Source organism: Maritalea myrionectae DSM 19524, assembly GCF_000423365.1.
Classification (GTDB): Bacteria; Pseudomonadota; Alphaproteobacteria; order Rhizobiales; family Devosiaceae; genus Maritalea; species Maritalea myrionectae.
Window position 1 is genome coordinate 667,270 of record NZ_AUHV01000002.1, and the last position, 57,671, is coordinate 724,940.

Below are 57,671 nucleotides of genomic sequence, written 5' to 3' on the forward strand. Positions count from 1 at the left end.
AATGGAGCCAAATCAAAATTAGAATTGAATTTCTCAATATAAGCTATTGTTTTATATGCATAATTCAACAGGAATATGGAGCGGGTGAAGGGAATCGAACCCTCGTCGTCAGCTTGGGAAGCTGCTGCTCTACCATTGAGCTACACCCGCGAGAGATAAGCTTCGATATGCCGTGGTTTGGCGATGGCGTCAAGTGAAATTGAAATGGCAAGACGCCAGTTTAAGGCCAGGGCTTGCGCTCGCGGCGTGAAAGGGTAAGTTGGGAAAACTTATTTAATTTGAGAGGCGAATTATGTCTAGATCTGACTCCAAAATCCGTGTTGGCCTGCTGGGCGCCGCCAATATCGCCATAGCCGCGCTGATTGAACCGGCGCGTCGGCGCGATGATGTGGAACTGGTGGCGGTGGCCGCGCGCGATCTTGGGAAAGCGCAGGAATATGCGCGCAAACATGGGTTTGCGGAAGCGATGGAAGGCTATGAGGCGCTGATCAATCGGGATGATATCGACTTGATTTACAATGCGCTGATCCCTTCCCGTCATATGGATTTAAGCTGCAAGGCGCTTGAGGCGGGCAAACATGTGCTGGTGGAAAAGCCATTCGCGCTGAATGTGGCGGAGACCGACAAAATGCTTGAAACCGGCGCGAAGAGCGGCAGATTTCTGATCGAAGCATTTCACGACCATTATCACCCTGTGTTGCAGGAAGTGATGCGACTGGTGCAAGGCGGCAGCGTTGGCACCGTGCGCAGTTTTCGCGCCCAGTTTGATGTGGCCATCCCTTTCGAGGCCAGCCCCTTTCGCCACACCAAAGAAATGGGCGGCGGCGCACTTATGGATTTGGGCTGCTATCCCGTACATTGGGCCACATCATTGTTGCGTGGCACGCCTGAAGTTTTGGAGGCCAGCGCCACACTTACGCCCACCGGTGTGGATGAAAGCCTGAGTGCCAAGGTGCGCTTTGGTGATGTGGTGGCGGAGCTGGGCTGCAATATGGCCGAGGAAGTGGAACAGCGCGCCTTTCTGGACCTGGTGGGTGACAAGGGTCGGATCTATGTCGATAACCCGATCCTGCCGCATAATGGACATTATATCGAAACCGAAATAGATGGGATTTACCGCCGCTACACGATGGGCGCCGGCACCACTTATGACCATCAGCTTGAGGCCGTGTTGAACGCCATTCGCACTGGCACCCCCGCCGCCACCGGCGGCAACGCACCACGGATAATTATGCAGGTGGTGCAGGATATGTATGAAGCCGCGGGGATGGACCGGTCTTTTTAGGACAGGTGCTGATGCCGCTCTGGATTCCGAAGTCAAATGCGCTTTACGCCTTGGACAACAGCGCATACAACAGTGGAGGTGTCTGATTACGCGAGATTTGATATGACCCTGCCCGACATTCTGTTTGAAACCGAACACCTGATCTGTCGCCCGTTTGAAGCGTCGGATTTTGAGGACTTGCTGGCGCTGCAAAGTGACGAGCAGGTTTATCAATATGTGGGCAATGGGCAGCCTTTGTCATCAGACCAGGTCAGGTTGTGGATCGACCGGTCGCGCAAAAACATTGAAATAAATGGATTTGGCACTGGGGCGATTGTCTATAAGGGACAAAACGACCTGATTGGCTGGGCGGGCTATGTGCAGCCGCCGGAACAGGAAACTGAGATTATCTATGGCCTCTCTGAGGCAGAATGGGGCAAAGGGTTGGGCACGGAAATTGTGCAAGGTCTGGTGGAGGCGGCGCGAGGCCGCTATCAGATTTGGCCCCTACATGCGAGTGTGGACCCAGAAAATAGCCGTTCGATCAGCCTATTAAAGAAATTGGGCTTTGAGCTTTTTGCCAAGACCAAGGATGAAGATGGCTTGGACACAGACATCTACCAGCTGAACGCTTAAAAGGCTGCCCCCAACCGATGGTCGGGGGCGCTTTGTTTGATTATGCGACTTTGCGCTGGTGTTCACCTTCGCGCACCTCTTCAATGATTTTGGCCACGAATGCATCCAAATCATTTGGGTTGCGTGAAGTGATGATGCCGTTGGAAATGGCCACTTCCTTATCCACCACATGTGCGCCAGCATTTTTCAAATCGGTGCGGATGGATGGATATGACGTCATTTCACGACCTTCCACGACGCCTGCTTCAATGAGCAGCCATGGCGCATGGCAGATGGCGGCAATGATTTTGTCGTTTTTCACAAACTCGCGGATTTTGCTGACGGCTATTTCATCAACCCGCAACAGGTCGGGGTTGATTTGACCGCCGGGCAGCACCAATGCGATATAATCATCAACATTCACGTCTTCGATCTTCAAATCCGCATTTACAGACTCGCCCCAATCCGCCTGATTCCAGCCTTTGATGGCTTCGCCATCTGGTGTGGCGACATGCACGGTGGCCCCCGCTTCTTTCAATTTTTCAAGCGGCGTGAACAATTCTGATTGCTCAAAGCCATGGGTCGCCATAATTAGAATTTTAGATTCGGTCAGCTTAGGCATCGCAATCTCCTTAAATATTTATGGTGGTCAGATTTGCTGCCGCATCACCGCAAGGGCGGAAAATTTCGCGCGGCTCAGCAATAATTTGTCTTCATGAGAAAAACAGATGAGCGCGATGATCGTTCCATAACGATTTCGATCGGATCACGCATTTCAACGAAAATGGCGGCGCAAAGCGGACAGATAAACTTGAATTAAGTTAAAACAATGTGTTCATGCGCCATATGCATGAACTTATACCTATTTATCGCTTCAATCCTTCAATCTTAAAGCGTTTAATGCCTCAAACTCATAAATATCACCTTGTTAGGTGCAATGGGCCATCGAATGGGATATCGAGGAGGATATCGGCCCCAACAGCGCACTCACATTAGGAGAAGGATAAGCCGATGACTGCAGATCGCCCCAAAATTCGGGATAAAGACCGCCCCAATCTCAGCTCGTTCAAATGGGAAGACCCGTTTTTGCTGGACGACCAGCTGACCGATGAAGAGCGCATGGTGGTGGACACGGCCCGCGCCTTCGCCGACGAGAAGCTGCGCCCGCGTGTGCGCGAAGCCTATAATGAGGAAAAGACCGATCCGAACCTTTTCAAAGAGTTCGGCGAAATGGGGCTTTTGGGCTCAACCATTCCGGAAGAATATGGCGGGGCGGATTTGGGCTATGTGGCCTATGGCCTGATCGCGCGGGAAGTTGAGCGCGTGGACAGCGGCTATCGCTCGATGATGTCTGTGCAAAGCTCCTTGGTGATTTATCCAATCTATGCCTATGGCACCGAAGAGCAGCGGCAGAAATATTTGCCCGGCCTGATTGATGGTAGCTTGATCGGCTGCTTCGGCCTGACCGAGCCGGATGCCGGTTCTGACCCCGGCGCCATGTTGACCCGCGCCAAAAAGACCGAAAATGGCTATGTGCTGAATGGCACAAAGATGTGGATTTCCAACAGCCCGATTGCCGACGTTTTTGTGGTGTGGGCGAAATCAGAAGCCCATGACGGCAAGATCAAAGGCTTTGTGCTGGAAAAAGGCATGAAGGGTTTGAGCGCGCCGAAAGTTGGCGGCAAATTATCTTTGCGCGCCTCGATCACTGGTGAAATTGTGATGGACAATGTGGAAGTGGGCGAAGACGCGCTGCTGCCCCATGTGGAAGGGCTTAAGGGTCCATTTGGCTGCTTGAACCGGGCGCGTTATGGCATCAGCTGGGGCGCGATGGGCGCGGCGGAAGCCTGCTGGCACGCAGCCAACCGCTATGGCCAGGAGCGCAAGCAATTTGGCAAGCCATTGGCACAGATGCAATTGTTCCAAATGAAGCTGGCCAACATGATGACCGACATTACGCTCGGGCTGCAAGGCTCGCTGCGGGTGGGTCGCTTGATGAATGAAGCGAAGGCTGCGCCGGAAATGATCTCGCTGATGAAGCGCAACAATTGCGTGAAAGCGTTGGACATTGCGCGGATGGCCCGCGACATGCATGGCGGGAACGGCATTTCGGATGAATTTGACGTTATCCGCCACATGATCAACCTTGAAACGGTGAACACATATGAGGGCACAGCCGATGTGCACGCTCTGATTTTGGGCCGTGCGCAAACTGGCTTGCAGGCCTTCTTTTAAGCCCGGGCAACAAGGTATTATCAATGCAAGAGCAACCACTTAAAGGTTTAAAAGTGCTTGAATTGGCACGGGTATTGGCCGGCCCCTGGGTTGGCCAAACCCTTGCGGATTTGGGCGCAGACGTGATCAAGGTGGAATCGCCCAATGGCGACGATACCCGCACCTGGGGACCCCCATGGATTGAACGCGGCGATGATAAGAGCGCTGCCTATTTCCATTCTTGTAACCGGGGCAAACGCTCGATCGCGTTGAACTTTAAGGATGCGGATGACCTTGAAACTGTTCGCCAATTGGTCAAGCAGTCAGACGTGTTGGTGGAGAATTTCAAGCTCAACGGATTGCAAAAATATGGACTGGATTATGAAAGCCTGAAGGCGATTAATCCACGCCTGATTTATTGCTCCATCACCGGATTTGGCCAGAATGGGCCTTATGCCCCGCAGCCCGGCTATGATTTTATCGTGCAGGGCATGTCGGGCATGATGTCCATCACCGGCGAGCCGGACGGACAGCCGCAAAAAATCGGCACAGCGCTGGCGGACATCATCACTGGCCTTTATGCCACGATCGGCATTCAAGCGGCCCTATGGCAACGTGAGCGCACGGGGCTGGGTCAGCAGGTGGACATGGCGCTTTTGGACAGCATGGTGGGCGTTTTGGCCAACCAAGCGATGAACTATCTCGCCAGCGGCACGGCCCCCACACGGTTGGGCAATAGCCACCCCAATATCTGCCCCTATCAGGTGCTGCCCGTGAAAGATGGTCACATCATTCTGACGGTGGGTAATGACAGCCAATTCCGCCATTTGGCGCAGCTTTTGGGCATGGAACAGATTGCAGATGACGAGCGTTTCGCCACCAATGGTGCCCGCGTGGCGCATCGACTTGAGCTGACGGCGCTTTTGGAAGCCGAGTTCCAAAAGTGGGAGAAGCTGAAACTGCTGGATGCGCTGCACGCGGCGAATGTGCCGGCCGGACCGATCAACACGATTGATGAAGTGTTTGCCGATCCGCAGGTTTTGGCGCGGAAAATGGCGCTAGATTTTGATGGTGTGCCGGGCGTGCGCACGCCGATCCAATTCTCGGATGCGACGCTAACCTTTGATCGTCCTTCTCCCAAGGTGGGCGAGCACACCCAAGAGATTTTGAACGAGCTTAAAGCTCTCAACGATAATTAAAGAGCACATACAAATGGCAAAAATGACCGGCGGCGAAATTTTGGTGAAATGCCTTGAAGCGCAGGAGGTGGACCGCGTGTTCTGCGTGCCGGGCGAAAGCTATTTGGCGGTGCTTGACGGGCTGCATGACAGCAATATCGACGTGGTGACCTCGCGCCATGAAGGCGGCGCGGCGATTATGGCGGAAGCGGATGGCAAGATGCTGGGCCGCCCCGGCATTTGCATGGTGACCCGCGGACCGGGCGCCACCAACGCCGCTGCGGGCGTGCATATCGCCAAGCAAGACAGCACGCCGATGATTTTATTTGTGGGTCAAATTGGCCGCGCCATGAAAGGCCGCGAGGCGTTTCAGGAAGTGGATTATCGGCAAACCTTTGGCGATTTGGCCAAATGGGTGGAAGAAATCGACGATGCGGCGCGCATTCCCGAAGTGATTGCCCACGCCTATCACATTGCCATGTCTGGTCGCCCTGGTCCCGTGGTTTTGGCACTGCCGGAAGACATGTTGCGGGACGAAGTGGACGTGCCCGTTTGCCCCTACATCGAAGTGGCGGAGCCTGCCCCGAGCCTGAAAGCCGCGGCGCGGTTTGAAGAGCTGCTGCGCACGGCAGAGCGCCCTTTCATCGTGGCCGGTGGCTCGCGGTGGACAGAGCAATCTGTGGCGCAGTTGAAAGCCTTTGCGCATAAGCACGACATTCCGGTGGGTTGTTCATTCCGGCGGCAGCAATTGTTTGACCACACTGACAGCCACTATGCGGGCGATGTGGGCTTGGGGATCAACCCGGCGCTGAAAGAACAGATCGAGCAATCGGATTGCCTGATTTTGCTAGGCGCTCGTTTTTCGGAAAATCCGAGCCAGAACTTTACGCTTTTGGGCATGCCCAATCCGGGCAAAACTTTGATCCATATTCATCCCGGCGCGGAAGAATTGGGGCGGATTTACACGCCAACGCTTTCCATCAACGCCACGCCTGAATGTTTCTTTGACGCGGTGGATCATATTGATGCCCTGCCCGCAGCGGATCGCGGCAAAAAGGCCAATGAGATTTATCGCGCCTGGACGGATGCGATGCCGGAAACGCCCGGCGATGTGCAAATGGGCGGCGTGATGACCTATTTGCGTGAAGCGCTTTCAAACGATGCCATTATGTGCAATGGCGCGGGCAATTATGCGATTTGGCTGCACCGTTTTTGGCGTTTCCAGCGCTATGGCACCCAACTGGCCCCGACCTCCGGGTCGATGGGCTATGGCGTACCTGCCTCCATCGCCGGCAAATTGCGGCACCCGGAGCGGGATGTGATTTGCTTTGCAGGCGATGGCTGTTTCCAAATGACCGGGCAAGAATTTGCCGCCGCCGCTCAGTTTGGCGCCAACATCATTGTGTTGGTGATCGACAATGGCATTTACGGCACCATCCGCATGCACCAGGAAAAACATTATCCAGAGCGCATTTCCGCAACGGATTTGGTGAACCCAGATTTTGCCGCATGGGCTCGCGCTATGGGCGGCCATGGTGAGACGGTTGAGCACACCGACCAGTTCCCACTCGCGTTTGAACGAGCACGGGAAAGCGGCAAGCCAGCGATTATTCATATCAAGACCTCGGCTGAGGCGATTTCACCGACGGCGACGATCTCGCAGTTGCGGGGGAAGTAGTTGGTTCTCGCTCACGGTTGAGCGGCGCTGCGCGCCTAACCTCCGCGAGGGCGAAACCTAAAGGTTTCGGGCTGGGCCGCCCCAGCCCTGTTTAGGTGCCAAAAGTGGAAGGTCGCCCCTTAAGCCCTTCACCCCCATGGGGAGTGGTGCTGATTTGGACTACGCCCGTTGTCCCCGCGCTGCTGCCCGGGCAAACTTGACACCCTCTCCGCGGCATCCCTACACTCGGCCTGAACTCGGCATTCATAAGCTGAATGCTGAACAAAGGGGAAATGGAAGGAGACCAAGCATGCGCATTCTGACACTCGCGGCGATCTTCGCTCTATCGGCGTCTGCAGGCTACGCGCAGGGCGTTTCAGGAGCTGACGAAGTTTATGGCACCGACACAGTGGGAGAAGCCATTTCGTCGGGCTTCATGGGCAACACATCCAATCCAAGCGGCAAAGGCAATGGCGTTTTGCCAAGCCGTTCGCCCGGACCACACACAAATGATGGTGGTTTTGGTAATTTGGGAAAATATGCGTCCGGACAATACCTTACCGGCGGTGGCACGGTTGATAACGAACCAAACCCTGACACCGGCTTACCGGCCGACCAATAGGCGCAACACAACAATCTGATGCCACGGCGCTTGATATTCATGGGCCGTGGTCATTCTGAACAGTTCCAACTGTATGGACATTCAGGATGGAGCTTTTCACGGCTAATGCAGGGCGAGCAATTCTCTATTGGCCCCGCTCCACTTCGCCAGAACACTGGCGCAAGGCGAATGAACTTTGTTCGCATCTATTTAAATCTAATTGAAAACCCGGCGGCCAGCACCTACCTTTAAGCTGTGCGCTGCGCGTGAAGCGCGGTGGCAAAAAAGGAGAGGTTACATGTCCCTCGATAAGATCGCCCTGGCGATTGTGATTGTGGCGGCGGGTATTTATGTCGGCGTGATGGCGTTTGGCATTTTTTCATCGGGTGTGCCGCTTTGGCCGTTCTTTATCTTGCTCGCGATTGCTATCTACATTTTGTCGCGCATCATTTCCGACAAGTTGAACAACAAAGAAGATAAATATTACGAAGATAATATTCAGGAGTAGTGATAAGTGATTGTGACGACAGGACTAACTGTACCCGAAGGCGAGATTAGTGAAACCATCGGCATTGTGCGGGGCAACACCATACGCGCCAAACATATTGGCACTGACATCGTTGCCGCCTTACGCAATTTGGTGGGCGGCGAAGTGGGTGAATATACCAAACTGATGGCCGAGGCCCGCGAGCAAGCTTATGATCGTATGGTCGCTCACGCCGAAAGCCTTGGTGCTGATGCGATTATCGGGGTGAACTTTACCACTTCCATGATTACTGATGGCGCGGCAGAAATCCTCGCTTATGGCACTGGCGTGAAGTTAAAGCGGTAAAAATGCCGAAGATTGAACTGCCGGGTTGGACTGAACATGATGGCCAACCCCATCCACTAACCGGGCAATATGATGGCCCCTATGCCGACAAGGCGCTGAGCAAGGCCATGGGCATGTCCGGGTTGGGCGTGCGCATGGAAAAATTGCCGCCCGGCTCTGCCTCGTCTCATCGACATTGGCATGAAACCGAAGATGAGTTCTTGCTGATACTATCGGGTGAACTGGTGTTGGTTGAGGATGAAGAGACTGTTTTGCGGGCGGGCGACTGCGCGGCGTGGAAGGCGGGTAGCCCGGTTGGACATTGCTTGCACAATCGGTCTGATGCGGACGCCAGCTTTTTGATTGTCAGCGCAAATCGCGAAAAGGATAAGGTGCATTATCCCGATCATGATCTGACCCTACATCGCGAAGGCGGCAAGAGTGACTATACGCGCCTTGACGGCACGCCGATCAAGTAGGCGACCCCAGCAAGAAACCTAGTTCTGCTTAAAGTGTTTGGACAATTTTAGGTGCTGGCCCTGGTAGTTTGAGCCAAGGTCCGCGCCATAAAGATTATCAGGGCGTTCTGCCATGCGCTCATAAACCAGGCGGCCGATGGTTTGGCCGTGTTCCACCAAAAATGGCACTTCGCGTGAACGCACTTCCAGAACGGCACGGCTGCCCGCACCTGCAGCGCCGGCATGGCCGAAGCCGGGATCGAAAAAGCCGGCATAATGCACGCGGAACTCGCCAACAAGCGGGTCGAACGGCACCATCTCGGCGGCATAATCTGGTGGCACATGCACCGCTTCGCGCGACACGAGAATGTAGAACTCGTCCGGGTCGAGGATCAGCTCGCCGGTGCCGCGATCATGCAAGGGTTCCCAAAAATCGAGAATGTCGAGCGCGGCTTTTTTGTCCACATCGACAACGGCAGTGTGGCGCTTTGAACGATAGCCGATCAATCCGCCGCGATCAGTGCCAAGAAGGTCAATTGAAAGGGACACGCCCTGTTCGACAATTGCGTCATCATCAAATACCAGGGTTTCTTTGGCATGCAATTCTTTGTGCTCGGCCACGCTCAAACGGCTATCGCCGGAGCGGAAACGGATTTGGCTGAGGCGTGAGCCTTGGCGCACCAGCGCGGGGAATGTGCGCGGGCTGATTTCGAGATAGAGCTTGCCCTTATAGCCTGTGGGCACTGTGTCGAACGCGCGGCCCTCATCAGTGATGACGCGGGTGAATATGTCCAAGCGGCCGGTGGAGCTTTTAGGGTTGGTGGTGGCGCTGACGCCCTTCGGCAAAGCCAGCTCTTCCATCAGCGGCACGATATAGACGCAGCCGCGTTCCAGCACTGCGCCGTCGCCAAGATTGATCTGATGCAGTTTGAGATCTTCAATCCGCTTCATCACCGAGGTTTTTGGCCCCGGCAAGAAGCTGGCGCGGACGCGATATGCAATTGTGCCCAAGCGCAAATCGAGACTGGCGGGCTGCACCTGATCCGCATCGAAAGGCTGCGCAGAAATAATGGCGCCATCTTGATGCATTTGATTGATCATGCGGGCGGAATAGATACCGGTTGCTGACGTCATTTACTTGACTTACCCATTACATTCTTTTGCAGACCATTTGTTGTTAGCAATGTTAAACATTGACGCCAAGCCACAATTGGCATTAGATCACATAATTCGGTGGTCATTTGGCCGGTCTGCTTGCAGCCACCTTGGGAACTTCCCTAAATCAACTTGCTAAGGCGACCGCGTATGCCGGCCATTTGGGTCGGCTTTTTTGTTTGGAGAATTATAAGATGGCGCAAAGCAAAAACCCTCTGTTGGACCCCAAGAAGCAAAGCCCTGCGACGCGCATGGTGCACGGGGGCACAGATCGGAGCCATCACGGAGAAACCTCAGAGGCGCTATATCTGACCTCTGGCTTTACCTACGACAGTTCTGAAGCCGCACGGCTCCGCTTTAAAGGCGATACGGAAGGCCATATTTATTCGCGGTTCTCCAACCCCACTGTTGAAATGTTTCAAAACCGCATGGCGCTTTTAGAAGGCGGCGACGCGGCACGCGGCACAGCAACCGGCATGGCCGCGGTAACGACGGCATTGATGAGCCTTGTGCAGGCGGGCGACCATGTGGTGGCCTCACGTGCCTTGTTTGGCGGCTGCCGCTATGTGGTGGAAGATTTTTTGCCGCGTTGGGGCGTGAGCTCAACTTTGGTGGACGGACGCGACCCGAAGAACTTTGAAGCGGCGATGCGCGACAACACCAAGGCCATTTTTGTGGAAAGCCCCACCAACCCCACCATAGAGCTGGTGGATTTGGAAGCCGTGGGCAAAATCGCCAAGGCCCATGGCGCAAAATTTGTCGTCGACAATGTGTTTGCCACCCCGATCTATCAAAGCCCGCTAGAGCTGGGCGCTGATCTGGTGGTTTATTCCGCCACAAAGCATATTGATGGCCAAGGCCGTTGCTTGGGCGGCGTCATTGTAGGCGATCAAGAGCTCATCGAAGGTGATGTGCATACCATCATTCGCCAAACCGGGCCGTCCATGAGCCCGTTCAATGCCTGGGTGATGCTCAAAGGTCTGGAAACGCTGGGCTTGCGCGTTGAAAAAATGGCGCAGAATGCAGCAGCGGTTGCGGACATGTTGGCCAACCACCCAAAAGTGGAGCGGGTCTATTATGCCGGGCACCCAAGCCACGCGCAGTATGAATTGGCGCAAAAGCAAATGACAGGCGGTTCCAACATGTTGGCCTTTGATGTCAAAGGCAAACAGGCCGATGCTTATGCGGTGGCGGACCATTTGGCGCTGATCAAAATCTCCAACAATTTGGGCGATGCGAAAAGCATCATCACGCACCCAGCGACCACCACCCACCAACGGTTGGAAGAGGCGGATCGGGCTGAATTGGGGATTTCTGAGAAGTTGCTACGCTTGTCTGTTGGACTTGAAGCAGAGGAAGATTTGCTCAGCGACCTGCAATTTGCACTGGATCAGATTTAGGGCCCCGGCACTATGCCGGGACGGCCAAATCACTCGGTGATCTTATTGCCATATTCCTGGTAGGCCAAAAGCATGCGCGCAATTGCCGTATAAAACACGGCGGCGGCGAAGAGACCTGCCAGCACATTGAAATATTGCGGCCAGATGCAAAGCGCGGCGAAGAAGGCGATTGTTTCCGTGCCCTCGGTGAGGCCAGTGGAAAAATAAAGCGACTTTGCTCCGCGCTTGGTGGTCGTCAATTTGTGCTTTTCGGCCAGGATGGCGTAGCCCAAAAAGGTGCCGCCATTAAAATAGAAGCTGACCAAGAGCACGGCGCCCCAGACCCCATTTTGCGCAGGATCGAAGATGATGAAGGCCAGCGGAAACGCGCCGTAGAACAGAAAATCTGCGGTGATGTCGAAATAGCCGCCGAAATCGGTTTTTTGCGTGGCGCGGGCCACGGCCCCGTCTAAACCGTCCATCACCCGCGACAACAGCATCAAAATCAATCCGGCATAGAAGTATCCCATGGCCACCGTGACGGCTGAAATGAGGCCAATCACAAGGCCCGCAAGGGTGACGCCATTGGCACTTATGCCCGCCCGCGCCAATTGTCGGCCAACAAAATTGAGCGGCGGATCGATCCATTTGCGCATTTGGCCATCAAGCATAAATTGTCCTTCGCCGTCGGTTATTGTGCCTTCAGGTGCCGCTTCCAGCGGTACAAGGCTTCACTTGCAAAGCAAACTAAACTATCACTCAAGGGTTGAGAACATGCTGCACATGTTTGTGAGCAGAATGTTATGATATAGCATCGTGGCAACACGAAAAGAGTCGGCAACCATCCGGGATCTGCACATTTATGGAATTTCGTCCGATTTTGATGATCATTGGTGTGCTGACCGCGATCTTGGGCTGCTCGATGTTTTTGCCTGCCATTGCCGACGCGCTGGTGGGCAATGATGACTGGATCGTTTTTGTCACGTCGGGCCTGATCACCACCCTTTTGGGCGCAGGCACCTGGGCGGCTTCCTTCGGCTATGACCAAAGCCTGAATGCGCGGCAGGCGTTTTTTATGACCGCCATTATCTGGGTGGTGCTGGCCGTTTTTGGCGCCCTGCCCTTTTATTGGGCCGGGATAAATCTCAGCTATACGGACGCATTTTTTGAATCCATGTCGGGCCTGACCACGACAGGTGCAACCGTCATTTCCGGCCTCGACAATCTACCTCCCGGCATTTTGCTTTGGCGCAGCCTGCTGCAATGGTTCGGCGGGTTGGGGATTATCGTGATGGCCGTTGCTGTTTTGCCGATGCTGCAAATCGGGGGCATGCAGATGTTTAAGGCCGAAGCCTTCGACACAGCAGAGAAAATTTTGCCCCGCGCCGCGCAAATCGCGTCCAACATGACAACGATTTATATTGCCCTCACTTTCGTTTGCGCTGTCAGCTATTGGGCGGCAGGCATGTCACTTTTTGATGCCGTTTCCCACTCTATGACCACGGTGGCCACAGGTGGCTTTTCCACCCGCGATGGCTCCATCGATAGTTATGGCTCTGCCATGATCGATTATATCGCGGTGGCCTTTATGATATTGGGGGCGTTGCCGTTTTTGATCTATGTGAAAATGGTACGCGGCAATATTTCCAGCCTTTGGCGCGACAGCCAAGTGCGCGCCTTTTTGCTGGTGTTGGCTGCAGTGACCTTGGTGGCCGTTATCGTCCAGTATGTCGATGAAATTGACCGTGGCGAAGTGGCGTTTCGCCATGCAATCTTCTCGGTCACCTCGGTGATGACCGGCACGGGTTATGCCACCACAGATTATGGTGCGTGGGGCGGCATTTCAGTGACGTTGTTTTTCATCATCACCTTTATTGGCGGTTGTGCGGGGTCCACCTCCTGCGGCATCAAAATCTTCCGGTTTCAGGTGCTGTTCTTGGATTTGAAACAGCATATTCGGCAAATTCTCTATCCGTCTGGCGTGTTCGTGAAGCGCTATAATGGGCAAATCATCTCAGACACGGTTTCCGCCTCTGTGATGAGCTTTATTTTCCTTTATTTCTTCTTTTTCATCATTTTAGCCCTGTTGCTGTCATTGACCGGGTTGGACAGCCTGACGGCCTTTTCCGGCGCGGCCACTGCCATTTCCAATGTGGGGCCGGGCTTGGGCGACATTATCGGACCGTCGGGCAATTTCGGGCCACTTTCAGATGTTTCAAAATGGCTGATTGCCACCGGCATGATTGTCGGTCGCCTCGAGATTTTCACTGTGCTGGTGCTGTTTTTGCCGCGCTTTTGGCGCGGCTAACAGGCGCGCTATTCTGCTGGATCAGTTCGACGCGGCACCGTGTGGTGATGGCCGAGCAGTAGTCCGCGGAAACTCGGGGCGTTTTCGCGCAGGAACAGCCAGCCAAAGAAGGCACCAATATCTGCACCAATGCCGATAAAGGCAGGCACGAGGAACAGCACCAATGCGGTGGCCAAGCCCAACCCAAACACGATGGTGATCGCCATGGGGATGAGGAACTGCGCCTGCAAGCTGGTTTCAAACAGCAGTGGGGTAAGCCCGCCAATGGTGGTGAGCGATGTGAGCAGCACAGCGCGGAGCCTGTCGCGCGAGGCGCCCGTGGCCGCTTCATAAAGGCTGTCGCCTTCCTCCAGACGCTCCTGCAATCGCGACACAAGCACAATCGAGTCATTGACCAAAATGCCGGCCAAGCCCAGCAGGCCCATCACCGAAATGATGGTGAGGGAATAGCCCATGATAAAGTGGCCCCAAATGGCACCGACCACCCCAAACGGGATGATGAGCATCACCGCAAGTGGGGCAAAGTAGGACGCGAAAATCCACGCGATGATCACATACATAATGCCCAGCGCGATCAGACCGCCCAGCCGCAAATCGCCAAAGGCGGCGTTCTGCTCGGCTTGTGTGCCACCAAAGCTGTAATTGACGCCGTGTTCGGCCACAATCGCGCCCATATAATCCTGCTCAAGGCGCGTGATGACTTCGGGCCCCGAAATGATGTTGTTGTCGGTATCGGCAATCACCCGCACGGTGGTTTTGCCTTCTTCGCGCACAATGCGGTTGAAGCCTTGACGTTCGCTCAAATCGACAACTTCAAGCAAGGGGACAAAGTTACCCGCTGGCGACCGCACCCATAGGTTTCTGAGGGCTGAGGTGCCCTCATTTTCGCCATCACGCTCCACGCGGATGGTGATTTCTTCATCCTCTGCCGCAACACGACGGGCGACACGCCCCTCAAAAGCGTCCCGGATTTGGCTGCCTAAGCTATCGATATTGAAGCCCAATGCGCTGCCGCGTGGGGTGAGCTCAAGGACAAGTTCGGGTTTGCCATAATTAAGGGTGTCATTGATGTCTTGCACCCCATCGAAGCCTTCGAGCACAGCGGACAAATCTTCAGCTGCGGCCTTCAAGGTGGCCGTATCTGCGCCGGTAAATTCCACATCGATGGCGCGTCCTGGAGGTCCGCCCCGCGGTTCGCGGACGCCGATACGGTCAACACCCGCGAAGCGCGGCAATTGCTGACGAATGGCGGCGCCGATTTCACGGGTACGCACGGAGCGCTGTTCAGACGGCGTGAGATAGATTTGAATATTGGCGCGGCCATTTTCCACATCAAGTGAGGCGAAACTGGTCACAATGAGGGTTTCTCCCTCTGGCGTCAGTTCCTTTTCGACTTTTTCGACAACCTTGCCCATCTCATCAATCAGGGCATACATATCTTCTTGCGGCACACCAGGTTGGAAATTGGCATTCAGCGACACAGTTTCGCCCTCGACAGAGGGGAAAAACTCAAATCCCAATTTGCCAGCAGGGATCAACGCACCGCCCAAGATCGCCAACGCGATGGCAATGGCGGTGGTGGCATAGCGCCAGCGATAAGACAGGCGCGACACCGCACCAAAAATGCGGTCCTTGAAGAAATCAAACCCACGGTCAAAGTTGCGACGGAACATGCCCGGCGCTTTACGCACTTTGGGCAGAGCATGGGACAAGTGGCCGGGCAACACCAAGAAACATTCGATCAGGGAGGCGATCAGCACCGCGATGACCACCATGGGCAAAGCGGACAGGATTTGCCCCACCACATCGCCTACCAGCAAAATCGGGCCAAAGGCCGCCATGGTCGTCAGGCTGGCGGCAATGACGGGCGCGGCCATGCGCCCTGCCCCGGCAATCGCCGCATCCGCGCGGTCGTCGCCCATGGCATAGCGGGTGGCGGTATGCTCGCCCACCACAATGGCATCATCCACAATGATCCCCAGGGTGAGGAGCAGCGCAAACATGGAAATCATATTGATGGTTTGGCCCGTGAGATACATCACCCCAAGGGTCATCAACAGCGAGATGGGAATGCCCACGGCAACCCAAAATGCAATACGGAAATCCAAAAAGATAAACAGCACAATCAAGACAAGCGCCAGCCCCGTGACACCATTTTTGACCAGCAAGGCCAAGCGATCTTCCACCAACGAGGCGGCCGCGTTGAACACTTCAATTCGCAATGAAGCGGGCAATACTTCGCGGATTTCCTCCAAATAGGTGTTCATGGTTTCAAAGGATTCAACAGTGTCTGCGGTGGCAGAACGCGACACTGACAAGCGGATGGCCTGATCGCCGCCCATAAAGCCGACGCTTTGGTCGCTGTTGAACCCGTCTTCGATTTGCGCCACATCACCCAACAGCAATTTATCGCCTTGGGACGTGGTTTTGAGTTCCAACTTCGCCAGTTCGTTCACACCAATTTCAGCGGCCAACGCTCGGATTTGCGCCTGCAAGTCGCCTTCCACCGAGCCGGAGGGGCGGTCGGCTGTGTTTTGCGAAATAGTTTGCGCAATTTCGGCGGTAGTAAGATCGAGCTGTCGCAGCTTTTGATCATCGACAATGATATTGATCTCGCGGTCGCGATAGCCGGTAAATGTTACACGATCGACGCCGGCATCCAGCAGACCGTCGCGAATTTCGCGGGCATAAAACCGCAAGGTGGCTTCAGGGAATGGTCCCGATATCCCAATATCCGCGATGGGGTCGAAGAATTTTGGGCTGTTCACTTCAGGTGTTTCCGCATCGATGGGCAAATTGGTTACCCCGGCGACTGCCGCCTCGACCTGTGCTTCGGCCTGGCGCATATCGGTGTCGCGCTCAAATTCAAGCGAAATGGTGCCCGAGCCTTCGCGCGCTTGTGACGACATGGACCGCACCCCATCCAAAAAGCGCACTGTCGGCTCAATAGCTTGCAGCATGTTTTTTCGAATGTCGTCGGCACTGGCGCCGGACCAGACCATCGAGACTTGTATTTGCTTCACTTCCAACGAGGGAAAGAATTGGCGATTGAGCTTGGAAACGCCCCATGCGCCAAACAAGATCATCAAGATCATCAGCAAATTGGCGGCGTTGCGGTGGCGCACAAACAGCTCAAGAATTGAGCGGGCGCGGTTTTTGCGGGCGGCACTCATTATTCTTCACCCTCGGTGGCGTTATCGTCCGATCGCGACTGTTGTTCACCTTGTGCAGGGCGTTCTCCGTCGCCACGCCGACCCTCGCCCCGTGCGGGAATGGGTGGTGCCTCGCCTTCAACGGTCACCGCCAAACCATCGCCTGCCTGTGCCAGCCGGGTGGTGATCACCTCGGCGCCATCGTCTATATCAGCACGCACCAGTAATTGTGCGCCATCCCGCGCGACGATTTCGGCATCGTGGGAGACCATGCGTCCCTCTTCAATGGTGTAAATCAAGCGGTTGTCGTAAATCGCGGTTTCCGGCAAGCGGATGACATCTTCATATTCACGGCCGGGCACAAATATTTTGACAAAGGTGCCGGGGCGGAAGGTGGTCGCCTGCGCATTTTCGAGCCGTGCATAGACCTGCACCCCGCCCTTGGCAGCATCAATTTCAGCGCCAGCGCGGGTGATGTGTCCGTTTGCGGTGAGGTTTTCCGGCTCAACTTCCCACACGACTTCAACCGGGCGATCAATCAGCCCGTCAGCAAATATCTGGCCATATTGACGATCAGACATGGTGAACCGCACATCCAACTGGTCTTGGCGGTAAAGGCTGACCAATGCCTCATTGGCGTTGACAATTTTGCCCAACGCGATGGCTTCACTGTTGATTACGGCGTCGAATGGCGCGTAGATTTCGGTGTTTTCAAGATCACGTTCGGCCCGTTCCACTTGCCACTCAAACCGCTCCATGCTGGCCAATTGGCGATCAAGCTGCGCTTGCTGGATGGCAATGTTGGCTTGGCGTTGTTTTAGAGCTTGCTCGCGCTGAGACACAAGCAATTCACGGTCATCAACATTCTTTTGGGTCAACGCGCCTGATTGCAGCAATGTCTGCGCGCGTTCGAGATCTCTTTTGGATAACTCCAACTGCTCACGGGCGAAATCCAAATTGTCTTCTTCCAATTGCAAGCGTTCGCGCGCTTCGGTGGCGCCTAGTTGTGCTTCGGCCAAACTGGTCTTGGCTTCGGTCAGCGCGCCACGGTAAGCAAAATCGTCGATCCGCGCGATCAACTCGCCTTGACTGATGCTGTTGCCTGCGGCCACGTTTGGATGAATGTCCACAATTTCGCCCACCACTTGCGCACGCACATCGAGCGAGCCAGCAGCAACGATTTCGCCAAAATAGGTCAGGTTGGGTTGGGCGGATAGCGCGTTCACTTCAATGGTGCGCACGGTGAAGGTGCGTTCTCGCGCTTGCCGTTCAGGCGGCTCTGGCCGGGAAGAGACCATTTGAAACGCGAAAAAACCAGCGCCGCCTATGATGGCGATGGCCAAGAGGAGCCTGAACAGCAGGCCAAAAAACGACACCCTGCGGCGCTGAGGTGCGGCGGGTTGTGGGTTTTGCGCTACGGGTTCAGAGGCGGTTGGCTGATCCACTTGGCGGTCCATTGTAAAGATCCTGTTTTTATTCAATCTACGCCGCTGGCGCATCTTGAACAAATTAAACTTTGTACATCTTTACGTGGTGCGGCCCGCCACCGGATCAACCTTCTGCCGCAATTAAAAGCGAATGCGCTAGTCTTTCAGGAACAGGTGGGGATTGAAATGATAGGCCGTGGAGCAAAATTCACACACCACTTCAATATCACCATCGACCACCATGGAGTCGATATCCTCGTTGGAAAACTGCTCCAGCATGGCTTCGATTTTGTCGGCATTGCAGCCGCACTTTTCTTCCAAAACCATAGGCTCGAAAACGCGCACACCCGTTTCATGATACAGGCGGAACAAAAGCCGCTCTGATGAAACCTGCGGATCGACCAGTTCATGATCATCCACCGTTTCAAGCAAGGCGCTGGCCTCAACCCAGTTGTTTTCCGGCTCAAAATCAGTGTCGGCAGTTTCAGGATTATCAAAATTCCCATCACCAGGAAGGTCAGCCATGGCCCGTTCGCCATGTGCGGGCAAATGCTGGAGCAAAATGCCCCCCGCGCGCCACTGATCCGCCGCTTTGCCTTTTTCGCTAAACTGGGCAACGGCCAAACGAACTTTGGTTGGGATTTGTTCAGATTGCATAAAGTAGCGGTGGGCCACATCTTCCAATCCGTCGCCATCCAACTGCACAATGCCTTGATAGCGCTCGGTCATCTCGCCCTGATCAATGGTCATGGCCAAGATGCCTTTGCCCAACAATTCTTCAGGTGACAAGGCACCCTTTTCAGCGGCTTCGCTGAGGGCCACTTCGTCAAACCGCGCATAGCCGCGCAACCCGTTAGGTGTTTGCAAATCAACCACGATCATGCTGACCGGGCCATCGGTTTGGGTTTGCAGAATAAAGCGCCCTTCAAACTTGAGCGAAGAGCCGACAAGACTGGCCAATACAATGGCTTCGCCCAGCAGGCGCGCCACGGGCGTTGGATAATCGTGCCGTGTCAATATTGTGTGCAGCGCTTCATCCATTTTGACCGAACGGCCCCGGACATCCAGCCCTTCAACAGCAAAAGGCACCACGCTATCGCTAAGGCTTTCCTCGCGGTCCAACCCAGCGGCTTTCAAAAAGTCTTCTGTCATTTAAGCTCCTCAATGCCGAACACCCAGCACAAAACTGCTTTTTGGGCATGCAGCCGATTTTCAGCTTCGTCAAAAACAACCGATTTGGGCCCATCCAACACGTCGGACGTCACCTCGTCACCGCGGTGCGCGGGCAAACAATGCATAAAGATGGCGTCGGGCTTTGCCTCGGCCATCAATTCGTCTGTCACCCGGTGTGGAGACAAGATTTCACGACGGATGGTGGCGTCCAGATCACCCATAGACACCCAAGTGTCTGTGATGACCAAATCCACATCTTTCATGGCCTCAATCGGATCTTGGGTGACACGCACCTTACCGTTGCTGGCATTTATCTCTGCCTGCATGGCCTGATTTGGCTTATATTGTTCAGGACACGCAATATTCAACTGACAATTAAACAATTTTGCAGCCTGAATCCATGACATCAACACATTGTTACAATCGCCCTGCCAGGCAATCTTGATGCCTTCAATTGGCCCACGATGTTCTTCATAAGTCATAATGTCGGCCATGATCTGGCAAGGGTGCGAAAAGCGCGTTAGGCCATTGATCACCGGAATGGTCGCCGCCGCAGCCATTTCTTCCAGATCATCATGGCTGAGCAGCCGGATCATGATGGCATCGACATAGCGCGACATGACGCGCGCCGTATCGGCGATGGTTTCATCGCGCGACAATTGCATTTCGTCACCCGTCAACATCAATGTTTGGCCGCCAAGCTGGCGCATGCCCACGTCAAATGAAACGCGGGTGCGGGTGCTTTCTCGGTCGAAAATCATAGCCAACACTTTGTCTTTCAACAAAGGTGGTTTTTCACCCTCTTTCAATTTTGCTTTGAGGGCGTGCGCCAAATCGAGAATTTTTCTCAGTTCTTCTTTTGTGAACTGACCGAGATCCAAAAAATGTTGTGTTGCAGCCATGGTGACTGTCCTTTTGTCATGAGTTGCTTGTGGGGGAAGCGAAGATCTGTTGAACGAATTAAGCGGAGAACGCTTTTTCCATTCGGTTGATCGCCTCATCTATATCCTGTTTTTCAACAATGAGCGGCGGCAGAAAACGGATAACATTATCACCTGCGCCTGCGACAAGCAGATGTTGATCGCGCAATTTCGCCACCAATTCACCAGCAGGCTGATTGACCTTTATGCCGGCCATCAAGCCCTTGCCGCGCACCTCCAACACCTCGTTGGGGAACTTTTGTGCCAATTGCTGCAAAGACCAGCTCAAATATTTGCCCATCTCTTCAACATGGTCCAAAAAGCCATCTTCTGAAATGCGGTCCAACACAGCATTGCCCACAGCACAAGCCATGGGGTTGCCACCATAGGTGCTGCCGTGGGTGCCTGGCACCATCGAAGCGCCGACCTTTTCAGTCGCCAAACACGCGCCGAGCGGGAAGCCGCCGCCAATGCCTTTGGCCAATGCCATCACATCTGGCTCAATGCCTGCCCATTCATAAGCAAACATTTTACCGGTGCGGCCATAGCCACATTGGATTTCATCCAAAATCAACAAGATGCCATGCTCGTCACACAGGGCGCGCAATGCACGCAAAAATTCGGTGCTAAAGACATTGATGCCACTTTCGCCTTGAATAGGCTCAAGCAAAATGGCAGCGGTTTTATCGTTGATGGCAGCTTTTACAGCATCGAGATCGCCAGCGGGGACCTGAGGGAAACCTCCGGCCTTGGGGCCGAAGCCTGTTAAATAGGCTTCGTTGCCGCCTGCGGCGATGGTGCCCAAGGTCCGGCCATGAAACGCACCTGTGAAAGTGATGATCTCATAACGATCGGCCTGACCCTGATCATAAAAATAGCGCCGCGCTGTTTTAATGGCACATTCAATGGCTTCCGCGCCAGAATTGGTGAAGAACACCATATCCGCGAAAGAACTGTCGACCAAACGCTGCGCAAGCTTTTCCGCTTCGGGAATAGAAAAGATGTTGGAGACGTGCCAGAGCTTTTCTGCTTGCTCTTTTAATGCACGCACAACATACGGATCAGCATGGCCCAATGCATTGACGGCAATGCCAGCGGCAAAATCAAGATATTCTCCTCCATCAGATGAGAATAGTCGCACCCCTTCGCCCCGCTCAAACGAGAGATCGGCGCGTTGATAGTTTTTATAGAGTGCGGACATTGTCTTGATGTTCCTTTCTGCCCTTTAATTGGTGCGACACAGGCACCTAAAACCAAAAAACGCGTTGCCCGCAACGGCGCAACGCGATAACCAATGCATTTATGACCAGTTTAGCCAGAAAATGTCAATTGGTTGCGAAATTGCCTAAATGCAACGCTGGTGAAAAATGTCTTGGATAACCGGAATAAAAGCCACTCGAGCCTTGTCACGGATTCATCCGGTCTTGTAAAGTAATCCTATAGGAACACGATATCTCGTGTGGCGGACCTATAAGTACATACGATGGATGGTATTTGAACCGGATTTTACGCATTTTTCGGTGAGGTGCCCGAGTCTATCTTTTGATTAAAATGGAGGAACTCCATGGCGTGGACAGACGAGCGCGTTGCGATTTTGAAAAAACTCTGGATGGAAGGCTTGAGCGCAAGCCAGATCGCGGCAGAGCTTGGCGAAGGGGTGACCCGCAATGCGGTGATCGGCAAAGTACACCGGTTGAAACTTTCTGGCCGGGCAAAGCCTGCTTCTTCAGCACCACGTGCGCGTAAACCGCGGGCAACAGCCGCGAGTGCGCCAAGGCGACCGAGTGGCAGCGCCTCGAGCACTACAGCACGCAGCGCGGGCAGCCGCCCAGCCGCAGCATCCGCACCGCGCCGTTCCAGCGGCGGCCCTGCTGTTGCCGGCAACACAGCGTTGAAAATGAGTGCCGATACAGAAGCCGAGCAATCATTTGAATTAAATGCTGAATCTGAGATTTTCATTCCAGAGGCCGATCGCATTGGCTTGATGGAACTGAATGAGCACACATGTAAGTGGCCAATTGGTGACCCTGTTTCTGAAGACTTCCACTTTTGTGGTCGGCACAGCGATGAAGGCAAGCCTTATTGCGAGTTCCACTCCAAGCGGGCTTATCACTCCCTTGATCGGCGCAAGAAAAGCTAGAGATATATGACTTAAAATCGGGTCGCTTTGTGCGGCCCTTTTTTGGAGTTTTTTCGCTCGCGGTTGGGGTGTTTGTTTTCGCTCACGGTTGAGCGGCACCTTCCGGTGCCTAACCTGCGCGGGCGCGGCGCAAAAGTGCGCCGGGGTCCTCGCGGCGCTCGTCCGTCTTTTCCATTGCGGCGGCAATTTTGTTTTCGCTCGCGGTTGAGCGGCACCTCTCGGTGCCTAACCTGCGCGGGCGCGGCGCAAAAGTGCGCCGGGGTCCTCGCGGTGCTCGTCCGTCTTTTCCCATTGTTGTGTCAATGTGCTTTTCGCTTGCGGGTGGGTAGCGCCACGTTTCATGGGGGCGGTGGTTTGTTGTGTTCGCGCGCAGCCTTTTCCCTCTTAAGTAAAGGAAATATGGCGGTCCCAAGCTGGTTCGGGCGAGAGTTCTTCGGCTATAAAGTCAATCAGCGACCGCACGCGACGAGGTATATTGCGGTTTTGGGCGAAAAGGGCGTAGGCCGCATAGTCTGACCATTCATGATCGGCAAAAAGCGGCACAAGTGTGCCCGACGCGATGGCTTGATAGGTGATGAAGGTAGGCTCAAGCACCACCCCAAGCCCTTTTTCCGCTGCCATGCACAGCATATCACCATTGTTGACGGCCATGCGGCTGCCGAGCTTGACGACACCACTGGTGCCGTCGGGACGGGTGAAGGGCCATGTGAGGTGGTTGCGGGTGGAGCGATAGGTCAAGATCGGAAGTTCAGCCAGATCTTCCGGTTTTTCCGGCTGCCCATATGCTGCCAAAAGCGCAGGAGCGGCACAAGGCACCCGGCGAATGGTGGTCAGCCGCTTTGCGATCAGACCGCTATCGGACAATTGGCCAATTCTGATGGTGAGGTCGAACCCTTCACCAATCAAATCCACCCGCCGATCATTGAGATCAAGATCAATATTCACCTCAGGATGCTGGACCATAAAATCCAACAGGATGGGGCCCAGATGCTGGGTTGAAAATGTGAGGGGCGCGGCCATGCGAATGCGGCCCATCAGCTTTTTTGCACCTTGGGAAACGGCACTTTCGGCTTCTTGAATATCGTCGAGTATGCGGCGGCAGCGCCAGAGATAATCCTCGCCCGCAGTGGTTAGATTTATACTTCTTGTCGAGCGCAAAATCAGGGTTGTGCCGAGCCGCCGCTCCAGCTCCTTCAAGCGTCGACTGACCGCCGACAAGGCAATGTTCAATGTGCCCGCGGCACCGGTCAGGCTCTGCGCATCTGTGACAGCCACGAAGGTGCGCATCTCATCGAGATGACTCACATTATTCTCCAAATTGCAATAATATCTTGCTATCTAATGCTATTATTCTGGATATGTAAAGCTGCTATTGCTTCCGCTCGACACCATGTGGGCCAAGCCCCGAATACAATTGGAAGGAATATGGCATGAGCGAAAAAATGAAAATTTTGCAGGTGAATAGCAGCGTGATGGGAGAGGCCAGCCAATCCGGCCGCCTGGCCACGCGGATCATTGATCAGCTGGCTGATCAAGGCCTTGTTGACCAGGTGGTGCTGCGCGATCTGAACAACAGCCTGCCCCTTATTACGCAGGAATGGGTTATGGCCAACAATAGTCAGGAAGAAGATCGGACGGCTGCGCAGCAAGAGGTGCTGGCCCTATCCGATCAATTGATCGCTGAAATTGAAGAGGCGGATATATTGGTCATCGGGGTGGCGCTCTATAATTTTGCCGTGTCGGCCAGTCTGAAAGCCTGGATTGATTTGATCTGCCGCGCGCGTAAAACATTCGTTTACAGCGAAGATGGGCCAAAAGGACTGTTGAAAGGGAAGAAGGCGATTGTGACTTTTGCATCGGGCGGCACGCCGTTTGGCTCTGACATCGATTTTGCCAGCGACTTTTTGCGCCATATTCTTGGGTTCATCGGGATTGATGATGTGGAATTTGTTGCTGCTGATCAGCACTTTATGGCCGAAAACGCGCTAGAGAATGCGGACCGCTCTGCGGACGATCTGGTGGCGCGAATTAGTGCATCCGAGAAAGCGGCATAAGGCTGCAAAACCGCTGCGGTTTGAACAGAAACCGGGTCGCCCTCGGGCGGTCCGGGTTCATCGGGTAGCTCATTTTGAGTTTTATTTCGCTCACGGCTGAGCGGCACCTTGCGGTGCCTAGCCTGCGCGGGCGCGCGCGAAAAGTCGCGCGGGGTCCTCGCGGCGCTCGTCCGTCTTTTTCCATTGCCGGGGCAATGTTCTTTTCGCTCACGGGTGAGCGGCACCTCACGGTGCCTAGCCTGCGCGGGCGCGCGCGAAAAGTCGCGCGGGGTCCTCGCGGCGCTCGTCCGTCTTTTTCCATTGCCGGGGCAATGTTCTTTTCGCTCACGGTTGAGCGGCACCTAACGGTGCCTAGCCTGCGCGGGCGCGCGCGAAAAGTCGCGCGGGGTCCTCGCGGCGCTCGTCCGTCTTTTTCCATTTGGGCGCTGCGGATGGGTTGTGTGGTTAGCCGCGGCCTCTGTAAGGGGGGACGCCTTGGTCTGGGAGCCAGAGTTGTTCGGGGACGGGGCCAGATTGCCAGAACACATCGATGGGGATACCGCCGCGTGGATACCAATAGCCGCCGATCCGGAGCCATTGCGGCTCTAGAAAATCGACCAGGCGGCGCGCGATGGAGATGGTGCAATCTTCATGGAAGGCGCCGTGGTTGCGGAAGGAGATTAGAAACAGCTTGAGCGATTTTGACTCCACCAGCCACGCGCCGGGGGCATAATCAATCACCAGATGCGCGAAATCTGGCTGGCCTGTCATCGGGCAAAGTGAGGTGAACTCCGGTGCGGTGAAGCGCACATTGTAGGTCACATCTGCTTGCGGGTTGGGCACACGCTCCAGCTCTGCCTCTTCCGGCGAAGCTGGAATGCGGGTTTCGCCGCCCAGTTGCTTTAAGTTCGCATAGATATTTTCAGTCATGAGTTTCTCCTATACGCCGCGTTTATTGCCCCACAACAACACATGCAGTTGCGGCAAGATACGGGGGGCGAACCAGCGATCAGCCATCGCTGTGTCTGTTAGCCACGCCAATCGGTCAATAAGCGATTGCGGGTCAATTGGGGTTTGAGGGTCCACCTCTGGGTTGCCGGGTTGAAGATAAAGCGGCAGATCAGGATAGCGGCCATGGACTTGCTTTGCCCAATCATAATCGGTCTGGTCGAAAATGACGATCTTCATCACCATTTGCCGCGCCGCAGCACCCGCTTTTAGGCATTCATCGAAGTTGGACCAGTTCACCACTTCGCCGCTGGAGGGTGGCTTGGGCGACAGCACCAATGTGTCCAGCTCGGCAAACCACGGCCGTGCAACAGAACCTTGGGTTTCGCAGGCGAAACGATACCCCGCCGCGCGGCCCCGCGCGATGACCGGGCCAAAATCTTGAATGGCGGGGTTGCCGCCGCTCAGTGACACCGTGAGCGGTTGCCCGCCAGAAAGCCGCAGCACCTCGTCCCACACGGCCTCATCACTCATCGCGGCCCAATCGTGGCGATACTGACTTTCCACAGCATGAAGGCTATCGCACCAGCTGCAACGATAATCGCACCCGCCCGCGCGGATAAAGACGGTGGGTTCACCGATCAGTGCGCCCTCGCCCTGCACTGTGGGGCCAAAAATTTCTGCGATGCGCAAAGTCATGGGCGGTATTCGGCCCATGTTTTGGGCGTTTCGCTGATCAAAACCGCACTGGTTTCCGGCCACCGCGCGTGGCACCACTTGTAAAAATGCAGCGCCATATTTTCCGCTGTGGACGGGCCGTCCATCACGTCATTCAAATGCCGGTGGTCGAAATGATCATCAATATAGGTTTTGAGCGGTTTAAGATCATGATAATCGCGCACAAAACCGTCTTGATTTAAGGTTTCGGCGGCCAGCTCCACAACGACAATATAGTTGTGGCCGTGCAACCGCGCGCATTGATGGTCTGCGGGCAAATGGTCCAATTGATGCGAGGCGGAGAAATGAAATTCTTTGCGAATACGGAACATTATCGCTTCTCCCCTTCTGCCACGGCTTCAAGCCAATAATCTGGATCAGCATAAAGTGTGGGGTCTGCCACGCCCGCAAGGTGGAAGGCTTCGCGGCGTTCGACACATGTGCCGCACCGGCCGCAATGCGCCTCGCCCCCTTTGTAGCAAGACCAGGTTTCAGCAAAAGGAGTGCTGTGTGCCGCGCCTTCTTTCACAATGTCTGCCTTGCTGCGCTCCACAAACGGGGTATAGAGCTGAACATTTGCATAGCCATCCAGCGCTGCCTTTTGCATCTTATCGAAGGCGCGGGTGAATTCGGGGCGGCAATCGGGATAGATAAAATGGTCACCGCCATGCACCGCCGTGGCCACGGCCTCATCGCCATTGGCGGCGGCGATGCCAAAGCCGATGGTGAGCATGATGGCATTGCGGTTCGGCACCACGGTCACCCGCATTGTGTCCTCGGCATAGTGCCCATCCGGCACATCAATATCATCAGTGAGCGCAGAGCCAGATAAGGCGGCGCCGATGCCGCGCATATCCATGAGATGATGGGGCACATTTAAGCGCTTGGCAGCCGCGGCTGCAAAATCAAGCTCCTTGCGATGGCGTTGGCCATAATCGAAGGAGACAAGCCGGGTCAGCTCATGCTGATCGGCTATAATATGCGCGAGCGAGACGGAATCCAGCCCGCCCGAGCAGATAACGAGTGTTTTCATTTTTAGGGCCCTTGTTTTGATATCCGGGTAGGCTGCGACCGGAAAAGAGGTGTTCTAAACCATAGACCACCCCTAATGCAAGCCGGATATGCTGAGAAATCCGGCCTCTTGGTGCGGCGGGGCCGCTATTGCTTCACTGCACCGGCGGTGAGACCGGCGACCATGCGCCGTTGCACAAATGGAAAAATGAGCAAAACCGGTAAGATACCGATCAGGCTGGCAGCCATCACGTCGTTCCATCGCGCCACCGATCCTTGTGCATACGGAAATAACCCAAGCGGCAGGGGCTGCATTTCCGGCGTCCACAAAAAGGCGAAGGCGATCACAAATTGTTGCGAATAGGCGCCGATAAAGGTCGCGATCGCAACCACGGCGATGCCCGGCATGGCAATGGGCATGATGACTCGGCGCAAAATGTAGAGCCTTGAAGCGCCATCGACCCATGCGGCTTCTTCAAGCTCGCGGGGGATGGTCAACATGTAAGAGCGCAGCAGCCAGATGCCCACCGGGATCAAAAAGGTCGCGCCGGGCAAAATCACTGCCCAATAGGTATCAAGAAGCCCGAATTTGAGAAAAATCTTGAACAGGGGCAAAATAAAAACGGTCGGCCCAATCATGGTGATGGTCAGAAATGCGGTGAGCAGCACCTCGCGGCCCTTAAACTCAAATCGCCCAAAGGCCCAAGCGGCGGGGATCACCGCAATCAGGGTCAGGATGGTCACGCTGCTGGCAATGAAAAAGCTGTTCCAAATATAGTGCCCGAGCAGAGGCACATGGTTCCACACACTGAAATAAGCGTCAAAGCTCATGCCTTCAGTGAAGACTTCATAGGGTATAGACACGATTTCCCGCCAAGGGCGCAGCGACACCAAAAATGCTTCAATGAAGGGCGCGAGGATAAAGGTGAGGAATATGGCGATGCCAATATAGATGCCCACAATCTCGTACCATCTATATTTGTTGATCATGCCTTGCTCCTAAAAAAATCTAAAAAGTCAGGGGAGACGCCCCCTTAAATCGGAATAAATCGCGCTTAAGCGCAGGGGCGCTTGGGCAATTCTTACCTGTAATCAGAATGAAATCGAAAGATGGCCGAATTCCCAATTGTAGTAAACCTACATATGAAATTGTTTTTAATCGGTTACGGAAATTCGAGTGAACTGAAATGGTTTGCATCAGGCACCAAGATTTCGCAGAAATGCCCCCCAAACTAATAGGTTTCCGGCTGGCCAGTGGCAAATATCGCCAATATAAGAACTATATGATGAGAAGGGATTGTTTAAATGCAACAGCGCTCTGACCACTTGGAAACCAAAGGCATGCTTTGTGATCCCGGCGATCATTTTAAAGGGCGCTTCGAGGTAGAGAGAAAATTCCGGGTGGCAGACATTGCGTCTGTGAGAGAACGCCTTGAAAAATTATCAGCCATACCTTTTACCCTTGGCAATGCCGAAACTGACGTTTTTCTTGATTTACCCGATGGGCGACTTGAGGCTAACGGCCAGTTTCACACTCTCCGGCATATGCGCCCGTCTGAACGCGTTCTTTGGATTTCAAAAGGACCGGCAAAAGATGAATGTGTGGCAATGGACCTTGCCAATTATGATAAAGCACTCGCGATGCTAAAATCACTCGGCTTCATTGAGAAGCGGCAAATACACAAACGTCGAGATATCTATTTCATCGATAAATTTCACGTCACATTAGATCACGTAGAAGGTCTAGGTTCATTTGTTGAACTGGCAATAATGACCGACGATGAAGATTTGCTCCCCACGCTGCGCGACGAGGTGCAACACACAGCAATGGAGCTCAAACTAACTAGCTATCCTGAGGAGCACCTGTCTTACCGTGAGCTCCTATTTGGCTGAGCAGATGGAAGATGGCATCTTTCAACCGTTAAGCCGTGGCGAATTTCTCGTCGAACGAATAGCCGGCGCCGCGGACGGTGCGGATGGGGTCTTTTGAGCGGCCGCGGTTGATGGCTTTGCGCAGGCGGCCGACATGGACGTCGACGGTGCGTTCATCCACATAGACATCATGGCCCCAAACGCTATCCAGCAATTGCTCGCGGGTATACACCCGGCCTGGGCTTTGCATTAAATATTCCAGCAACCGATATTCGGTGGGGCCCAAATGCACCTCGCGACCGGAACGACTGACGCGGTGGGTTTGGCGGTCCAGTTCAATATCGCCTGCGGTGAGGCTTTGAGCTGTGAGATGCGGGTTGGAACGGCGGAGCAAAGCTTTAACTCGCGCCAGCAGCTCTGGCACGGAAAACGGCTTCACCACATAATCATCAGCACCAGTGGCCAAGCCGCGCACACGCTCTTCTTCTTCGCCACGTGCGGTCATCATAATGATGGGCGTGCGGGCTGTTTCTTCGCGGGTACGCCAGCGGCGGCATAATTCAATACCCGACAGGCCCGGCAGCATCCAATCAAGCAAAATCAAATCTGGCACTTCTTCGCGCATGATCAAAGCGGCTTCGTCACCGCTTTCGGCGGCGGAGACCTTATAGCCTTCTGCTTCCAGATTATAGCGCAGCATTAATGCCAGATCGGCTTCATCTTCGACGATCAGTATGTGTGGTGACATAACCCCAACCTCGCAGTTTTTGGCTTATCCCAAAGAGACCTTGCCGCTCTCAATATCGTTATAAAGATTGCCGCCTGTTTCCAAATAATAGGCTGCTTCTGCGATATTGGTCGCGTGGTCGCCTGCGCGTTCCAGATTTTTGGCGCAGAACAACAAATGCGTGCAATCGGTGATGTTGCGCGGATCTTCCATCATATAGGTGAGGAATTCGCGGAACAGTGAGATGTACAGCGAGTCCACTTCATCATCACGACGGCACACATCAATGGCGATTTTTGAATCCCGTGCGGTGAACGCATCCAGCGCGCGCTTGACCTGCTGCAAAGACAGGTCCGACATATGCCGCACGCCATTATAAAGCTGCTTGGACACACGTTGACTGTCGATATGAAGGGTCCGGCGCGACAGGTTTTTGGCAATGTCGCCAATGCGCTCCAGATCGTTAGCCACGTGGATCGCGGAAACGATGTGACGCAAATCGCCAGCCATGGGTTGGCGACGGGCGATCATGGAGACGGCCTGCTCGTCAATCAGGCGCTGCATATCATCCACGCGCTTGTCGCCATTGGCGGTTTGCTTGGCCAGCTCATGATCCACACGGATCAGTGCTTGGGTGGCGTTGGTGATGGCCACCTCCACCATGCCGCCCATTTCTGAAATGGCGCGCGTCAAAGATGTCAGTTCATCTTCGTAAGAGGTAACAATATGTTCGTTATCTGGAGTTGCCATAATTATGTCTTTCGCCGCTTATTATTACCCGATACGCCCTGTAATATAGTCTTGCGTCTTTTTGTTGATCGGGTTGGTGAAAATCTGGTCAGTTGGGCCCTCTTCAATCAGCTTGCCCAAATGGAAGAACGCTGTTTTCTGGCTCACCCGCGCCGCCTGCTGCATGGAGTGGGTCACGATTACAATCGTAAAGTTCGCGCGCAATTCGTCAATCAATTCTTCAATAATCGCTGTGGCGATGGGATCGAGCGCTGAGCATGGCTCGTCCATCAGCAACACTTCAGGCTGCGTGGCAATGGCGCGGGCAATGCACAAACGCTGCTGCTGACCGCCGGAAAGGCCGGTGCCAGGCTGATCCAGACGATCCTTGACTTCTTCCCAAAGGCCCGCACGGCGCAAGGACGAGGTGACCAAATCGTCCAGCTCATCCTTTGAACGTGTCATCCCGTGGATGCGCGGACCATAGGCCACATTCTCATATATGCTTTTGGGGAATGGGTTTGGCTTTTGGAACACCATGCCCACGCGGGCACGCAGCTCAACCACGTCGATATTTTTGTCGTAAATATCTTGCTCGTCCAACACGATCTTGCCGGTCACCTTACACACATCGATGGTGTCGTTCATGCGGTTCAAGCAACGCAGGAAGGTGGATTTACCGCAGCCCGAAGGCCCAATCAAAGAGATCACCTGATTTTTGTAGATATTCAAATCCACATCAAACAGCGCCTGCTTATCGCCGTAAAACACGTTAACGCCGTTGCCGCTCATTTTCAGCTTGCCCGCTTTATCTGCCGGCGCTTGCGCGGCGGTGGCGGCCAAATTTGCGTCTACACTCATCATCTACCTCAATATATGTGGTTGCACCGAAGCTCGGCTTACCAGCGGCGTTCGAAACGTTTGCGCAGGACAACAGCAAGCGCGTTCATTGCAATCAAAAAGCCCAACAACACCATAATCGCAGCCGATGTACGTTGTTGGAAGGCGGGTTCAGGAAAATCGGCCCACATGAAGATTTGTACCGGCAACACTGTGGATGGATCGGAAAAGCCCATCGGAATATCGACCACAAAGGCCACCATGCCGATCATCAAAAGCGGTGCTGTTTCGCCCAAGGCTTGCGCCATGCCAATGATGGTGCCGGTGAGAATGCCAGGCATGGCCAATGGCAACACATGGTGCAGCACTGTTTGCAAGCGCGAGGCACCAATGCCGAGGGCCGCTTCGCGGATCGATGGTGGCACGGCGCGCAATGCGGCACGTGAGGCGATGATGATGGTGGGCAATGTCATCAACGCCAAGACCATACCGCCAACGTAAGGCGCGGAGCGATCCAGTTCAAAATAATTGAGGAACACCGCCAAACCGAGCAAACCAAACACGATGGAGGGCACAGCGGCGAGGTTGTTGATGTTCACCTCAATCAAGGTGGTCCAGCGGTTTTTCGGCGCGAACTCTTCCAGATAGATCGCGGCGGCTACCCCCAAGGGGAACGACAAGAGCAAGGTGACAATCAGGGTCAGGGCCGAGCCAACCGCCGCACCGAGCACACCCGCCATTTCCGGCTCACGGCTGGCGCCGCGGGTGAAGAAAATTGTGTTGAGGCCCGAGCGGACATAGCCACGCTCGACCAGCTCATCCGTCCAAACGATTTCCTGGTCGGTGAATTTGCGATTGGCCTCAGGCACTTCGAGCACACGGATATTCCACTGATTAGCAGCGATTGACGTTGTGGCCTCGTTAAGTGGCATATATTCAACCACATTGGCTGTGGTGGACGTGACCTGCTCTACCTTGAGCACCGCATCATTGGCGTAGACCAGCACAGACAACATTTCGCCGGTCAGCTTTTCGCCCAAGCCAGGATTGGCCACGCGGCTCTCAATAGCGTTGGTTTGCTCTTCAAGCTGCTTAATGCGCGCTTCGAGCACCGAAATATCTGATTGCGAACGCTCAAGTTCAGCTTCCAACCGAGACTTCACATTGGCGTTGGTTTCTGCTGGAATGCGCCCTTGCAAGGCTTCGATATCACCACGGGTTTTATTGAGTGACAATTGCAAGCCTGATTGCTGGTCGCGCATGCTGGCGGCCTGATTTTTCAATGCTTCTTTGGCGCGGGCCAATGCATCGGCAAACACAGGTTCATCGGCAATCAAGCGCAACCCCTTATCATTGCGATCAACTTGTAAGGCGCCATTGCCTTCGATGATAGAATCGTTGGTGATTTGGCCCTTAAGGTAAAGATCGGCAAAATCTGAAATCGGGATTTCCAGGCGCTTATCACTGCCCAGCACACTTGGGTCATCGAGCACTTGCTGGCGCAAGTAAACAGGAGCGCCCGACGACAAGAGGCCGCTCAGCGCGCGTTTCTCGCTCCGCCCCGTTACACTTGGAAATTGATCACGAATGGCGTCGCGCACGACCGCGTCATAATTGGCTTTGCGCAAGCTGTCATATGATCCATCCGTATCCAGTTTTTCTTTGGTCAGCTCGAACGGCAGATTGACGAAATTGAATGTGAAGGCTGGCATGCCCTGAAAAACAACGGTGGAAAGCAGCAACAGCAAAAACGCGACAGAAACGCCAATGGCTGATCGACCGAGCCATTTAAACAATGACTCGCCGCGATAACGCTTTGCCAAGCGTGAACGCGCATCATCGCTGGTATGGATCGAGGCCTTCTCCACATTGCCACCTGTTAAATCAGTCATATTGCTCTCGATATTTTTGGATCACCCGAAGCGCAATGACGTTCAGCAGCAGGGTAACGCAAAACAGCACCAAGCCCAAGGCAAAGGCAGCGAGTGTTTTTGCGCTATCGAACTCCTGGTCACCGACAAGCAGGGTTACAATTTGCACGGTTACGGTGGTTACCGCCTCAAGGGGGTTCACCGTCATATTGGCGGAAAGGCCAGCGGCCATCACCACAATCATGGTTTCGCCAATGGCGCGGGAAATGGCCAGCATCAGGGCAGACACAATGCCGGGCAACGCCGCTGGTAAAATCACGCGTCGAATGGTTTCTGATTTGGTGGCGCCCAAGCCAGCAGACCCATCCCGCAAACTCTGCGGCACCGCATTGATCACATCGTCTGACAAGGAGGAGACGAAAGGAATGATCATGATGCCCATGACCAACCCCGCCGCCAACGCGCTTTCAGACGACACTGAAATGCCCACGGCCTCACCTGTGTTGCGGAAGAACGGGGCCACGGTCAACGCGGCGAAAAAGCCGTAAACCACGGTGGGGATGCCGGCCAAAACTTCCAAAATGGGTTTGGCTGTAGCGCGCAGTTTTGGCGACGCATAGTCGGACAGATAAATGGCGGACATTAGCCCAATCGGCGCGGCGACAAGAATGGCAATCGCGGTGATCAACAATGTGCCGGCAAATACTGGAATGGCACCGAAGACTTCTGAATTTCGGCCCGTGGCTTCCTCGCCAACGCCTTCAAAAGCGCTTTGCGGGCTCCAGTGCGTGCCGAACAAAAAGTCCAGGAAATTCACTTTTTGGAAGAAGTGAATGCTTTCAAAAATCAGGGACAGCACGATGCCAAGCGTGGTGAGAATGGCCACGCCAGATGCGGCGATCAAAACGACCATGACTGTTTTTTCAACAATCTGGCGGGCGCGCAAATCTTTACTGATCGCGCGCACGGCGAACCAACTGCCCACAATCACCAAAACGGCAACCACAGCCTGCAGGGCCAACGCCGTGTTGGCCACAAATGACCGATAAGCCTCAACCGCATTGACCTCGATCGCGCCCAGCGCACTCAAATCTGTGCGGTTCGCGAACGAGCGCATGTTGCGCATCAATGCTTGCTGTTCAATTGTCGCCAGATTGGCAAAATCGGCACCAAGCTGAGACGCGACAAACGCATTGGTCAAATAGCGGGAAAATAAAAGCCAGGTGAAGAACACCAAAACGGCGGGCACGATGCCGCAAATCATGACAAAGGCGCCATGAAAACCGGGTTTTGAGTGGAGAAGAGTCGAGTCCCCACCTACCGCGGAGACAGCACGAGAGCGGCCAACATAAAACAGCGCACCTGCTGTTAAAACCAAAATGAGTACGAAGAACCAGCCTTGCACCTTGCCACCCCGTTCTTAATCATTGATGCCCTTTAAGAGCACATGGGCCGCCCCGGGGAAAGCCCCGAAGCGACTCTTATTCAGTGAAAAGATTTACATCTTTTCAGCAGGCACCAAGTTCTCGGCGTCTGATTTGAATTCGGCACGTGCTTCCGCAGGCAATGGGATCAGACCTTTTTCAGTCAAATAACCTTCATCGCCCCAAGCAGCTTCGTTGGTGAATTCAGCAACATATTCTTGAATGCCAGGGATCACGCCAACATGCTCTTTTTTCACATAGAAATAGAGTGAGCGAGAAACTGGGTAATCGCCATCAGCAATGGCATCAAAAGTTGGCTCGACGCCATCAACGGTTGCACCTTTGATTTTGTCAGCGTTTTGATCCAAGAAAGAGAAACCGAAGATGCCAACGGCAGCTGGGTTTGCTTCAAGCTTTTGCACGATCAAATTGTCGTTTTCGCCTGCATCGATGAATGCGCCATCTTCACGGATTTCGCCACATGCATCTTCTTCGATGCCTTCCTGGCAAGATTCTTCCATCACCAACTCAACAAACGCGTCGCGAGTGCCTGAGGTTGGTGGTGGGCCAAGTACTTCAATTTTTGAAGCTGGCAATGATGGGTCAATGTCTGACCAGTTTACATATGGATTGGCGATGATCTGGCCATCCACAACAACGTTCTTCGCCAAGGCCGCAAAAATCTGATCGCGGCTTACAGACAAGTCCGCACCTGATTTTGCGCCAGCCAATACGATACCGTCGAAGCCAACTTTAACTTCAACAGGTGTTGCGCCATTGGCCATGCACTTATCGATTTCAGAGTTTTTAATGCGACGTGATGCGTTTGTGATGTCTGGCGTACCTTCGCCAACACCTTCGCAGAACAATTTCAGACCGCCGCCTGAACCAGTGGATTCAACAACAGGTGTTGGGAAATCACTTGTTTGACCAAAACGCTCTGCAACTGCTGTAGCGAATGGAAATACAGTGGAAGAACCTACGATTGAGATTTGGTCACGTGCTTGTGCACCAGTTGCGGCAACTGTGCCTGCAACAACCAAAGCAGCAACACTTGCATATTGGGCGAATTTCATAATGTCATCCTCTTTAGAGCTCGCACTCGAATTCAGTAATCAGGCCGAGAAACCAGCATTTGTCTGACTGGTTGTTTCCTCCCGGACTGCGGGCACCCTATTGCTCTGTGCTAATGGTTTTATGTCTTTTAAATGACAATTAGATGACAGTATAAGTGTTTGTATTCGCTTATATTTTTTGAACTCCCATTGTGGGCAACGGTGCTAGATGACAGCTATTATAACGGCAAAAAGACGCTGATCTCGGTGCCCTCGCCGACCACAGAACTGATCCGCAACTCGCCGCGATGCCTGCTCACAATGTGTTTCACGATGGCAAGGCCCAGCCCTGTGCCCTTTTTGCGGCGCGATGATTCTGCATCCACACGATAGAATCGTTCTGTTAGGCGCGGCACGTGTTCTGCCGGGATGCCCGGGCCATTGTCTTTGACGGTGATCCGAACTTCATGATTGTGGTGATCCGGCTCTTTTTCCAAGCGCACCTCTACCTGCCCGCCTTCGTGGCCATATTTGATGGCATTTTCGAGCAGGTTTGTGACCACTTGCGTAAGCTCGTTACGGTCACCGGTCACTTCCGTGCCCTCAAGTTGGTTGGAGAAACTCAACTCGGCTTTATTTTCGGTGATTTGCGGCTGCAGCATTTCAATCGATTCTTTGATCAATTTGCCCAAATCCACCTTGGTGGTCGGGCGTTGGTGCTGGCGCAACTCAATGCGCGAGAGCGACAATAAATCATCGATAAGCCGCGACATGCGCTCGGCTTGCCCGCGCATAATGCCCAGAAAGTGGTCGCGTGCTTTAGCATCATTGGCGGCGGGCCCCATCAACGTATCCAAAAATCCCATTAACGATGTGAGCGGCGTGCGCAATTCATGACTGGCATTGGCCACAAAATCGGCGCGCATTTGATCCAATGACCGCTGCTCGGTCTGATTATCGATGGTCACCACAAATAGGTTTGCTCGCGGGGTGGGCGCAATGCCTGGTTTTTGCACTTCAAGGGGCACAGCACTCACCTTGTACCAACTGGCGGCAGGCACAGTTTCTCGAAACTCGCCAACCGCGCGATCATTCTCAGCGATCGCTTTTTCAATCGTGTTCAACAAAAGTGGATTGCGCAGCGAAAACGACAAAGGGTCGCCGATAGAGGTGGACGGAAACTCCCCCGCTGCGGCCTTGTTGCGATAACGCAGGATGACCCGATGATCTACAATCAGGCAAGGGTCTGGCAAGGCTTCAGCAAAGCGCTTTGTCGACGTATCAGGCCATAGGGACGGTGCATGGTCATAATTGCCCACAGACGGCACCAGATGAGCGCGACGCGGCACGGCAATGGCGGCCAAAAAGATCACACCAAAGGATAGAATGGCTTGGACGAGCGTGAGCCGCTCACCCAAATAGAGCGCCAAAAACACCAGCGAGCAGGCCAAAAGCACCCATCGCGCGGCGTAAAACCGGTCGCGCCAGCGAATAGTAAGACTGCGATTTGGGGCGGATGAATCCATACCACTCATTTTATATCCTAATAGAACTGATCGAAATATCCGACCTGATTTAGTCAGTCATTATGAAGTTTCAACGACAAAGACTTTAGACTTATGGCCAAACGGCCCGCGCACAATGCTTTTTTCAGTTCATTCAAGTCTTTACGGCGACGCACCGGCACCATAGACTTTGCACTATTCTAGCCATTACATCCGCTTCCAATAAACTGAAAAGGGATAAAGCGCAAATTGACCCAATTTGATTTAGACCATCCAGAACTGCCCGATCATGTGAAAGACCGGGCCTTTGCATCTGGCAATTATCCCTATGATGACAAGCTGAAGCGCAAAAAATATGACGCGCATTTGGAAGCGCTTCAAATAGAACTCACCAAGCTGCAAAGCCATTTGCAGGCAAGTGGCGAGCGGGTGGTTTTGGTGTTTGAGGGCCGTGATGCGGCGGGCAAAGGTGGGTCGATCCGCCGTTATATTCACTATTTGAATCCCCGCCACAACCGCGTGGTTGCGCTTTCAAAGCCGACAGAGACCGAACAGGGACAATGGTATTTTCAACGCTATGTCTCGCACTTCCCAACCCGTGGCGAACAAGTACTATTTGATCGGTCATGGTATAACCGAGCCGTGGTGGAACCTGTGATGGGGTTTTGCACGCCTGAACAAACCGAGCGCTTCTATCAACAATTGCCCGACGTCGAGCGCATGATTGTTAAAGAAGGTATCCACTTCTTCAAGTTCTGGCTGAATATCGGGCAGGAAATGCAGCTCAAGCGCTTTCATGATCGGCGACATAGTCCCCTAAAACATTGGAAGCTCAGCCCGGTTGATCTGCGCGCGCTTGAAAAGTGGGAAGACTATTCCGCTGCACGCAACGAAATGCTGGAACGCAGCGATTTTGACTTTGCGCCGTGGACCGTTGTGCGCGCCAACGACAAACGTCGCGCTCGACTCGGGGTTATTCAAACCGTTGTGTCGAAGGTTGCCTATCAAGGGCAGGACCGCGACGCAATTGGGGAAATTGATGCGCAAATTGTGCAGTCGGCAGAAACATTTTTGAGCCACTGCCCCAAAGACGAATAAGGCGCGGAAAACCGCGCCTTTTTATTTATGCCATTGTGTCGATTTGAATGCGGTTATCTGGAACAACCACAATGGGTGAGCCCGACGGCACACGCTTATAAAAATCAACAATGTCATGGTTGGTCATGCGGATACAGCCAGATGAGGCAGCTGTGCCGATGGTCCACCATTCAGGCGAGCCGTGAATACGGTATAGGGTGTCGCGGCCATCTTTGAAGATGTAAAGCGCGCGAGCGCCGAGTGGGTTGTCCAAGCCTGGAGGCTGGCCCTCACGCCATTTTTCAAGCGTTGGATCACGTTCGATCATTTCGCTCGGGGGCGTCCAAGTGGGCCATGGGCGCTTAAATTGTACCTTGGCACGGCCGGACCAGGTAAAGCCTGCTTTGCCAACACCAATGCCATAGCGCATGGCTTGGCCATTATCCAAGGTGAGGTAGAGGAAACGATTTGGCGTGTCGACAACAATCGTGCCAGGCACTTCGCCAAACGGATCATCCACAACTTGACGCCACAGGCTGCGATCCAAACGGTTTGCAGGGATGGCAGGAACGGTGTAGCCATTATCCGTGAAGGACGCGAAACGCAGCAAATCGGGATCAGGCGTATTCACCTTTGGCCCTTCTGCCATTCTGGCGCTGCTCGCACCACAGCCCGTCAAGACAGCGGACATTGCCGCGCCTGACAAAAGCATCGAAAACTGTCGACGTGATAAATTCACTTGTATCTCTCTCATCCACAAAAAAAGCCGCCACGAGGTGACGGTGAAGAATTGATTGCAATCTATATCAGATTTCAATTCAATTATAGAGCATCTATGCCACACTCATGTAAATTTCTCATACAATAACACGCACGTTTTTGTGAAGTTCCATTCAATGAGGGAATTTCCCGCCGAGCTTTGTCGTGACGCGGTGCGCTGCATTGATGACCATTTCGGCCAATTCAGCCGTTCGCTCCTGCGTGACGCGCACCGTGGGGCCGGATATGGACAGTGCACAAACAGGCTCCGCAAACTCATTAAAAACCGGTGCTGCGATGCAGCGCAACCCCAAGGACTGCTCCTCATCATCCACAGCAAAGCCTTGATTTTTAACGGTTTCAAGTTCGTTTTCAAATGCAGGCAAATCCAAAATGGTTTTGTCGGTCAGGCGCGGGAAATGAAGGTTGGCCGTTAGGTTGTCGACCTCCTCGGCCGCGCCGAAGGCGAGCATGGCTTTGCCGACCGCACTGGCGTGCAATGGCCCGACACTGCCGATTTTCACTGCCATGCGCATTACTTCATCACATTCAATCTGTGCCACAAATACAACAGTGCCGCGATTGAGAATCGCCAAATTGACGGTTTCACCTGATTCTTGCATCAGCCGACGCATGGGCGCGCGAGCTGCAGCAACAAATTCCCGTCGGTGCAGGAACGCCGCGCCGATTTGGAACGCGCCAAGGCCAATTTGCCACGCGCCCGCCTGCGCATCAAAGGCCACCATCCCCTGCCCTTCCAGCGCACCAAGCAATCTATGGGTGGTAGAGGGCGCAAGATCGGCCTGCTGTGCCAAAGCGCCCAAGGCTATACCCTCAGGCGCGTCAGCGATGATGTTGAGCAAGCCAAAAGCCCGGTCCAGCGATTGCACAGGGCTTTTGCTTTGCTTTTTGTCGGCCATCTATGCGTTGGCCTTTGCTTCAAGACGGCGGCGATGCAAGATCGGCTCCGTATAACCGGAAGGCTGGTTGGCGCCCTCGAACACCAGTTCGCAGGCAGCGGCGAAGGCGACGGATTTATCAAAATTGTCGGCCATTGGCTGATAGGCCGGATCGCCTTGGTTTTGCTCATCCACTTTTGCGGCCATTTTCTTCATGGCCTGCATCACCTGATCCTCATCCACCAGACCGTGCAACAGCCAGTTTGCGATATGCTGTGCGGAAATACGCAGGGTGGCGCGGTCTTCCATCAAGCCCACATCATTGATGTCCGGCACTTTGGAACAACCAACACCCTGCTCGACCCAACGCACCACATAGCCCAAAATGCCTTGGGCATTGTTTTCAAGCTCGTGTTGCACTTCATCCGCTGAAAGGTTGCGCCCCCCGAGCAATGGAGGAGTCAAAATATCGTCAAGGGCAGCTTTAGCGCGGGATTTCAACTGGTCCTGCACTGAAAACACATCGATCTGGTGATAGTGTGTGGCATGCAACACCGCAGCTGTGGGCGACGGCACCCACGCGCAATTCGCCCCGGCCTTCAAATGGTCGGTCTTGGCTTCGAGCATTTTTGCCATTTCATCAGGCATGGCCCACATGCCTTTACCGATCTGCGCTTTTTGCGAAAATCCAGTTTCAAGGCCCGTGTCCACGTTCCAATTCTCATAAGCGGTGAGCCATTTGGCGCCTTTAATGTCGCCCTTTGGTAGAACAGGCCCTGCCTGCATCGAGGTGTGGATTTCATCGCCTGTGCGATCCAAAAAGCCCGTATTGATGAACACAACCCGGTTTTGCACCGCGCGGATACATTCTTTCAGATTGACGGTGGTGCGGCGCTCTTCATCCATCACACCCACTTTTATGGTGTGACGCTCCAAGCCATAGGCGTCTTCCACCCGATCAAACAATTCATCGGTGAGTGCAGCCTCTTCCGGGCCGTGCATTTTTGGCTTTACGATATAGATCGACCCCGCACGTGAATTTCGCGGGCCGCTCTCTTTGTTCAAATCGTGCAAGGCGCACAGCACGGTGATCATTGCATCGAGCATGCCCTCAGGCACTTCTTCATCATTGGCAAAGAGTACAGCATTGTTGGTCATTAAATGCCCGACATTGCGCACAAGCATCAAAGAACGACCGGGCAATGTGATATTGCCGCCATCGGGCGTTTGAAAACCCAAGTCGCCATTGAGGGAGCGCACCATCTCTTTGCCGTTTTTGGTGAAGCTAGATTGCAGATCCCCCTTCATCAGCCCGAGCCAGTTGCGATAAACTTCTGCTTTGTCTTGCGCATCAACCGCCGCGACGGAGTCCTCACAATCCTGAATGGTGGTCAACGCCGCCTCTAGCACAACGTCCTTCACACCCGCGCCACTTTGCTGGCCGATCGGATCGGACTTATCGATCACCACTTCAATATGCAGACCATTATTGGCAAATAAATAGCCCTGCCCGGCTTTGGATTGGCGGGTGCCTAAGAATTGGCTTGGATCTTTGAGTGGAATATCGGCACCATCAATAATGGCGAGGAGATTTTGCCCGTCGAGCTTATAGCCGGATGCGTCGGCATGTTTTCCTTTGCTCAAGGGAATGGCCTGATCCAAGAAGGCAGCGGCGCGCGCGATCACTTCCGCACCGCGCTTTTCGTTGTAGGCTTTGCCGGGGGCTAACTCGCCCTCAGTTGCGATGGCGTCGGTGCCATAAAGCCCGTCATATAGCGATCCCCAGCGTGCATTGGCCGCATTTAGGGCAAAGCGGGCATTCATCACCGGCACCACAAGTTGAGGGCCAGCGACTTTGGCGATTTCATCGTCTACATTCTGCGTGCCGATCTCAAAGTCCGCGCCTTCTGCGACCAGATAGCCGATGGCTTTGAGAAACTTTTTGTAGGCGGCCGCATTCCAATCTGCGCCCTTATGCGCAAGGTGGTAATCATCAATCTGTTGTTGCAGCTTTTCGCGCTTGGCCAACAGTTCCTTATTGCGCGGTGCCAGGTCCGCCAGGATTTTTTCAAAGTTCGACCATACCTGATCTGCGTCGATATTCAGACCCGGCAGAATTTCCTTCTCAACCAAACTGGCCAATGGCTTGGCCACCTTGAGTTGACCAATTTCAATATAATCAGATTCGCGCATATGCCTGTCCTCGCCAATTTATTTTGAGCGAGTTTAGGCAATTTGGTAGGTTTATGTCAATTCTAATGGAATTGATTTCCATAATATGGAATTATACTTTAGGCGGCGTTCTGCGGGTCACAATAAACAGTGCGGCACCCCCTAAACATGCCCCTTGAATGGCCAGCAATTTCCAATTCAGACCGATCAGAACACTGATCGAGAACACCACTGCCATGGTTGTCACCGCGGTAATTTTCGCGCGAGTCGATATGGCGTGATATTTTTCCCAATCAGCGATGGGCGGGCCAAGCTGGGGATGTTCAATCAACCATGTGTGAATTTTCTCATTTGATCGCGCGAACCCAAACGCCGCCAAAATCAAAAAGGGTGTCGTGGGCAGAATTGGCAAAAACACCCCGATAAACCCAAGCCCAAGACTGGTCCAGGCGACCGCGGCCCAAAACAAACGCCAAAATCTACTATCCGACACAGAATCACCCTTTTTTGCGCATCATGTCGAGTTGACAGAGGAAAATAAATATGATTTTTATACTCATGTTTAGATGTCACCTGCCTGAGACATCCTTTTGTCCACATCCCCCCTAAATTGCCCGTGGACAAAAAAAGGCCCGGTTCGTTGGAACCGGGCCTTAAATTTATTCAGGTTGAGCGCTGTGCTTAGAACTCTTTCCAATCAGCATCTTCCTGCTCGTCTTCTTCCTGCTTTACCGCAGCGTTGCCGCGGGTGAGGTAAGACTTGGCAGCGGTGACAACTTTTTGCTGCAACCCTTTAATGCCTGTTTGCTGCGGTGCCGCCGCTGGAGCCGCTGCTGGAGCAGAGACGTGCTCGCTGCCGCTGGCATCGGTGACAAACACATCGACAATTGCATCCAGCTCAGAAGCTTGCGCCTCAGTTTGCTCGATTGCGGCGTTGGTTTCCTCAACCAACGCGGCGTTGCGCTGGGTCATGTCATCCATTTGCGCCACAGATGTTGTGATTTGCTCGATTGAGGTGGCTTGCGCCTTACTCTTATCGGCAATCGAAACCATGATCGCATTGTTTGAACGGGCAGCTTCAAGCATTGATTCCAAGTTCGAAGCAGCTTCAGCCACCAGCTTGGTGCCATCCTCTACTTCAGAAACAGATTGCTCGATCAGCTTCTTCACGTCAGAAGATGCATTTGCTGCTGATTGCGCCAAGCGCCGAACTTCGACAGCAACCACCGCGAAGCCTTTACCTGCTTCACCGGCCCGCGCCGCTTCAACTGACGCGTTCAAGGCCAATAGGTTGGTTTGGAACGCAATGTCGTCAATCATGCCAATGATGTTCGAGATCTGGTTTGAAGAGGATGTGATCCGCTCCATCGCCTCGTTGGCCTGGCGCATCACTTCGCCACCTTTTTCAGCTGTCTCACGCACCTGATCCGCATTGGTGCTGGCGTCAGATGCTTCCTTGGCGTTTTCAAGCACCGTCTTCGACAATTCATTCATTGTCATGGATGTTTGATTGATCGTTGCCGCTTGTTCATTTGTGCGGCTGGAAAGATCGTTGGCACCTGCGAGAATTTCGCTGGTCGCAACTTTCAACGCGCGTGAAGTTGACCGCAATTGACCGATAACATCGCTCAATTTTGAGTTCACGCGGTTTGTGTCGGTTTTCAACTGGTCGAACGCGCCCTTATATTCGCCTTCCATGCGCACCGTCAGGTTTGCATCTGCAAGAGCAGAGAGCACTTTACCAGTTTCATTAATGCCACGATCAACTGTTTCAACCAAGCGGTTCACACCGTCAGCCAATGTATTCAATTCCTGATCGGGGAACTCAGCCTGTACGCGACGAGAGAAATCGCCGTCGACCGCTGCGTCGACCACATCACCAAATGCACTTTGCAGTTCTTGCATCATGGATTGACGTTCAGCTGCACGCGATGCGGATGCTTCTTTTTCCGCTTCTGTCATCTGCTCAACTTTGATGCCGTTTTCACGGAAAACTTCGACGGCACGGGCCATTTCACCCAATTCGTCTTTGCCTTTGGTGCCGCGCACCTCAACATCCAGATCGCCATCAGCCAAAGCCCGCATTGTCTTTGTCAGGCGAGAGATTGGTACGGTGACGGTGCGTGTTGCCAACAAACCAGCAACAACGGCAATGGCCAACATAATCGCGCCCACGATCAGCATCATGTTGCGCATTTCAGCAACAGGCTGGAACAGTTCTTTTATATCCTGGGTGGCAACCATGGCCCACTTCACGCCAGCAAATTCAACTGGAACGGCTTCCACATGAACCTGATTACCGTCGATGCCCATGGCAATGGATTGTGCCGGCTCGCCCTCAAGCGCTTTTGAAACCGCTTCTGTTTCCAACGACGCGACGAACGCATCATTTTCTTCAGTAAATGTTGAATCCACACGGAGCAATTGGTCGGTGCCAACAAGCAGTGTTTCACCTGTTTCGCCCAAGCCCTTTTTCAAATGAATGAAATCGGCGATGGTCTGATAAGGCACGCCAAAGACCAACACACCAACAAAATCACCTTTTTCGTTGACGATTTTGGAGCCCATAAAGCTGGCTGGGGCGTCCCCATAATATGGGTATGGAGTGAAGTCTGTGAAGACGACACTGCCCACTTCAGAACTGGCCGCTTTTTGCAAAATGCTATCAAGCGGTGTGCCAGGTTCAATTTTCGTCGCAAAATCACGCTGCTTGAACACAGAATAGACCACAACACCATCTGTCGACAGCATCATAATGTCTTTATAGCCCGCATTGACGGCCTGGGTCGACAATTCAGGGTGAATACGTGAGTGCGCAAAGTCATAGTTGGTGAATTGCTTCGCGGTGTTCGCCAAATGACGTTCATTTTCCGCATTCGGGTTGTTATCAATAAACCCTTCTTGCAAATAGGCCGTAGGATCGTCGGCATCGGCCTGTTCCCACGTTTTACGCAATTCGGTTGCGTTGGTCACCACATTTGGATCCTGCGCAGCTTTCACCAAGTCATTGGACATTTTGGTCAGCAAGTCAGAAAGGGTTTCGGCGCGAATGGACGCAATGGTCGACAATCGCTGCTGCGTAAGACTATTCACCGTGTTTTGTGACACCTGATAGCTCACAAAACCAACGCCAGCGCCCACCAAAAGCGCCGCCGATACGACAACAATCGGCAATTTCTTTGCGATTGTGATGGATGGCATCTTGAGTTTTTTGAACATGCTCGCCCTTTTCTACCTTCTGTAGAATCTCCCCCAAATTTGCGATAATTTGAGCAAAATTCGCAATTCTTCAAAAAACAATCTAAAATGGAAATGCTAAACTTGTCTTAAAAAAAGGCCCAATTGCTAAGCAAATTGGGCCTTTAATACTTGTTCAAGCTTTAAATCGAGACTTAGGTCAGCGCGCCGATTACTGCCTCGATCTTTTTCTTCATTGTTCCCGCATCAAACGGCTTGATGACATAATTGTTCACCCCGCACGCGATGGCTTCTTTCACCTGCTCTTTATCGCCGCGTCCTGTGGCCATGATAAAGGGCATCTTGTTGGTTTTTGGATGTTTTCGAATAACCTTGAGCAAGGTCAACCCATCCACATCGTCCATGTTCCAATCTGAAATAATCAGATCGACATTGGCCGATTCCAATTTGGTGAGCGCATCCCGACCGGACTTGGCTTCAATTACTGTTTTGAAGCCGAGCTGGTTCAGAATGAATTTACAGATCCCGCGCATGGATTGCTGATCATCAACAATCAAAACGGTCATAGAACTGGCTTTAGGCATACGCTTGGGCCTCTGACATATTCTTAGTTAACTTTAATTCAAATCGCATCATAAACGTCAAACCGTTACTAATATATCAATTCATGCCTATGCGGCATCACGTTTTGCTTCCAAAGCCGCAATTAGCTTGGATGCGATCGATTCAATTTTCGCTTCTTCCTGCACTGCGCCCAATGAGTTAGCAGCACCAGGCATGCCGTAAATGAGGGCCGAAGACTGGCTTTGGCCAATCGTATATGCACCTGCATTTCGCATTTCCAGTAAGCCGTTTGCGCCATCTTTGCCCATACCGGTCAGAATCGCGCCGACTGCATATGGTCCAACTTGCTGCGCCACGGACTTGAACAAAACATCAACAGACGGACGGTGACCTGAAACCACATCGTCTTCGCCAATCCGACATTTGAGCTGTCCAGATGAATATTCCACGCGCAAGTGAGCGCCGCCGGGTGCGATATAAGCATGGCCCGGTTTTACAACTTGGCGATCGGTCGCCTCCACAACAGTCAATCCGCTCACCTCGTTCAGTCGCGCGGCAAACCGCTCGGTAAATCCAGGTGGCATGTGCTGGGCGATTACAACAGGCGGACAATCTTGTGGTAGACCAGACAAAACCGTTTTGATGGCCTCAACCCCACCTGTTGACGCGCCAATGGCAATCAAAGCCTTGCGGGATGAATTGACCTTTGAGGGCACAGGTGCTGCGGTGGATGGAGTGCCCTTTGGTTGACGTGCCATCGCCCGCCCCCGCACATCGGACTGAGACGCGGCAATCACTTTTTCGCGCACTTCGCGACCAAATTGCTCCAAACCGCCGTCCAAATCATGACCCGGCTTGGCCACAAAATCGACCGCCCCCAATTCCAGGGCCAGCAATGTCTCTTGCGCCCCTTTTTGGGTCAGCGTTGAAATCATCACCACTGGTGTTGGCCGCAACCGCATAATTTTTTCCAAAAACGCCAAACCGTTCATATTCGGCATTTCGATATCGAGGGTCACAACGTCTGGATTGAGCGTCTTGATTTTTCCCCGTGCATCCATTGGATCACATGCTGTGCCGACCACATGGATATTCGGGTCCTCACTCAGCAATGTTTGCAACACGCTGCGAATGAGTGCGGAATCGTCGACAATTAGAACTTTGATCATGCTGCGCTCCGGGAGGCCGGTTCGTTTTTCGGTCTATAGATGGTTTTGCCCACCAGTTTGAATTTCTCGGATACCGAATTCAGGTTTTCGGAATGGCCGATATAAAGATAGCCATGCGGCGCCAATAATTCGCCCATGCGGGTGAACATGCGCTCCTGCGTTGGCTTGTTGAAATAGATCGCCACATTGCGACAGAAAATAGCGTCGAATGGCCCTTTCATTGGCCAATCATTCATCAGATTAAGCGGCTTAAACGCAATTGTTTTGCGAATAAAATCAGGGATGCGCACATCACCATTCCCGATCGGCTCAAAAAACTTTGAGCGCTCTGGGCTCAGGCCGGCCAAATCATTTTCTTTATAGATACCGGCTTGCGCACGACGCACCACATCGGTGTCGATGTCTGTCGCCAAAATGCGCATGTCCCAGCTTTTCAGCTGCGGATAAGCATCAAAAAGGGCCATGGCGATTGTGTAAGGTTCCTGACCAGTGGAGCAACCCGCGGACCAGAACCGCAATCTTTTGCCAGACTTGATTTTGGGGTCTTCAAGCAGTTTGCCCACATGTTCGACCAAATGCTCAAAATGGTGATCTTCGCGGTAAAACCGCGTCAGATTGGTGGTCAATGCGTTGATAAATTCTTGCACATCATCTGGAGATGCACCGCGATCAAGAAAATCCAGATAGTCAGAAAATGTATCCAGTTGAAGCCGACGAACAATTTTGGACAAACGCGACACTACAAGCGTGCGCTTCGCGTCGCTCATCGAAATGCCCGCAAGCTTGTAAACTTTATCTCTTACTGCTTCGAATTCGCGATCTGACAAAGAGATCTCACCACTATCCATACTGGTCCCAGCCTCATTTCCCCTAATCCTCGCGCCCATTTTGAGCACCAAGACAGCCCGTTGATTGGTGTAGCGCGCCACGTTTTGATGTGCGCTTTCGCTTTGATTATGGCGGACCACACCCTTAAATTTGGTAAATGCAGACCCGTGCAAATCAAGCAAAATCAATTGGGATAGCAAATGGCGACCGAACTTCAGTTTTCGCCTTTGTGTAAACCTTGTTCAAAGGTAAACATTATTGGTTAATAGTTGGTTTTTACACGTGCTATTGTTCACAAAAAAGGGTGCAGTATTATTGCACCCTCTTTCCAAATCCTGGAAGAAATTTGATTGTTGCAACAGCGCGTTAGAACAATTCGATATCGTCGTGCTCGACAACTGGCTTGTTGGCTTTTGAAATTTCTTCTTTGATCAATGTATCGTTGATGGAGCTGTCGAGGTGTTTGACAAAGACTTTGCCTAAAACCGGTTGAAACACCACGCGCCGCGCATAAGTGCCGCCCAAATCTTCTGCGGCGGCTTTATAGCCTTCCGCCGAGAGAAATCCGCGCACGAAGGCCGCGTTTTTGGCGCCGACATCATCCATTTTTTGGTTGATATTGCCGCCACCGAATACTTTTATTTCCAGCTGATCGCGTTGGCCGGAGCCTTGGTTCAGCACTTTGTTGATCAACTCTTCCATCGCATAAGCACCGTAGCGGGCGCTCTCACCATATCGGTCGCGAGAACTGTCGGACTGCACACCCAAAAGGAAATGGTTCATGCCGCCAACACCCGTGAGCTTATCTCGAATACACGCAGCAACACAGGAACCCAGAACCGTCGAGAAGGCGACGTCTTTGTCGTTGGTGACATGACAGTCACCTTGATGCACCTGCTGGGTGGATGCTGCGGATATATCTCTGGGCGATCTTGCGCTCGGCTTCACTACACTCACCTGAAATAGTCGTTTTTACAAACCTACACCTTAAATTGTTAGTGAACTGCTAACCAAAACCAAAACTAGCGGATTTTTTGCACATAGTTTCAAACCCTGTTTAGGAAATAGGCGTTAGGCTGGAAGTCTAGTAAATCGGGGGATCGCGTATGTCCTTGGCAAAGTTGGCCATTGAGTTAGAAGAAACTGCCCGCCAAACGGCGGAAATGGTAGATCGGGTAAATGATGGCCTTGCCGTTCTTATGGACGACAGCGTCAGCTGCAAGACCGCGCGTGATGAAGCTATTCGGAAAATTATTATCGGGTTGCAAATGCAAGATCGCATTCAACAACGCTGTGACAACATGGCTGGCGCCTCGCGCCGCATGGCAGAAATGGTTGAAATCGCTGATCGGGTTGAAGCAGAGGATGTTTGGGCGGGGCTCAATTTGGATGAGTTGCGCAAGCCAAATCTTTCCGGCGTGGCCCAACGCAACAATGATGATGTGGAGCTGTTTTAAACCGGCTCGGCAAAACCAAGAGTTTTAAATTCGGTTGAAAAACCAAAAGAAAAAGCCCGGCCAAATGCCGGGCTTTTCTGTGTCTCAATGACTGCTTGTGGCAGACGACTTAGGATTCTTCGCCCGTATTGCCTACAACAGTGTCCAGATCGATCAACCCGACCATGCGATTATCATGGGTGATAATGCCGTTGAGCAATTCCGCATCCATATTCTCGCCTTCAGGCACATTATGGATATCATCTTTTTGAATGGTGAGAATGTCAGACACTGCATCCACCAAAATACCAATCCATTTGTCGCCGACAGACAGAACCACAACGACGTGGTTTTTTGTGGCCTCGGTCGCGCCTTCGCCAAACCGTGCGCGCAAATCAAAGATTGGCACGATCGTGCCGCGCAAATTGATCACACCACGCACATATTTGCGGGTATTCGGCAATGGGGTCGCCCCATTCCATGCGCGGATTTCCCGCACAGTGGTGATTTCCACACCATATACTTGCTCGCCAATTGAGAAGGCGATCAATTGAATTGAGTTGGCGCCGCCTGGCTCGTGGCCATTTTCACTGACTTCAATTGCTTCCATATTCAATCTCCATTTATGCCGTTACGCGGCGTTCCGATGGTTTGGGCCTGCCTTTAGGCCCTGTACATCGACAATCAACGCCACTTGGCCATCACCTAGGATCGTGCCACCAGCAATGCCGTCGATACGCTCATAGTTTTCCTCTAAACTCTTAATAACAACTTGCTGCTGGCCGATAATTTCATCTACAACTAACGCAATCTTACTAGAGCCATCTGCTTCACACAGAACCACGAAGCGATCTTTCTCTTCAGCGGTCGTATGCATCGCAAAACGTGTCGCCAAATCAGCCACTTGCACATATTCGCCGCGAATTGAGAGCAAACGTGCGCCGCTTGGCGTTTTACCAAAGTCAGCTTTGCCTGCCTGGATCGTTTCAACGATTGAAGACAATGGCACCACATAGGGGCATCCCGCGACGCTCACCAGCATCACGTCCAGTACCGCCAAAGTAAGCGGCAGGCGCAAGGTCATGCGTGTGCCACGACCCGGATGGGAGCGCACATGCACCGACCCACCAATCTTTTTAATGTTGGACAGCACCACATCCATGCCCACGCCGCGGCCTGAAATATCAGACACTTCGGTTGCGGTTGAAAAGCCAGGGGCGAAAATCAGATTATCGATCTGTTCGTCACTTGGGTTTTGCTCAGGCTGGATAACACCACGTTCCCGTGCAATGTCCAAAACCCGCTCGCGGTTAATGCCTGCGCCATCGTCCTCGACAATAATCAAGATATTGCCGCCCGCCTGTTCGGCAGAAAGGCGGATGGTACCTTGTTCAGGCTTGCCGCGCGCGATGCGTTTTTCGACAGATTCCACACCATGGTCAGCTGAGTTCCGGATCATATGTGTCAGCGGATCGGACAATTGCTCGATCACCGTCTTATCGATCTCGGTCTGCTCGCCCACCATTTCCAACTTGATCTTCTTGCCGGTCTTCGTGGCCAATTCACGTACAAGGCGTGGCATACGGGAGAATACTGATTTTACGGGCTGGGCACGGATGGCCATCACGCTATCTTGCAGACCACGCGTGGTTTGCGCCAGCACTTCAATGCCCCGCACCAGTTCCTGATATTTTTCCCGCAGCGTCTCATCCATTTGCTGTGTCAGCATGGATTGAGTGATAACGAGTTCGCCCACCATATTCACAACACGGTCAACCTTATCCAGATCAACGCGAATAGATTGGACTGGCGACTTGTCCGGCGCTTTTGACTGCGTAATTTTGTTTGCAGCAGCGGCTGCAGGCGGTGCCTTTGGCGCGGCAGGACTTGCGTCGGTTTGAGGGGCGGCTTTCGCCTTGGGCTCTTCTTCGTCCAAAAGATCGGACAGCATCGCTTCAGCATCCATGCTATCGTCACCCTGCTTTTGTTTGATTTCATCAGCAACGGCAGATGGCGTCTCATCATCTGAGCTGCTCGCCTCTGGCGCCTGTTCTTCTTCTGCTTCACCCAAGCCTTTAACGCCCAGTTCGCCCGCAAGATCTGCAAAGCTGACTTCGCTTTCGCCGGCCGCTGGTTCATCGGTGGCCGGTGTCATTTCATCGGGCTTCACAACAACTTTGGACGTGGCGCTAATGTCGCCCACCAAATGTGCGGCTTGCTGCTCGGAGATGCCTCCGGGCGGTGTAATTTCTATTTCGCAGTCGCCTTCAACGAACTCAAATACTTCGCGAATGCGCTCTTCGGTGACGTCATCACCTTTGAGATAAATGGTCCAAGAACAATAAGGCTGGAATGGCTCAAAGTCCTGCAGCGGTGGAATTTCGCGCAGGTTGGCCCGCATTTTGGTTTCGCCAATAATTGCCATTTCGCGGAACAGCAATAGAGGGTCATTGGCGCGCTCATAAAGCGCGGGCAGCGGCGTAAAGACAACGCACCAGCAATCCGAGGCACCCATGTCGGCGGCGTCAATGTCGCTTTCTTCATCTGAATGATCTGCGGTGGCCGGATTGTCGCTCTCAAATACCACATCCGCATTGGCAATCTCCTCTGCCAAGGCTTCATGGTCACTATCGTCAACATTGTCCATCAAAGCGGCGTTCAGATCTTCTTCAAGCGGCGACTCTTCAAACTCATCGCTTTGCTCGGCATCAGCGTCGCTGCTGTCGACCTCAACCATTACCGGGGTGAATTCGATGTCGAAATCTTCTGGGTCTTCTTCGCCCGCTTCGCCATCGGCATCCGGGTTGCACAATTCATCGAATTGGCGTTTCTCGTCGGCGCCGTAATCGGCTCCCAATTCACGATTTTCTTGAGCTGCTGTCACAAAATCCGCGACCAAATCGATTGAACGGATGCAAAGCTTGATGACATCTTCGGTCAGCTCAACCCGACCATCACGCACAAAATCAAGCAACGTTTCAAAGCTGTGGGCAAATCCAACCAAACCTTGGAAGCCAAACGCACCCGCGCCACCTTTGATAGAGTGAATGGCACGAAAAACAGCATTAAGACGCTCAGTGTCCTGATCGCCTTCTTCAATTGCGACAAACTGCTCTTCAAGCTCAATCAAGAGCTCCGAACATTCATCAAAATACGTTGCTTTAAACTCGTCTAGTTCACTCATGGCTTATCCAGCCCCATTACTTATTGTGGTTTAGTGGCTGACCTTTTTAATGACGCTCAGCAGCTTATCGGGATCAAAAGGCTTCACAATCCACCCTGTGCCGCCAGCTGCACGTCCTTGATCTCGCTTATCCTGGCTCGTTTCTGTAGTCAGAATGAGAATAGGCAAGCTTTGATGCTTCCCTGACGCTCTGACGTTTTTGATAAATTCTATGCCATCCATAATCGGCATATTGATATCAGTGATCACCACATCTACGGACTCGTTTTGCAAGACATCCAGGCCTTCCTGGCCATTCTCGGCTTGCAAAACCTCGTATCCAGCGCCAGCAAGCGTGTGCTGGAGCATGGCGAGGATGGTGCGAGAATCATCAACCGTGAGTACACGCATAAACCGACTATCCTTTCATATAAGGTTCAAATGCGTCATCTAGTCCGAGTGTTGAGACTGCACTTGAAAAGTGTTCACTTGGCGCGGACAGGCGCAATTCATAGTCATGCTGTTTGGCAGCAACACCTGCACTTAACAACATGAACAACGCACTTGTTGACACACGCTCTACGTTTGAAAGTTCAATCTCAAGACTGCCGGCATTAAGCGCATCCAGCATCTCCTCGCGCATATTATCGACAACACCAGTGTCAGCAACTGCGGGCATTTCTATTGTCTTTAATTGAGTCTCGGCCATTCTAGCCTCTCCCTCATACACACGATTCAATTCATGCCAGTTTCACCACTAACTATTTAAGATTTCCTAACCATATGGCGATTAGCGCGATTTTATTTCACCAAACGGTTGAATACTGCTTTGAGACGGGATCAGTTTGTCAGTAAAAAAGAGAATTGGTCTTGCGAGACTTCGCGAATGCTTTTTGGCTGCCAATTCGGGTTGTTGTCCTTATCCACCAACACAGCGCGCACGCCCTCTGAAAAATCGGGCGCGGAGACGATGGCCCGCGCAACATCCCGTTCAATTTCAAACTGCACCGCAATGTCGTCAATGCTGGCCGACCGCTTGACCAACAAAAAGGACGCCATCAAGGATGTCGGGCTGCCCGCCACTAAACCTTGATGCAGTTTTTGAGCGCGTTCATCCCCCGCCGACGCCGCACCTAGGGCATCGATAATCGCTTGCAAATCGTCACGTTCAAAAACGGATTGATGCTGATCGGCCCACGCGGTAAAGGGCGCGTCCATTGTGGTTTGTGCCAAGGCTGCAGTGGCCTTTTTGGCGGCAGCCAGCGGATCGGGCGCTTGCGCACATTCTTCAAGTATCTCCGGCAGTTTTGCCCAATCATTTTCGCTGATCAGCGTGTCAGACAGGTTGAGCGCAATTGCGTCAGCGGGCGACACCAACTCCCCCGTCAGCAAAAAGGCCATGCGCTGATGAAGAGGTGCGGCTTTGACCAAATAATTGACCGCAACATCGGTGAAGAAACCAATAGATTTTTCCGGCATGGCGAACCGCGCGCCTTCTCGTACCAATCGCAATTGTGCGTGGCCGGACAATCCGATCCCCCCGCCCATAACAATGCCGTGCTGCAGCGACACCACAGGGATTTTTGACACGGCTATGCGCTCGTAAAGCGCATATTCGCGATCGAAAAATGCCGTGGCACCATCAACACCACCAGCCTCCAATGCCGCCCGCACGGCTTTTACATCGCCACCGGCGCAAAAACCTTTTTCCCCCTCGCCGGACAAAACGATCATCGAGACCGCATTATCCTGCTCCCACGCATTAAGCTGAGCCGTCATCGCATCAATCATATCCAGGTCGAGCGAATTGAGTGCACGCGGTCGATTAAGTTTGATCTCACCGAGTTTTCCACGCTGTGCGAATAAGGTTTTTTCTTCAGTCATTATGCGTTTGGCCCTTGTTATTCTTTGATCTTTACCTAGAGTTTATCCGGTTATGACGGGAAATGGCAAAGGAAGTCAAAACATGTCCATCGTTAAAACTGAAGCGGAATTGGGCGCCATATATGGCGGCGTATCTGAAGCCTCATTGGTGAAAGAAATCGATTTCCTCTCCGAAGGCTATCAAGCTTTTGTCACGCATTCGCCCTTTGCCATTCTATCCACCGTGGGGCCGGAAGGCACCGATTCCAGCCCGCGTGGCGACAAGCCCGGCTTCGTGCACATTGCTTCCCCCCGCGAATTGCTGATGCCAGATCGACGCGGCAATAATCGCATCGATAGCCTGCGCAATATTGTCCGCGATCCGCGATGTAGTTTGATGTTTATGGTGCCGGGAAATGCCAATGTGCTGCGGGTGAACGGCCTTGCCGAGATTGATGTTGATCCAGCGCTGTGCGCCCGTTTCGACATTGATGGAAAATCGCCCAGAAGTGTGGTGCGGCTGCGCATTGAAAAGGCCTATTTTCAATGTGCTCGCGCGATAATGCGCGCCGATTTATGGGGCGATCATGACGCCCCTCACCTGCCTACACCCGGCCAATTGATGAAAGAGATCACAAACGGCAGTTTTGATGGTGCCGCCTATGATCGGGAATGGCCGGCTCGCGCCAAAACCAGCCTTTGGTGACCCACGCTCATTTTCGCCCATAAAGACTTTCGCGGCGACAAGTGAAATTGAGAAATCCTGGGCCACTTCAAGAGCAAATTTTGCTCAAGGTAAGTATAGCTGACCTAATTTTTATTCCTCTTAGAATATTTTTTTCACAGATCCTTTCGCCCCTCTATTCGCCAAATCTTCTCAAGTCTTCATCAAAAAAGTCTTGGAATCCGGCAGCATATTGGCTGGACCAATTTATTTCTTCTTTATCGCTGCAGAAAAAATTGATCAAACCAATTCATCATTATAAATTTGTTCTTGAAAAAGGCCGAAAGTTCGATAGTCTCACTCAAAACAAAAAAATATGCTGGGGGGAAGAGCGATTAAGCCGGTATTAGATGTTACTGACTTAAGAACTGTATTTCATACTCAAGACGGAACGGTGCACGCGGTAAATGGCATTAGCTTTTATCTTGAGGAAGGTGAGTTATTAAGCGTAGTTGGGGAAAGCGGATCTGGTAAGAGTGTTACCATGATGTCGCTATTGAAATTGTTGCCTATTCCGCCTGCCGAAATTGTGGCTGGCACGGTCGAATTTGATGGCAACGACCTTCTTAAATTGGAACCCGAAGCCCTGCGGCAAGTCCGCGGCGGCGATATTGGGTTTATTTTCCAAGATCCGATGACTTCATTGAACCCCGTGTTCAAAGTCGGCTTCCAGATTATGGAGCCGCTCAAGGAGCATTTGGGCCTTTCCGAAAAAGAAGCAAGAAAGCGCGCAGTTGAGCTTTTGGAGCTTGTGGGCATTCCCAGCGCGTCAGATCGGCTGGATGATTATCCACACCAGTTTTCCGGCGGCATGCGCCAACGGGTGATGATCGCGATTGCGCTGGCTTGCGACCCGAAAATTTTGATTGCCGACGAGCCGACCACCGCTTTGGATGTGACCATTCAGGCGCAGATCATTGAGCTGGTGAAAAAGCTACGGCAAAAGCTGGGCATGGCCATTGTCTGGATCACCCACGATTTGGGTGTGGCTGCGGGCATCTCTGACCGCATCATGGTGATGTATGCCGGCTTTGTGGTGGAGCACGCCAAGGTCAAAGACCTTTATAAGCGACCTTTGCACCCCTACACCCGCGCCCTGTTGGCGACTTTGCCGACAGACGATGAAGAAGGCGAAGATCGGCTAAAATCCATTTCCGGCTTGCCACCCGCGCTGCACGAATATCCCAATTCCTGTCCTTTTGCGCCACGCTGCGAACATGCATTTGATCGCTGCCAGAAGGAAAATCCACTCTTGATGGAAATGGGCGATGGCCACCAGGTGGCTTGCTGGTGGGATGTTGAAAAGGGAGCGCCGCGATGACCAAACATGATCAGGTTTTGGTGAAAGCCCAAAATGTAAAAGTGCACTTCCCGATCCACAAAGGCATTTTGAGACGGCAAGTCGGCTCTGTGAAAGCCGTTGACGGGCTGAATTTTGAAATCCGCAAAGGCGAGACCCTTGGTCTTGTGGGCGAAAGTGGTTGTGGCAAATCCACAGCCGGGCGCGCCATGCTGCGCCTTTATGAATTGACCGAAGGGCAATTGGATTTTGAAGGCGTGGATATTGCCAGCCTTGATCCGAAAGCCTTGCGTGAAATTCGCCCGCGGATGCAAATGATCTTTCAAGATCCGCAAGCCTGCTTGAACCCGCGCATGACCGTTGGCTCCATCATCGCTGAACCTTTGGACGAGCACACCAACCTATCGACCGAGGAAAAGCGCGAAAAGGTGAAGAGCCTTTTGGATGCGGTGGGCATGAACCGGGACTTTGTGAACCGCTATCCGCACGAATTTTCTGGCGGTCAACGCCAACGTATCGGCATTGCGAGAGCCCTGGCGCTCGACCCTGATTTTATCGTTTGCGACGAACCCATTGCCGCCTTGGATGTGTCCATTCAGGCGCAAGTGGTGAATTTGCTGCAAGATATTCAGGAGCGGATGGGGCTCACCTATTTGTTCATCTCGCACGATCTGAGCATGGTGCGCCATATCGCGGACCGCGTGGCGGTGATGTATTTGGGCAAAATTGTAGAGCTGGCTGATAAGCGGGATCTATATAAAACACCCAAGCACCCCTACACGCAGGCGCTTTTATCCGCTGTGCCTGTGCCCAACCCCGAAGTGGAAGCCAAGCGGGAGCATATCGTTCTTCAAGGCGACGTGCCCAGCCCGGCCAATCCGCCGAAGGGATGTAATTTTTGCACGCGCTGCCCGGTTGCCATCGACAGATGTCGAGTGGAGGAGCCGGAATTGCGCGAGCTAAATAAGGGCCAGTTTGTGGCCTGCCATTTGGCGGAGTAATTCGCCAAATTTCGTTTCTGGTCAGCAGTGCTGGCCGGGGAAATCCCCAGCTTTCGAGCTGGGCGTTCGTCGCCTTCAAAACAATAAAAAAGAAGGCGCGAGCTCTTAACCAGGAGGAAATAATGCGTAAACTTAAAACTCTGATTATGGCAACGGCTGCGGCGTCTACGTTCGCAACTGTCGCTTTGGCAGAGCGCGGTTCAGACGGAAACCTCAATGTCGCTTATTGGCAAGCGGTTTCCATTTTGAACCCGTATCTGTCTGGCGGTACCAAGGATATTGAAGCGTCTTCATTGATTTTGGATCCTTTGGCCAACTATCGCCCTGATGGCTC

Annotated in this window: 55 protein-coding genes, 1 tRNA gene and 1 riboswitch (1 of these 57 running past the window's edge); of the genes, 20 read left to right on the plus strand and 36 right to left on the minus strand. The window is 53.1% G+C overall.

All coding sequences use genetic code 11. The annotated features are described in order from the left end of the window. Nucleotides 1–76: 76 nt before the first annotated feature. Nucleotides 77–150, minus strand: a tRNA-Gly gene (locus G549_RS0103510). A gap of 142 nt (nt 151–292) precedes the next feature. On the opposite strand from G549_RS0103510, the gene G549_RS0103515 reads away from it, so the two are divergent. Together G549_RS0103515 and G549_RS0103520 are read left to right on the plus strand one after the other, a co-directional pair. Further along, entirely contained in the window at nt 293–1,285 is a 993-nt protein-coding gene (locus tag G549_RS0103515) for a Gfo/Idh/MocA family protein (protein WP_036220926.1), read from the plus strand. A gap of 78 nt (nt 1,286–1,363) precedes the next feature. After that, the gene (locus tag G549_RS0103520; protein WP_169449600.1) at nt 1,364–1,900 is read left to right on the plus strand and encodes a GNAT family N-acetyltransferase; all 537 of its coding nucleotides are present in this window, start codon (nt 1,364–1,366) and stop codon (nt 1,898–1,900) included. A gap of 40 nt (nt 1,901–1,940) precedes the next feature. On the opposite strand, the gene G549_RS0103525 is transcribed toward G549_RS0103520, so the two are convergent. Beyond that, on the minus strand, nt 1,941–2,501 hold the full coding sequence (locus G549_RS0103525; protein WP_027833860.1) for a type 1 glutamine amidotransferase domain-containing protein: 561 nt from the start codon (nt 2,499–2,501) through the stop codon (nt 1,941–1,943). A 389-nt stretch (nt 2,502–2,890) separates the two neighbouring features. Here G549_RS0103525 and G549_RS0103530 point away from each other — a divergent pair, with 389 nt between their 5' ends. From G549_RS0103530 to G549_RS0103560, 7 genes are all read left to right on the plus strand, one after another. Continuing rightward, nucleotides 2,891–4,114: an acyl-CoA dehydrogenase gene (locus tag G549_RS0103530; RefSeq protein ID WP_027833861.1), complete on the plus strand. Its 1,224-nt coding sequence runs from the start codon at nt 2,891–2,893 to the stop codon at nt 4,112–4,114. 23 nt (nt 4,115–4,137) lie between these two features. Then, entirely contained in the window at nt 4,138–5,292 is a 1,155-nt protein-coding gene (locus G549_RS0103535; RefSeq protein ID WP_027833862.1) for a CaiB/BaiF CoA transferase family protein, read from the plus strand. Between the two features lie 13 nt (nt 5,293–5,305). Then, on the plus strand, nt 5,306–6,949 hold the full coding sequence (locus tag G549_RS0103540; protein ID WP_027833863.1) for a thiamine pyrophosphate-binding protein: 1,644 nt from the start codon (nt 5,306–5,308) through the stop codon (nt 6,947–6,949). 289 nt (nt 6,950–7,238) lie between these two features. Beyond that, nucleotides 7,239–7,550 (plus strand): hypothetical protein, encoded by a 312-nt coding sequence (locus G549_RS0103545; RefSeq protein ID WP_027833864.1) that lies wholly within the window; start codon nt 7,239–7,241, stop codon nt 7,548–7,550. 277 nt (nt 7,551–7,827) lie between these two features. Beyond that, nucleotides 7,828–8,037: a hypothetical protein gene (locus G549_RS0103550; protein WP_027833865.1), complete on the plus strand. Its 210-nt coding sequence runs from the start codon at nt 7,828–7,830 to the stop codon at nt 8,035–8,037. Nucleotides 8,038–8,043: 6 nt separating this feature from the next. Continuing rightward, complete coding sequence (locus G549_RS0103555) at nt 8,044–8,361, plus strand: YbjQ family protein (protein ID WP_027833866.1); 318 nt, start codon at nt 8,044–8,046, stop codon at nt 8,359–8,361. A 2-nt stretch (nt 8,362–8,363) separates the two neighbouring features. Further along, nucleotides 8,364–8,819 carry a cupin domain-containing protein gene (locus tag G549_RS0103560; RefSeq protein ID WP_027833867.1) on the plus strand — a complete coding sequence of 152 codons (456 nt, stop codon included), beginning with the start codon at nt 8,364–8,366 and terminating at the stop codon, nt 8,817–8,819. Nucleotides 8,820–8,837: 18 nt separating this feature from the next. On the opposite strand, the gene G549_RS0103565 is transcribed toward G549_RS0103560, so the two are convergent. Next, a complete protein-coding gene (locus G549_RS0103565; protein ID WP_027833868.1) occupies nt 8,838–9,932 on the minus strand; it encodes a 2'-deoxycytidine 5'-triphosphate deaminase in 1,095 nt (364 codons plus the stop codon). A gap of 89 nt (nt 9,933–10,021) precedes the next feature. Further along, a riboswitch (SAM riboswitch) is annotated at nt 10,022–10,099 on the plus strand. A 48-nt stretch (nt 10,100–10,147) separates the two neighbouring features. Between G549_RS0103565 and metZ the strand changes: the two genes are divergently transcribed. Then, nucleotides 10,148–11,353, plus strand: coding sequence for an O-succinylhomoserine sulfhydrylase (gene metZ, locus G549_RS0103570; RefSeq protein ID WP_027833869.1), 1,206 nt, complete (start codon nt 10,148–10,150; stop codon nt 11,351–11,353). A gap of 29 nt (nt 11,354–11,382) precedes the next feature. Here the strand turns inward: metZ and G549_RS0103575 are convergent, their stop codons facing one another. Next, nucleotides 11,383–12,003, minus strand: coding sequence for a CDP-alcohol phosphatidyltransferase family protein (locus G549_RS0103575; protein ID WP_027833870.1), 621 nt, complete (start codon nt 12,001–12,003; stop codon nt 11,383–11,385). Nucleotides 12,004–12,194: 191 nt separating this feature from the next. Between G549_RS0103575 and G549_RS0103580 the strand changes: the two genes are divergently transcribed. Next, complete coding sequence (locus tag G549_RS0103580; RefSeq protein WP_027833871.1) at nt 12,195–13,640, plus strand: TrkH family potassium uptake protein; 1,446 nt, start codon at nt 12,195–12,197, stop codon at nt 13,638–13,640. Between the two features lie 8 nt (nt 13,641–13,648). Here G549_RS0103580 and G549_RS18895 read toward each other — a convergent pair whose 3' ends face one another. The 5 genes from G549_RS18895 to G549_RS0103605 form a co-directional block, all read right to left on the minus strand. After that, nucleotides 13,649–16,813, minus strand: coding sequence for an efflux RND transporter permease subunit (locus G549_RS18895; RefSeq protein ID WP_051213295.1), 3,165 nt, complete (start codon nt 16,811–16,813; stop codon nt 13,649–13,651). Beyond that, nucleotides 16,813–18,249: an efflux RND transporter periplasmic adaptor subunit gene (locus G549_RS18900; protein ID WP_051213297.1), complete on the minus strand. Its 1,437-nt coding sequence runs from the start codon at nt 18,247–18,249 to the stop codon at nt 16,813–16,815. The genes G549_RS18895 and G549_RS18900 overlap by 1 nt, the downstream gene beginning before the upstream one ends. A 126-nt stretch (nt 18,250–18,375) precedes the next feature. Further along, nucleotides 18,376–19,371, minus strand: a complete 996-nt coding sequence (locus G549_RS0103595) for an Hsp33 family molecular chaperone (RefSeq protein WP_027833872.1) — start codon at nt 19,369–19,371, stop codon at nt 18,376–18,378. Then, nucleotides 19,368–20,294, minus strand: a complete 927-nt coding sequence (gene argF / locus G549_RS0103600) for an ornithine carbamoyltransferase (protein WP_027833873.1) — start codon at nt 20,292–20,294, stop codon at nt 19,368–19,370. Before argF ends, G549_RS0103595 begins: the two co-directional genes overlap by 4 nt. A 58-nt stretch (nt 20,295–20,352) precedes the next feature. After that, nucleotides 20,353–21,522 (minus strand): aspartate aminotransferase family protein, encoded by a 1,170-nt coding sequence (locus tag G549_RS0103605; protein ID WP_169449614.1) that lies wholly within the window; start codon nt 21,520–21,522, stop codon nt 20,353–20,355. 354 nt (nt 21,523–21,876) lie between these two features. Here G549_RS0103605 and G549_RS0103610 point away from each other — a divergent pair, with 354 nt between their 5' ends. Further along, a complete protein-coding gene (locus G549_RS0103610; protein WP_027833875.1) occupies nt 21,877–22,452 on the plus strand; it encodes a GcrA family cell cycle regulator in 576 nt (191 codons plus the stop codon). A gap of 384 nt (nt 22,453–22,836) precedes the next feature. On the opposite strand, the gene G549_RS18905 is transcribed toward G549_RS0103610, so the two are convergent. Beyond that, nucleotides 22,837–23,757 carry a LysR family transcriptional regulator gene (locus G549_RS18905; RefSeq protein WP_156905468.1) on the minus strand — a complete coding sequence of 307 codons (921 nt, stop codon included), beginning with the start codon at nt 23,755–23,757 and terminating at the stop codon, nt 22,837–22,839. Between the two features lie 125 nt (nt 23,758–23,882). Between G549_RS18905 and G549_RS0103620 the strand changes: the two genes are divergently transcribed. After that, nucleotides 23,883–24,506: an FMN-dependent NADH-azoreductase gene (locus G549_RS0103620; RefSeq protein ID WP_027833876.1), complete on the plus strand. Its 624-nt coding sequence runs from the start codon at nt 23,883–23,885 to the stop codon at nt 24,504–24,506. A gap of 444 nt (nt 24,507–24,950) precedes the next feature. On the opposite strand, the gene queF is transcribed toward G549_RS0103620, so the two are convergent. The 5 genes from queF to G549_RS0103645 all read right to left on the minus strand — a co-directional run bounded on the left by queF (nt 24,951) and on the right by G549_RS0103645 (nt 28,151). Further along, nucleotides 24,951–25,415 (minus strand): preQ(1) synthase, encoded by a 465-nt coding sequence (queF, locus tag G549_RS0103625; protein ID WP_027833877.1) that lies wholly within the window; start codon nt 25,413–25,415, stop codon nt 24,951–24,953. A 9-nt stretch (nt 25,416–25,424) separates the two neighbouring features. Further along, entirely contained in the window at nt 25,425–26,150 is a 726-nt protein-coding gene (gene queE / locus G549_RS0103630; RefSeq protein WP_210162388.1) for a 7-carboxy-7-deazaguanine synthase QueE, read from the minus strand. Further along, nucleotides 26,129–26,482, minus strand: coding sequence for a 6-carboxytetrahydropterin synthase QueD (queD, locus tag G549_RS0103635; RefSeq protein ID WP_027833879.1), 354 nt, complete (start codon nt 26,480–26,482; stop codon nt 26,129–26,131). The genes queE and queD overlap by 22 nt, the downstream gene beginning before the upstream one ends. Further along, a complete protein-coding gene (queC, locus tag G549_RS0103640) occupies nt 26,482–27,183 on the minus strand; it encodes a 7-cyano-7-deazaguanine synthase QueC (RefSeq protein WP_027833880.1) in 702 nt (233 codons plus the stop codon). Before queC ends, queD begins: the two co-directional genes overlap by 1 nt. Nucleotides 27,184–27,308: 125 nt before the next feature. Further along, a complete protein-coding gene (locus tag G549_RS0103645) occupies nt 27,309–28,151 on the minus strand; it encodes a carbohydrate ABC transporter permease (RefSeq protein ID WP_027833881.1) in 843 nt (280 codons plus the stop codon). A 315-nt stretch (nt 28,152–28,466) separates the two neighbouring features. On the opposite strand from G549_RS0103645, the gene G549_RS0103650 reads away from it, so the two are divergent. Beyond that, nucleotides 28,467–29,054 carry a class IV adenylate cyclase gene (locus tag G549_RS0103650; RefSeq protein ID WP_051213299.1) on the plus strand — a complete coding sequence of 196 codons (588 nt, stop codon included), beginning with the start codon at nt 28,467–28,469 and terminating at the stop codon, nt 29,052–29,054. 28 nt (nt 29,055–29,082) lie between these two features. On the opposite strand, the gene phoB is transcribed toward G549_RS0103650, so the two are convergent. The 7 genes from phoB to G549_RS18910 form a co-directional block, all read right to left on the minus strand. Beyond that, nucleotides 29,083–29,781: a phosphate regulon transcriptional regulator PhoB gene (phoB, locus tag G549_RS0103655; RefSeq protein ID WP_027833883.1), complete on the minus strand. Its 699-nt coding sequence runs from the start codon at nt 29,779–29,781 to the stop codon at nt 29,083–29,085. A 24-nt stretch (nt 29,782–29,805) separates the two neighbouring features. Continuing rightward, nucleotides 29,806–30,510, minus strand: coding sequence for a phosphate signaling complex protein PhoU (gene phoU, locus G549_RS0103660; RefSeq protein WP_036220936.1), 705 nt, complete (start codon nt 30,508–30,510; stop codon nt 29,806–29,808). 24 nt (nt 30,511–30,534) lie between these two features. Beyond that, nucleotides 30,535–31,350 carry a phosphate ABC transporter ATP-binding protein PstB gene (gene pstB, locus G549_RS0103665; RefSeq protein ID WP_036220939.1) on the minus strand — a complete coding sequence of 272 codons (816 nt, stop codon included), beginning with the start codon at nt 31,348–31,350 and terminating at the stop codon, nt 30,535–30,537. A gap of 38 nt (nt 31,351–31,388) precedes the next feature. After that, on the minus strand, nt 31,389–33,221 hold the full coding sequence (pstA, locus tag G549_RS22110) for a phosphate ABC transporter permease PstA (protein ID WP_027833886.1): 1,833 nt from the start codon (nt 33,219–33,221) through the stop codon (nt 31,389–31,391). Beyond that, a complete protein-coding gene (pstC, locus tag G549_RS0103675; protein ID WP_027833887.1) occupies nt 33,214–34,605 on the minus strand; it encodes a phosphate ABC transporter permease subunit PstC in 1,392 nt (463 codons plus the stop codon). Before pstC ends, pstA begins: the two co-directional genes overlap by 8 nt. 93 nt (nt 34,606–34,698) lie before the next feature. Continuing rightward, nucleotides 34,699–35,700 carry a PstS family phosphate ABC transporter substrate-binding protein gene (locus G549_RS0103680; protein ID WP_027833888.1) on the minus strand — a complete coding sequence of 334 codons (1,002 nt, stop codon included), beginning with the start codon at nt 35,698–35,700 and terminating at the stop codon, nt 34,699–34,701. Between the two features lie 218 nt (nt 35,701–35,918). Further along, nucleotides 35,919–37,214: a sensor histidine kinase gene (locus G549_RS18910; protein ID WP_084633940.1), complete on the minus strand. Its 1,296-nt coding sequence runs from the start codon at nt 37,212–37,214 to the stop codon at nt 35,919–35,921. 219 nt (nt 37,215–37,433) lie between these two features. Here G549_RS18910 and ppk2 point away from each other — a divergent pair, with 219 nt between their 5' ends. Continuing rightward, a complete protein-coding gene (gene ppk2 / locus G549_RS18915; protein ID WP_246778329.1) occupies nt 37,434–38,282 on the plus strand; it encodes a polyphosphate kinase 2 in 849 nt (282 codons plus the stop codon). Between the two features lie 25 nt (nt 38,283–38,307). Here the strand turns inward: ppk2 and G549_RS18920 are convergent, their stop codons facing one another. The 9 genes from G549_RS18920 to G549_RS18930 all read right to left on the minus strand — a co-directional run bounded on the left by G549_RS18920 (nt 38,308) and on the right by G549_RS18930 (nt 48,798). Continuing rightward, entirely contained in the window at nt 38,308–38,952 is a 645-nt protein-coding gene (locus tag G549_RS18920; RefSeq protein ID WP_484174382.1) for a L,D-transpeptidase, read from the minus strand. A 202-nt stretch (nt 38,953–39,154) separates the two neighbouring features. Then, nucleotides 39,155–39,940 carry an IclR family transcriptional regulator gene (locus G549_RS0103700; RefSeq protein ID WP_027833889.1) on the minus strand — a complete coding sequence of 262 codons (786 nt, stop codon included), beginning with the start codon at nt 39,938–39,940 and terminating at the stop codon, nt 39,155–39,157. Then, a complete protein-coding gene (locus G549_RS0103705; protein ID WP_027833890.1) occupies nt 39,941–42,112 on the minus strand; it encodes a malate synthase G in 2,172 nt (723 codons plus the stop codon). Between the two features lie 91 nt (nt 42,113–42,203). Beyond that, entirely contained in the window at nt 42,204–42,584 is a 381-nt protein-coding gene (locus G549_RS0103710; protein ID WP_051213305.1) for a YbaN family protein, read from the minus strand. Between the two features lie 188 nt (nt 42,585–42,772). After that, nucleotides 42,773–45,310, minus strand: coding sequence for a methyl-accepting chemotaxis protein (locus tag G549_RS22025; protein WP_051213307.1), 2,538 nt, complete (start codon nt 45,308–45,310; stop codon nt 42,773–42,775). A gap of 173 nt (nt 45,311–45,483) precedes the next feature. Further along, nucleotides 45,484–45,855: a response regulator gene (locus tag G549_RS0103720; protein WP_245985758.1), complete on the minus strand. Its 372-nt coding sequence runs from the start codon at nt 45,853–45,855 to the stop codon at nt 45,484–45,486. A 105-nt stretch (nt 45,856–45,960) separates the two neighbouring features. Continuing rightward, the gene (locus G549_RS0103725; RefSeq protein WP_027833893.1) at nt 45,961–47,022 is read right to left on the minus strand and encodes a protein-glutamate methylesterase/protein-glutamine glutaminase; all 1,062 of its coding nucleotides are present in this window, start codon (nt 47,020–47,022) and stop codon (nt 45,961–45,963) included. Further along, entirely contained in the window at nt 47,019–47,990 is a 972-nt protein-coding gene (locus G549_RS0103730; protein WP_210162389.1) for a CheR family methyltransferase, read from the minus strand. The genes G549_RS0103725 and G549_RS0103730 overlap by 4 nt, the downstream gene beginning before the upstream one ends. 226 nt (nt 47,991–48,216) lie before the next feature. Then, complete coding sequence (locus tag G549_RS18930) at nt 48,217–48,798, minus strand: hypothetical protein (RefSeq protein ID WP_156905469.1); 582 nt, start codon at nt 48,796–48,798, stop codon at nt 48,217–48,219. A 158-nt stretch (nt 48,799–48,956) separates the two neighbouring features. Between G549_RS18930 and G549_RS0103740 the strand changes: the two genes are divergently transcribed. Continuing rightward, nucleotides 48,957–49,307 (plus strand): hypothetical protein, encoded by a 351-nt coding sequence (locus tag G549_RS0103740; RefSeq protein WP_027833895.1) that lies wholly within the window; start codon nt 48,957–48,959, stop codon nt 49,305–49,307. Between the two features lie 109 nt (nt 49,308–49,416). Here G549_RS0103740 and G549_RS0103745 read toward each other — a convergent pair whose 3' ends face one another. From G549_RS0103745 to G549_RS0103765, 5 genes are all read right to left on the minus strand, one after another. Then, complete coding sequence (locus G549_RS0103745; RefSeq protein WP_036220943.1) at nt 49,417–49,896, minus strand: chemotaxis protein CheW; 480 nt, start codon at nt 49,894–49,896, stop codon at nt 49,417–49,419. 21 nt (nt 49,897–49,917) lie between these two features. Next, nucleotides 49,918–52,470 carry a chemotaxis protein CheA gene (locus G549_RS0103750; RefSeq protein WP_027833897.1) on the minus strand — a complete coding sequence of 851 codons (2,553 nt, stop codon included), beginning with the start codon at nt 52,468–52,470 and terminating at the stop codon, nt 49,918–49,920. 30 nt (nt 52,471–52,500) lie between these two features. Beyond that, entirely contained in the window at nt 52,501–52,860 is a 360-nt protein-coding gene (locus G549_RS0103755; protein ID WP_027833898.1) for a response regulator, read from the minus strand. A gap of 7 nt (nt 52,861–52,867) precedes the next feature. After that, on the minus strand, nt 52,868–53,158 hold the full coding sequence (locus G549_RS0103760; protein ID WP_027833899.1) for an STAS domain-containing protein: 291 nt from the start codon (nt 53,156–53,158) through the stop codon (nt 52,868–52,870). A gap of 131 nt (nt 53,159–53,289) precedes the next feature. Next, nucleotides 53,290–54,333 (minus strand): enoyl-CoA hydratase/isomerase family protein, encoded by a 1,044-nt coding sequence (locus G549_RS0103765; protein ID WP_036220946.1) that lies wholly within the window; start codon nt 54,331–54,333, stop codon nt 53,290–53,292. An 82-nt stretch (nt 54,334–54,415) separates the two neighbouring features. Here G549_RS0103765 and G549_RS0103770 point away from each other — a divergent pair, with 82 nt between their 5' ends. The 4 genes from G549_RS0103770 to G549_RS0103790 form a co-directional block, all read left to right on the plus strand. Next, nucleotides 54,416–55,018: a pyridoxamine 5'-phosphate oxidase family protein gene (locus G549_RS0103770; protein ID WP_027833901.1), complete on the plus strand. Its 603-nt coding sequence runs from the start codon at nt 54,416–54,418 to the stop codon at nt 55,016–55,018. 334 nt (nt 55,019–55,352) lie between these two features. Then, nucleotides 55,353–56,357, plus strand: a complete 1,005-nt coding sequence (locus G549_RS0103780) for an ABC transporter ATP-binding protein (protein WP_027833902.1) — start codon at nt 55,353–55,355, stop codon at nt 56,355–56,357. Next, nucleotides 56,354–57,337 (plus strand): ABC transporter ATP-binding protein, encoded by a 984-nt coding sequence (locus tag G549_RS0103785; RefSeq protein ID WP_027833903.1) that lies wholly within the window; start codon nt 56,354–56,356, stop codon nt 57,335–57,337. The genes G549_RS0103780 and G549_RS0103785 overlap by 4 nt, the downstream gene beginning before the upstream one ends. Nucleotides 57,338–57,459: 122 nt before the next feature. Further along, nucleotides 57,460–57,671, plus strand: partial view of a peptide ABC transporter substrate-binding protein gene (locus G549_RS0103790; protein ID WP_027833904.1) — the start only. The gene runs 1,492 nt beyond the window's last position; only the first 212 of its 1,704 coding nucleotides appear in the window; its start codon is at nt 57,460–57,462; its stop codon lies beyond the right edge, outside the window.

Excerpts from the sequence above, each read along its gene's own strand:
- G549_RS0103515 (WP_036220926.1), top strand. The coding sequence starts at position 293 with ATGTCTAGATCTGACTCCAAAATCCGTGTTGGCCTGCTGGGCGCCGCC.
- G549_RS0103525 (WP_027833860.1), bottom strand. The coding sequence starts at position 2,501 with ATGCCTAAGCTGACCGAATCTAAAATTCTAATTATGGCGACCCATGGC.
- G549_RS0103530 (WP_027833861.1), top strand. The coding sequence starts at position 2,891 with ATGACTGCAGATCGCCCCAAAATTCGGGATAAAGACCGCCCCAATCTC.
- G549_RS0103535 (WP_027833862.1), top strand. The coding sequence starts at position 4,138 with ATGCAAGAGCAACCACTTAAAGGTTTAAAAGTGCTTGAATTGGCACGG.
- G549_RS0103540 (WP_027833863.1), top strand. The coding sequence starts at position 5,306 with ATGGCAAAAATGACCGGCGGCGAAATTTTGGTGAAATGCCTTGAAGCG.
- G549_RS0103545 (WP_027833864.1), top strand. The coding sequence starts at position 7,239 with ATGCGCATTCTGACACTCGCGGCGATCTTCGCTCTATCGGCGTCTGCA.
- G549_RS0103550 (WP_027833865.1), top strand. The coding sequence starts at position 7,828 with ATGTCCCTCGATAAGATCGCCCTGGCGATTGTGATTGTGGCGGCGGGT.
- G549_RS0103560 (WP_027833867.1), top strand. The coding sequence starts at position 8,364 with ATGCCGAAGATTGAACTGCCGGGTTGGACTGAACATGATGGCCAACCC.
- G549_RS0103565 (WP_027833868.1), bottom strand. The coding sequence starts at position 9,932 with ATGACGTCAGCAACCGGTATCTATTCCGCCCGCATGATCAATCAAATG.
- metZ (WP_027833869.1), top strand. The coding sequence starts at position 10,148 with ATGGCGCAAAGCAAAAACCCTCTGTTGGACCCCAAGAAGCAAAGCCCT.
- G549_RS0103575 (WP_027833870.1), bottom strand. The coding sequence starts at position 12,003 with ATGCTTGATGGCCAAATGCGCAAATGGATCGATCCGCCGCTCAATTTT.
- G549_RS0103580 (WP_027833871.1), top strand. The coding sequence starts at position 12,195 with ATGGAATTTCGTCCGATTTTGATGATCATTGGTGTGCTGACCGCGATC.
- G549_RS18895 (WP_051213295.1), bottom strand. The coding sequence starts at position 16,813 with ATGAGTGCCGCCCGCAAAAACCGCGCCCGCTCAATTCTTGAGCTGTTT.
- G549_RS18900 (WP_051213297.1), bottom strand. The coding sequence starts at position 18,249 with ATGGACCGCCAAGTGGATCAGCCAACCGCCTCTGAACCCGTAGCGCAA.
- G549_RS0103595 (WP_027833872.1), bottom strand. The coding sequence starts at position 19,371 with ATGACAGAAGACTTTTTGAAAGCCGCTGGGTTGGACCGCGAGGAAAGC.
- argF (WP_027833873.1), bottom strand. The coding sequence starts at position 20,294 with ATGGCTGCAACACAACATTTTTTGGATCTCGGTCAGTTCACAAAAGAA.
- G549_RS0103610 (WP_027833875.1), top strand. The coding sequence starts at position 21,877 with ATGGCGTGGACAGACGAGCGCGTTGCGATTTTGAAAAAACTCTGGATG.
- G549_RS0103620 (WP_027833876.1), top strand. The coding sequence starts at position 23,883 with ATGAGCGAAAAAATGAAAATTTTGCAGGTGAATAGCAGCGTGATGGGA.
- queF (WP_027833877.1), bottom strand. The coding sequence starts at position 25,415 with ATGACTGAAAATATCTATGCGAACTTAAAGCAACTGGGCGGCGAAACC.
- queE (WP_210162388.1), bottom strand. The coding sequence starts at position 26,150 with ATGGGCCGAATACCGCCCATGACTTTGCGCATCGCAGAAATTTTTGGC.
- queD (WP_027833879.1), bottom strand. The coding sequence starts at position 26,482 with ATGTTCCGTATTCGCAAAGAATTTCATTTCTCCGCCTCGCATCAATTG.
- queC (WP_027833880.1), bottom strand. The coding sequence starts at position 27,183 with ATGAAAACACTCGTTATCTGCTCGGGCGGGCTGGATTCCGTCTCGCTC.
- G549_RS0103645 (WP_027833881.1), bottom strand. The coding sequence starts at position 28,151 with ATGATCAACAAATATAGATGGTACGAGATTGTGGGCATCTATATTGGC.
- G549_RS0103650 (WP_051213299.1), top strand. The coding sequence starts at position 28,467 with ATGCAACAGCGCTCTGACCACTTGGAAACCAAAGGCATGCTTTGTGAT.
- phoB (WP_027833883.1), bottom strand. The coding sequence starts at position 29,781 with ATGTCACCACACATACTGATCGTCGAAGATGAAGCCGATCTGGCATTA.
- phoU (WP_036220936.1), bottom strand. The coding sequence starts at position 30,510 with ATGGCAACTCCAGATAACGAACATATTGTTACCTCTTACGAAGATGAA.
- pstB (WP_036220939.1), bottom strand. The coding sequence starts at position 31,350 with ATGAGTGTAGACGCAAATTTGGCCGCCACCGCCGCGCAAGCGCCGGCA.
- pstA (WP_027833886.1), bottom strand. The coding sequence starts at position 33,221 with ATGACTGATTTAACAGGTGGCAATGTGGAGAAGGCCTCGATCCATACC.
- G549_RS0103680 (WP_027833888.1), bottom strand. The coding sequence starts at position 35,700 with ATGAAATTCGCCCAATATGCAAGTGTTGCTGCTTTGGTTGTTGCAGGC.
- G549_RS18910 (WP_084633940.1), bottom strand. The coding sequence starts at position 37,214 with ATGAGTGGTATGGATTCATCCGCCCCAAATCGCAGTCTTACTATTCGC.
- G549_RS18920 (WP_484174382.1), bottom strand. The coding sequence starts at position 38,952 with ATGTCCGCTGTCTTGACGGGCTGTGGTGCGAGCAGCGCCAGAATGGCA.
- G549_RS0103700 (WP_027833889.1), bottom strand. The coding sequence starts at position 39,940 with ATGGCCGACAAAAAGCAAAGCAAAAGCCCTGTGCAATCGCTGGACCGG.
- G549_RS0103705 (WP_027833890.1), bottom strand. The coding sequence starts at position 42,112 with ATGCGCGAATCTGATTATATTGAAATTGGTCAACTCAAGGTGGCCAAG.
- G549_RS22025 (WP_051213307.1), bottom strand. The coding sequence starts at position 45,310 with ATGTTCAAAAAACTCAAGATGCCATCCATCACAATCGCAAAGAAATTG.
- G549_RS0103720 (WP_245985758.1), bottom strand. The coding sequence starts at position 45,855 with ATGACCGTTTTGATTGTTGATGATCAGCAATCCATGCGCGGGATCTGT.
- G549_RS0103725 (WP_027833893.1), bottom strand. The coding sequence starts at position 47,022 with ATGATCAAAGTTCTAATTGTCGACGATTCCGCACTCATTCGCAGCGTG.
- G549_RS0103740 (WP_027833895.1), top strand. The coding sequence starts at position 48,957 with ATGTCCTTGGCAAAGTTGGCCATTGAGTTAGAAGAAACTGCCCGCCAA.
- G549_RS0103745 (WP_036220943.1), bottom strand. The coding sequence starts at position 49,896 with ATGGAAGCAATTGAAGTCAGTGAAAATGGCCACGAGCCAGGCGGCGCC.
- G549_RS0103750 (WP_027833897.1), bottom strand. The coding sequence starts at position 52,470 with ATGAGTGAACTAGACGAGTTTAAAGCAACGTATTTTGATGAATGTTCG.
- G549_RS0103755 (WP_027833898.1), bottom strand. The coding sequence starts at position 52,860 with ATGCGTGTACTCACGGTTGATGATTCTCGCACCATCCTCGCCATGCTC.
- G549_RS0103760 (WP_027833899.1), bottom strand. The coding sequence starts at position 53,158 with ATGGCCGAGACTCAATTAAAGACAATAGAAATGCCCGCAGTTGCTGAC.
- G549_RS0103765 (WP_036220946.1), bottom strand. The coding sequence starts at position 54,333 with ATGACTGAAGAAAAAACCTTATTCGCACAGCGTGGAAAACTCGGTGAG.
- G549_RS0103770 (WP_027833901.1), top strand. The coding sequence starts at position 54,416 with ATGTCCATCGTTAAAACTGAAGCGGAATTGGGCGCCATATATGGCGGC.
- G549_RS0103780 (WP_027833902.1), top strand. The coding sequence starts at position 55,353 with ATGCTGGGGGGAAGAGCGATTAAGCCGGTATTAGATGTTACTGACTTA.
- G549_RS0103785 (WP_027833903.1), top strand. The coding sequence starts at position 56,354 with ATGACCAAACATGATCAGGTTTTGGTGAAAGCCCAAAATGTAAAAGTG.